Origin of the sequence: Brachybacterium squillarum M-6-3 (assembly GCF_000225825.1) — a bacterium.
Taxonomy (GTDB): Bacteria; Actinomycetota; Actinomycetes; order Actinomycetales; family Dermabacteraceae; genus Brachybacterium; species Brachybacterium squillarum.
The window spans coordinates 450,577-504,868 of sequence record NZ_AGBX01000007.1 but is presented as its reverse complement, the minus strand read 5'-3'; the positions used below and the strand labels follow the sequence as shown (position 1 = coordinate 504,868).

The window sequence follows — 54,292 nt, the reverse complement described above, 5'->3', positions numbered from 1 at the left end:
GTGTAATCGGCAACACGACGGTTTCTGGTACCGTTATTCTAGGTTCGAGTCCTGGTACCCCAGCGCTGATCGGCTTCGGCCGTGAAGTCCGCGCCCCGTTCGTCTAGCGGCCTAGGACGTCGCCCTCTCACGGCGGTAACACCGGTTCAAATCCGGTACGGGGTACGACGCAGGTCCTTCGGGACCTGCGGGAGCCCCGTTCGTCTAGCGACCTAGGACGTCGCCCTCTCACGGCGGTAACACCGGTTCAAATCCGGTACGGGGTACGGCGAGGAGCCGGTGTCATCGACATCGGCTCCTTTTCGTCGTCGGGACCCGTCGACGAGGGGAAGGGGCGTACCCTTCCTCCATGACGCCCGTCACAGCAGAGCGCATCACCGTCGGGGTCTTCGATGCCCCCGAGTCGGACCTCGCCGTGCGCTGGGCCGCCCGGCACGCCCACGCCACCGGCGCCCCGCTGCACCTGGTCCACGCCTTCGTCTGGACCGAGCTGGACGTGAACACCGATCCCGTCCCCGGCCTCACCGGTACCGGGATCCGCCAGGCCGCCACCGCCCTGCTGCGGGAGGCCGCCGCGATCGCCCGCTCCGAGCACGACGACCTCGAGATCACCGCCGAGATCATCGACGGCAATGCCGTGCCGGTCCTCGTCGAGGCCAGCGCCGAGTCCGCGCTGATGGTGGTCGGCGGCCGGGGCCTCGGCCGGCTGCTCACCCTCATCGTCGGCTCGAAGTCCCTGGCCCTGGCCGCCCGCTCCCACTGCCCCGTGGTGGTCGTGCGCGGAGACATCGACGCGGACGGGCCCATCGGCCTGGTCCACCACGAGAGCGAGCGGGTCCACGAGGAGCGTGCCGCCGAGCTCGCCGAGGTGCAGGGCCGCGAGCTCGAGGTGATCGTGCGGGCCATGACCTCCGAGCACGAGGCCCATCACCTGCTGGAGGAGATCCGCGAGCGTCTGGGTCGGGAGCACCCGACCGTCGCCGTGCGCGGCGTGACCGTGGCGGAGGCCGAGACGGCCCGTGAGCTGGTGGCCGCCAGCGAGGGTGCCAGCATGATGCTCGTGGTGGGGGAGCGCTCCCCGCGCGACGCCGAGCGGATCGCCGCACCGCGCCAGCTGGTCACCGTGCTCCGGCACGCGAACACCCCCGTGTGGATCGAACGCTCCTGAGCGTGACCCGGCACGGGGGTGCCGTCGGGGACGGGGGTCTCAGCCCCCGGCGCGGCGCAGCATCTCGGTCAGGTGCTGGGCGGAGCTCATCACGGAGGCCGCGTGCAGGCGGCCCGGCTGCCGGGTGATCCGCTCGATCGGCCCCGAGATGCTGAGCGCCGCCACCACACGGCCGTTGGGGCCGCGCACGGGGGTGGAGACGGAGCCGACGCCCGGCTCGCGCTCCCCGATGGACTGGGCCCAGCCGCGGCGACGGACCGCCGAGAGCTGGGTGGCGGTGAAGCGGGCGCCGAGCAGGCCGCGGTGCAGCCGGTCCGGCTCCTCCCAGGCCAGCAGGATCTGGGCCGCCGAGCCGGCCTTCATGGTGAGCGTGGAGCCGAGCGGCACCGAGTCCCGCAGGCCGATCGGGCGCTCCGCGGCGGCCACGCAGATGCGGTGGTCGCCCTGGCGGCGGTAGAGCTGTGCGGACTCCTGGGTGTGGTCCCGCAGCGCGGCCAGCACGGGGCCGGCGGCGGCCAGCAGCCGGTCCTCCCCGGCGGCCGTGGCGAGCTCGCCCAGGCGCGGGCCGAGGATGAAGCGGCCCTGCATGTCGCGCGAGACCAGGTGGTGGTACTCGAGCGCCACCGCGAGGCGGTGGGCGGTGGGTCGCGCCAGTCCGGTGGACTGCACGAGCTGGGCCAGGGTGGCGGGGCCGGCCTCGAGGGCGCCGAGCACGATCGCGGCCTTGTCGAGCACGCCGACGCCGCTGCCGTTCTCCTCGGTGGGGGTGGTGTCCATGGTCCGATACTGCCGTCTTATTTCGTGAGACGCAAGTGCGTCGGATCGTGGACAGCCCCAGGATGATGTCGCGCCCGCAGCACGGGCGCAGCGACGGCGCCGCGACCCAGCGGCCACCCATCTCCCCGCGCGAGGATGCGGGGGACGGTCCCGGGTCGAGCGACCGTCGGCCACATCGAACAGGCACCCCACCCGGGTGCGAGGAGGGATGCAGCATGGCGAGCACGCTCGCGGAGAAGGTCTGGGCGGATCACGTGGTCCGTCGCGGGGAGAACGGCGAACCCGACCTGCTCTACATCGACCTCCAGCTGCTGCACGAGGTGACCAGCCCGCAGGCCTTCGACGGCCTCCGCCAGGAGGGCCGCACCCCGCGCCGCCTGGACCAGCAGCTGGCCACCGAGGACCACAACACCCCGACGATCGACATCGACAAGCCGATCGCTGACATCACCTCCCGCACCCAGATCGACACCCTGCGCCGCAACGCCGAGGAGTTCGGCGTGCGCATCCACTCCCTCGGGGACAAGGACCAGGGCATCGTCCACGTCGTCGGCCCCCAGCTCGGCCTCACCATGCCCGGCATCACCGTGGTCTGCGGCGACTCCCACACCTCCACCCACGGCGCCTTCGGGGCCCTCGCCTTCGGCATCGGCACCTCCGAGGTGGAGCACGTGCTGGCCACCCAGACCCTGCCGCTGAAGCCCTTCAAGACCATGGCGATCACCGTCAACGGCTCGCTCAAGCCCGGCGTCACCGCGAAGGACATCATCCTCGCGGTGATCGCGAAGATCGGCACCGGCGGCGGCGCGGGCTACGTGCTCGAGTACCGCGGCGAGGCCATCCGTGAGCTCTCCATGGAGGGCCGCATGACCATCTGCAACATGTCGATCGAGGCCGGTGCCCGCGCCGGCATGATCGCCCCCGACGAGACCACCTTCGACTACGTCAAGGGCCGCCCCCACGCCCCGCAGGGCGCCGACTGGGACGAGGCCGTCGAGTACTGGCGCTCCCTGCGCACCGACGAGGACGCCACCTTCGACACCGAGGTGGTCATCGAGGCCGACGAGCTCGAGCCCTTCGTCACCTGGGGCACCAACCCCGGCCAGGGCCTGCCGCTGTCCGCCGCGGTGCCCGCGCCCGAGGACTTCACCGACGACACCTCCAAGGTCGCCGCCGAGAACGCCCTGCGCTACATGGACCTCGTGCCCGGCACCCCGCTCAAGGACATCCGCGTGGACACCGTGTTCATGGGCTCCTGCACCAACGGCCGCATCGAGGACCTGCGCGCCTTCGCCGAGACCATCCGCGGCCGCACCAAGCACCCCGAGGTGCGCGTGATGGTCGTGCCCGGCTCCGCCCGCGTCCGCCTCCAGGCCGAGCAGGAGGGCCTGGACCAGGAGTTCCTCGCCTTCGGTGCCGAGTGGCGCCAGGCCGGCTGCTCCATGTGCCTGGGCATGAACCCCGACCAGCTCAAGCCCGGCGAGCGCGCCGCCTCCACCTCGAACCGCAACTTCGAGGGCCGCCAGGGCAAGGGCGGGCGCACCCACCTGGTCTCGCCCGTCGTCGCCGCGGCCACCGCGGTGCGCGGCACCCTGTCCTCCCCCTCCGACCTCGACGGCACCGCCGCGCCCGCCGCGGCCCCCGCCGCCTGACCCGGCCCTCGCAGGAGAGATTCCGATGGAAGCCTTCACCACCCACACCGGCGTCGGCGTGCCGCTGCGCCGCAGCAACGTCGACACCGACCAGATCATCCCCGCCGTCTACCTCAAGCGGGTCACCAAGACCGGCTTCGACGACGGACTGTTCCACGCCTGGCGCACCAACGACCCCGACTTCGTGCTGAACCAGCCGGCCTACTCCTCCGGCTCCGTGCTCGTGGCCGGCGCCGACTTCGGCACCGGCTCCTCCCGCGAGCACGCCGTCTGGGCCCTGCGCGACTACGGCTTCGCCGCCGTGCTCTCCCCGCGCTTCGCCGACATCTTCCGCGGCAACGCCGGCAAGCAGGGCCTGGTGGCCGCGCAGCTCAGCCAGGACGACATCGAGCAGATCTGGAAGATCCTCGAGGAGAACCCCGGCACCGAGATCACCGTGGACCTGGCGGAGCGGCAGGTGCACGCCGGCGAGGCTGGAGCTGTGTTCCGCTTCGACATCGACGACTACACCCGCTGGCGCCTGATGGAGGGCCTGGACGACATCGGCCTCACCCTGCGCCACGAGGAGGACATCACCGCCTTCGAGGCGCGCCGCCCCTCCTGGATGCCCAAGACGCTGCCCGCGCGGATCGCAGAGGGCTGAACGGTCGGTCCGGCGGCGATGTGCGTGCCGCCGGGCCCGACCGGCCCGCTCCGGTAGGGTGGGCCGGTCAGAGCGGGCGTCCCGGACGCCCTCCCATCGAGGCAAGGACACCATGAGCTCGACATTCCACGTGCGCGGCGGACGCCCCCTCGACGGTGAGATCACCGTCCGCGGAGCCAAGAACCTGGTCTCGAAGGCGATGGTCGCGGCGCTGCTGGGCGAGGAGCCCAGCCTGCTGCAGTCCGTCCCCGACATCCGCGACGTGCAGATCGTCTCCGACCTGCTGGCCATCCACGGCGTCAAGGTCGAGCGCGACGTCGAGGCCGGCACCATCGCGATGGACCCCTCCAACGTGGAAAAGGCGCACGCCACCGAGATCGACGCCCACGCCGGCAGCTCCCGCATCCCGATCCTGTTCTGCGGCCCGCTGCTGCACCGCCTCGGCGAGGCGATCATCCCCGACCTCGGCGGCTGCAAGATCGGCGACCGGCCGATCAACTACCACCTCGACGTGCTGCGCAACTTCGGCGCCGTCGTGGACAAGCGCGAGTTCGGCATCTCCATCACCGCGCCGCACGGCCTCACCGGCGCCAAGATCCACCTCGAGTACCCCAGCGTCGGCGCCACCGAGCAGGTGCTGCTCACCGCCGTGCGCGCCCAGGGCGTCACCGAGCTGACCAACGCCGCCGTCGAGCCGGAGATCGAGGACCTCATCTCCGTGCTGCAGAAGATGGGCGCGATCATCTCCCTGCAGACCGACCGCACCATCACCATCGAGGGCGTCGACCGCCTCGGCGGCTACCAGCACAAGGCCCTCTCGGACCGCATCGAGGCCGGCTCCTGGGCCTGCGCCGCACTGGTCACCCAGGGCTCCGTGTTCGTGCGCGGCGCCGAGCAGAAGCCGATGGCGACCTTCCTGAACACCTTCCGCAAGATCGGCGGCGGGATGGACATCACCGAGGAGGGCATCCGGTTCTTCCACCCCGGCACCCCGCTGAAGTCCATCGCCGTGGAGACCGACGTCCACCCCGGGCTGATGACCGACTGGCAGCAGCCGCTGGTGGTGGCGCTGACCCAGGCCGACGGCATCTCCATCGTCCACGAGACCGTGTACGAGAACCGGCTGGGCTTCACCTCCGCCCTGAACGACATGGGCGCCCGCATCCAGGTGTACCGCGAGTGCCTGGGCGGCTCCAGCTGCCGTTTCGGTCGCCGCAACTACAACCACTCCGCCGTGATCTCCGGCCCCAAGCCGCTGCACGGCGCCGACATCACCGTGCCGGACCTGCGCGGCGGCTTCTCCTACCTGATCGCCGCGCTCGGCGCCGACGGCGTCTCCTCGATCCACGGCATCGACCTGATCGACCGCGGCTACGAGCTGTTCCGCGAGAAGCTCACGGCGCTCGGCGCGGACTTCTGGGAGGACTGATCCGGCCATGAGCGAGGCGGTCGAGCACCAGGACGGCGGGGAGATCCGGCCCGCCGCGGCGACGGGTGAGCCCGCGGCCGCGGCCGCCTCCTCCCTGGCGCTGCGGGAGATCCCGATCCCCGACTACTGCGACGTGGTCATCGTGCCCACCCGCGGCATCGACGAGCCCGACCCGCGGGTGTGGGCCGAGGCGATCTTCTCCCACGAGAACACGCCGCTGGGCCGCCGAGGCCTGCTGGCCCTGCGCGACGAGGCGGTGCGCCTGTTCGACATGGTGCCGCCGCCCGCGAAGGAGTACGTCACCGACGAGGTGGTGGGCTCCGAGGCCCTGATCCGCGACGACGACGAGAACCTGCGGGTCCGCATCGGGGTGGCGCTGCTGCCCGGTGGGGAGCTGCTGCAGGTGACCACCGCCGTGAAGTTCCTCGGCGTGCGCGGACGGATCGCCTTCGCCCCGCGCCGCCTGATGCACGCCGCCGCCGTGAACACCCTGGCCCGGCGCGCCCCCACCACCCTGCGCCGCCGTGCCGTCACTGACGGCCGCGTCTCCCGGCGCTCCCTGCCCGGCCAGGCCGCCCGTCGCGCACTGGGCCGCGGCCCCCGGAGCGGGCAGAGCGGGTCCTGATGCGCCCCGGCGGTCGCACCGCCTCCGTGCGGTCCCGTCGCGGTCCCCGGGCGCGGATCGCGGACTGCGCCCTTTCCTGGGACCTGCCCGCGGCCCGCACCCGCGAGCGGCGGGCCGGGGCCGTGATCTTCCTGGCCCAGCTGCCGCTGCGACCGCTGCTGAGCCTGCTCGCCCGACCCCGCTGGCTCGGCCGGGAGCACCTGCCCGCCACCGGCGGCGCGATCCTCGCCGGCAACCACACCGGCCCCCTGGACGCCCTGGCCTACGGCCACCTGCTGCAGGCCGGCGGCATCGCCCCGCGCTTCCTGGCCAAGGAGGCCCTGTTCCGGGTGCCCCTGCTCGGCGCGCTGCTGCGTGCCAGCGGCCAGGTGCCCGTGCACCGCGGCACCCGTCGCGGTCGCGACGCGCTGTCCAGCGCCCGCGAGGCCCTCGGTCGCGGCGAGGCGATGATGGTCTTCCCCGAGGGCACCTACACCCGCGACCCGGGGGAGTGGCCGATGCGCGCCCGCACCGGCGCCGCGCGCCTCGCCCTGGACACCGGTGCGCCGCTGGTGCCGATCGCCCTGTGGGGCTCCCGCGCCGTCTGGCCGATCGGCGCGGCCCTTCCCCGCCCGTTCCCGCGGCGGCGCCTGATCGCCCGCATCGGGGAACCGATCCGCGCCGAGACCCGCCCGGGGGAGAGCACCCAGGAGGCCGCGATGCGCCTCACCGACGAGCTGATGGAGGCGATCACCATGCTGCTGGCCGAGACCCGCGGACAGGAGCCCCCGCCCGCCCGTCACGACCCGCGCCGCGACCCGCTGCGCCCCGAGAGCGGACAGCGCCTGCGCGCCGACGACCGTCGCCGTCTGGCGCTCCGCGCCGCCGCGGCCACCACCCGCAGCGGCCAGGACGCGCAGACCCGGCTCCGGCCGTGCGTCCGCGGCGCAGGAGGCCGTCGATGAGCGCCCTGGCCGTCCTCGGCGCCGGCAGCTGGGGCACCACCGTCGCGCAGGTGCTCGCCGACGGCGGCCACGACGTCACCCTCTGGGCCCGCCGCCCCGAGCTCGCCGCCACGATCCGCACCGAGCACCGCAACCCCGACTACCTCGGCGAGCACGAGCTGCCCGCGGGCATCGACGCCACCGCCGCCGTCCCCGAGGCCCTGGACGGCGCCGAGGGCGTCATCGTCGCCGTGCCCGCCCAGTCGCTGCGCTCCACCCTCGCCGCCTGGCGCGAGCAGCATCCGGAGCTGGCCGCCGGGCTGCCCGCGGTGCCGACGCTGTCCCTGGTCAAGGGCATCGAGCGCGGCACCGACGCCCGCGTCAGCCGGATCCTCGCCGAGGCGGGAAGCATCCCGGAGGGGCGGATCGGGGTGCTCTCCGGCCCGAACCTCTCCGGGGAGATCGCCGCCCGCCAGCCCTGCGGCAGCGTCGTCGCCGCCCCCACGAAGGACGCCGCCGAAGCCTTCGCCGCCTGGTTCCGCGCCCCCTACCTGCGCGCCTACACCTCCACCGACGTGATCGGGGTGGAGGTCGCCGGGGCCGTGAAGAACGTCATCGCGATCGCCGTGGGCGCCGCCGCCGGACTCGGCTACGGCCACAACACCACCGCCAGCCTCATCACCCGCGGCCTGGCCGAGATCACCCGGCTCGGCGTGGCCCTCGGCGGCCGCGGCGAGACCTTCGCGGGCCTCGCCGGGATGGGCGACCTCGTGGCCACCTGCGCCTCCCCGGCCAGCCGCAACCACCGCCTCGGCCTCGCCCTCGGCGAGGGACTGGACGTCGAGGCGGCCGCGGCCCGCGTCGGCCAGACCGCGGAGGGCGTCGCCACCGCCCGCGCCGTCGCCCACGCCGCCGAGCGCCTCGGGGTGGACATGCCCATCACCCGCTCCGTCGTCGCCGTCGTCGACCACGGCGCGAAGATCGACCATGTCACCACGGCCCTGCTGTCGAGGTCCGTCCGACCGGAGTGACTACCCTGGCCGGCATGACGAGCACCATCGCCCTCCTCTTCGGCGGCCGCAGCGGCGAGCACGGCATCTCCTGCGTCACCGCCGGCGGCATCCTCGGCGCGATCGACCGGTACCGGTACGAGGTGATCGCCCTCGGCATCACCCGCGAGGGCCGCTGGACCCACGTCTCCGCCGACCCTGCCGACTGGCAGATCACCGAGGGGCAGGCGCCCGAGGTCCCCGCCGACGGCGACGAGGTGCTGCTGCCCGCCACCCGTCACCGGCCGGGCGAGTCGGTCGCCCTGCGCGTGGTCCGCGAGGGCCGGATCGAACCGCTCGGCGAGGTCGAGGCGATCTGGCCGCTGCTGCACGGCCCCTACGGCGAGGACGGCACCGTGCAGGGCCAGCTCGAGCTGCTGGACGTGCCCTACGTCGGCAGCGGCGTGCTCGCCTCCGCACTGTGCCAGGACAAGGCCGCCACCAAGCGGGCTCTGGAAGCCGCGTGCCTGTCCACCGCCGCCGGGATCGTCGTGCACGAGGACGAATGGGCGCGCGACGCCGAGGCGATCGCCGCCCGCGCCGGGGACCTGCGGTTGCCCTGGTTCGTCAAGCCCGCCCGCGCCGGCTCCAGCCTCGGCGTCAGCAAGGTCAGCGATCCCGCCGAGCTCGACCACGCCATGAAGACCGCCTTCGCCGAGGACCCCAAGGTGCTCATCGAGCAGGGCGTCGTCGGCCGCGAGGTCGAGTGCGGGGTGCTCGCCGGCCTGGTCGGGGCCGGGCCGCGCACCACCGAGCCCGGCGAGGTGATCGTCGGCGACGACCTCGACTTCTACGACTACGAGTCCAAGTACTTCGGCAAGGGCACCGTCACCGTCGAGGTGCCCGCGGCCCTGCCCGAGGAGCAGCGGGCGGCCGTCCGGGAGGTCGCCGCGCGCGCCTTCACCGCCTTGGATCTCGAGGGCCTCTCCCGCGTGGACACCTATGTCACCGCGGACGGCGAGGTGATCGTCAACGAGGTCAACACGATGCCCGGCTTCACGCCGTTCTCGATGTTCCCGGTGCTGTGGCAGAACATGGGCCTCGGCTACACGGACCTCATCACGGACCTCATCGAGCAGGCCCGCCACCGCCGCCTCGGCGCCCGCTGAGCGGGAGTCAGGCGGCTCAGACGTCTCCGGCGCCCACGCAGTAGTCGGTGGCCTCGACGGTGGTGGTCACCAGCTGGGTGAGGTCCAGCGCCGCCGCGGAGGGCTGGTCGGGGGCGACCGACCGCGGTACCGACACCTCGATGGCGGGGGAGCGGCCGTAGGTGGTGTAGAAGACCAGCCCGTCCTGCTCCCGCACGATCCAGTCCACAGTGGCGCCGTCCGCGTCGCCGAGGCGCGTGCAGCGCTCCGTGGTGGGGCCGGGGGACTGCACGCCGCAGCGCAGCACGATGGTGTCCTCCCCGGAGCCCCAGGCCACGGTGCCCTGGCTGGAGGTCTCATGGCGGTCCAGCTCCAGCAGGGTGGGCGGCGCGCCGATCACCACGTCCGCGCACTCGGTGGCCGAGGCCTCGGGGCCCGCGGGCACCTGCACGGTGCCGCAGCCTGCGGCGGTCAGCAGCGCCCCGCCGCCGAGCACGGCGAGCAGGGGGCGCAGGGGGAGGGGACGTGGCACCCGAGCAGGGTACCGGCTCCGCCCGGGGAGGTGCGGGTCGGGGCTCCGGCGCCGGTCGATGAGGGAGTCCGGCGCCGATCCGGCAGACTGGAGCGATGACCACCGCGCACGAGGACTCGGCCCCCACCGGCGAGGCCGGGCTGCTCGCCCGGATGCTGTCGCTGCTGGGCACGGATGCACGCACCGAGGTCGGGCCGGGCGACGACGCCGCCGTGCTGCGCCTGGACTCGCCGCGCCTGGTGATCACCACCGACACCCTGGTGGAGGGCCACGACTTCCTGCGCCGCGCCACCACCGCGCACCGGGTCGGCGCCAAGGCCGCCACCCAGAACCTCGCCGACGTCGCCGCGATGGGCGCCCGTCCCCAGGCGCTGGTGGTCGCGATCTCCGCGCCGCGCGACGAGGAGCCGTGGGTGTTCGCGCACCTCACCGCGGGCTGCGCCGAGCAGGCCGCCCGTTGGGGCGCGAGCGTCGTCGGCGGTGACCTCGGCTCCGCCGAGCAGCTGACCATCACCCTCACCGCCGTCGGCTCCCTGCCCGAGGGGGCGACGCCCCTGACCCGCGGCACCGCCCGGGCGGGGGACGTGCTCGCCGTGGGCGGTCCGCGGCTGGGCCGCTCCGCCGCCGGCCTCGCCCTCCTGCTCGCCGACCGCGTGCGACTGCCCTTCGACGGCGGCTCCGCGGCCCGGCCCCTGCCCGGTGCGGAGGGGACGGTCCCGAGCGCCGAGGAGGCGGAGCTGCTGCTCCGGCACGACGACCCCCGTCCCGATCTCGCCCTCGGCTGGGCGCCGGGGGCACGCGCCCAGATGGATCTCTCCGACGGCCTGGTGCGCGACGGCAGGCGCCTCGCGGACGCCTCCGGGCTGGTGGTCGACCTGGATCCCGATGCCCTGGCACCGGACGTCGCGGCGCTGCGCGGCCTCGCGGAGAGTCTCGGTCAGGACCCCTGGGAGTGGGTGCTGCACGGCGGGGAGGAGCACCTGATGCTCGCCGCCGGTGCCCCGGAGGACCTGCCGGCGGGCTTCCGCCCCGTCGGCCGGCTCCGCGCGCCGGACGCCTCGGCCGGGCCGGGCACGGTCCTGCTCGGCGGTCGGTCCGTCCCCGGCCCCGGCTTCGACCACTTCGCCTGAGCGGCTGAGCCCGCCCGACCGCCTGGGGGCTCCCCGACTCGTCCGTCGGGGCCCGGGTCTAGGGTGGAGCGCAGCACGTCACCGAACGACAGGAGACACCGTGCCCCTCACCGTGAAGGCCCTGCAGAAGACCGGGCCCGACCAGCCGTACCAGGTCGCCGAGATCGAGCGCCGCGACCCGCGCGCCGACGATGTCGTCATCGACATCAAGGCCGCCGGCATCTGCCACAGCGACATCCACACCATCCGCAACGAGTGGGGCGAGGTGCCCTTCCCGCTGACGGTCGGCCACGAGATCGCGGGCGTCGTCTCCGCGGTCGGCGAGGACGTCACCGAGTGGAAGGTCGGCGACCGCGTCGGCGTGGGCTGCATGGTCAACTCCTGCGGCGAGTGCGAGCAGTGCCTCGCCGACCAGGAGCAGGACTGCCTGCGCGGCAACGTCGGCACCTACGCCGCGAAGGACGTCGACGGCACCATCACCCAGGGCGGCTACGCCCAGAAGGTCGTCGTCAACGAGCGCTTCGTGTGCCGCATCCCCGACGAGCTCGACTTCGACGTCGCCGCGCCGCTGCTGTGCGCCGGCATCACCACCTTCGCGCCCCTGGACCGCTGGGGCGCCGGCGAGACCGTGAACGGCCTGCCCAAGAAGGTGGCCGTGCTCGGCATGGGCGGCCTCGGGCACATGGGCGTGCAGATCGCCGTGGCCATGGGCGCCGAGGTCACCGTGCTGTCCCGCTCCCGCAAGAAGGAGCAGATGGCGATGGAGCTGGGCGCCCTGCAGGTGCTCGCCACCGCCGAGGACGGCTTCTTCGAGGAGCACCGCGGCGAGTTCGACCTGATCCTGAACACGATCAGCGCCGACATCCCCCTGGACGGCTACCTCGGCCTGCTCAAGCCCCACGGCGTGATGGCCGTCGTCGGCGCCCCGCCGAACCCGCAGCAGTTCCAGATGTTCTCCCTCATCGGCGGCGGCAAGGTCCTCGCGGGCTCCAACATCGGCGGCATCGCAGAGACCCAGAAGATGCTCGACTTCTGCGCCGAGCACGGCATCGGCGCGGTCATCGAGACCATCGGCGTGGACGAGGTCGACTCCACCTACGACCGGGTGGTCAACGGCGAGGTGTACTTCCGTGCCGTCATCGACACCTCGACCTTCGAGAACGCCTGATCCCGCGCGGATGAGCAGCGCCCTCCCCCTGCCCGGGGTGGAGCACCTCCGCGACCTCGTGGAGGCCCACCCCGCGTGGTGGGACGGCGCCCCCGGCGCCGGTGATCCCTCGCCGGTCACCGGTGGCATCGAGCTGACCGAACTCGGCCGCGGCGAGTCCTACATCGCCTACCTCGCCCGTCGCGGCGCCGCCGAGCTGGTGCTCCGTGTGCCCCACAAGGACCCCGCCGAGCTCGACGGCGATCCGGCCGCCGAACTCGCCACCCTCGCCCGGGTCACCGCGGGCCTGGGCGCCGCACCGATCGCCGTGCACACCCCGGAGGCGACGCCGGGTGCGTCGATCTCCGTCACCACCCGGGTGCCCGGGCGGATGCTGCCCGCGGCGGCCTGGGACGACCCCGCCCTGCTGCGCCGTCTCGCGCAGCGCCTGGCCGTGCTGCACGTCCACGGCGACACCGCCGGCCTGGAGGTCCCGGAGCGGATCGATCCCGTGGCGGCGGCTGAGGACGGCCGACGATGGTGGCAGGAGCACGAGCCCGCCTCCGCCGAGGCCCTGATCGAGCCCCTCTGGCCCTCCTTCCTCGCACGCCTGGAGCAGACTCTCCCGGCCTTCGACGGGGCCGACCGGGTGCTGCTGCACGGCGACCCCGCCGCCTCCAACCTGCTGGTGGACGAGGCCGGGGAGGTGCGCTTCGTGGACTGGGAGTGGGCGCAGGTCGGGGACGCCGCCCGGGATCTCGCCTTCATCGGTGGGCCGGTGGCCGCCGAACCCTGGTATGCCGTCCTCACCCCCGCGCGGGTCCGTGCCCAGGCCGAGGACTACCTCACCGCCCGCGAGGCCGAGCACGCGGCCGCGGGTCTTGCGGCGCCGGACCTCGACCTGGAGGCGTTGCTGGTCCGTCGCGAGGCGCATCTGCTGCAGGAGGTGGTCTTCACCGCCGCGCACCTGCACCGCGTCGGGGAGTCCGGGGGAGAGCGCGGCGTGCAGGCGGCCGCCACCTCCCGCGCGATGGCCGCCCAGCTCCGCGACCATCTCGGCTGACGGTCGACGTCCCCCGCGATCACCTCGATCGGTGCCCGTCGTCGTCCTCCGCGATCACCATGGCTGGCGCCGGTCGTCGTCCGCGTCCACCTCGGCGTGCCGTGTGTGACCGGCGCCCTGCGGGTCGCTTACCGGACCCGTAACAGTCGGACAACGCTGTATCGCGGCTGACGTGCGGAAAAGACGATCAGTGGGCCGGGAGATGGACGGCGCGCCATCCGGCCGCCCGCGCGGCCGTGACGTTGCCCGGTCCATCGTCCAGGAAGGCGATCGTCGCGGGCTCCACCCTCCGCCCGAGCACCGCCTCGATACGGGCGAGCGCCCGGGCGTAGGCCTCCGGGTCGGGCTTCGCCGCGCCGAGCTCGGCCGAGTTCAGCAGTCGGTCCCCATGGGCCAGCTCGCCCAGCCCCAGCGCGGTCAGCTCCGCCCGCACCTGATCGGTGCCGTTGGTGAAGACGAAGGCGGGGCGGCCCGTCCCCTCCGCTTCGCGCAGCAGCGCCTGCACCGCGGGATCGATGGTGGCCGGAGTCGTGGCCCAGCGTTGCACGGCGGCCTCTGCAGCCTGCGGGGCGAGCCCCTCGGCGGCGAGGGTGGCGACGACGGCCTCACGCCACTGGCGGTGGGTGGCGCGGCCGGTGCTCACCTCGGCGAGGATCGGGTGGCGCAGGACGATCCGCCGCAGCCGGCCGGGAGCGAGGCCCAGTTCCGCGTCGAGCGAGGGCCACAGGTCCTCGGGGAAGCGGCGCAGCACCCCGTCCAGGTCGCTGACCACCACGGCCACGGCGGGCTCCCGGGTCAGGTCCCGGAAGGCCGTCAGGGCGTCGGTGCGTGCAGGGGAGCTCATGGTCACCAGGCTAGGGGTCCCCGCTGCCGCGCGTGCGGGACCACGCGGCGGGGGAGTGGAGCCCGGGCCGGGACGCACGAGAGCCCCCACCGATCACGGTGGGGGCTCTCGGAGGTCCGAGGTCCGGGCGCGCGGCCCGGGGGGAACCGCTCAGGCGCTGAGCTTCTGCACCTTGCCGGCCTTGAGGCAGGAGGTGCAGACGTTCAACTTCTGGGGGGTGCCCTTGATCACGGCGCGCACGGTCTGGATGTTCGGGTTCCAGCGGCGCGAGGTGCGGCGGTGCGAGTGGGACACGCTCTTGCCGAAGCTCGGGCCCTTGGCGCAGATGTCACACGTGGAAGCCACTGTCGTCTCCTGAAGAATCGAAATCTGTACGGGTGCCCACCCGAGCCGACGTCCGCCGGCGGATCGTGGGAACCGGGCAGATCGGGGCCGGTGACCTGGGCATCGCGCGGGGACGCACGGCCCCCGTGGGTCAGGGCAACCCCGGCAGTGTATCCCACGGGCACCGCCGGGATGAAGGCGGAGGGCACGCCCGGGGCCTGTGCCATCGGACACAGCCCCGCGCACGGCCGCGCAGGCGGTGCACCGGGGCTGGCCTTCCCCACGCGGGCGGCGCTGCGCTCATCCGTCGGTGGCGGCCGGTAGCGTCGTCCCCGCACAGACTATCGGGCCCGCGCGCGGGCGAGGGAGGCGGCCGTCGGCCGGGGAAGGAGGGCTCGATGGCCCGCTCGACCTCCGCCGCCGCGGCCTCGGCCGCGCCGCCCGGCACCGCCCTGAAGGAGCTGCTGCCGCCGAAGGAGGCCAAGGCGATGGCCGGCTTCGGGGTGCGCGACCTCGACACCATGCTGCGCTTCCCCCCGCGCCGCTACACGCGCCCCGCCCCGCTGCGTGCCCTCGACGAGATCGCCGAGGGGGAGGAGATGAGCGCCGTCGTGCAGGTCGTCTCCGTGCGCGACCGGCGCATGCGCTCGCGCTACGGCTTCCTGCTGGAGGCCGTCGTCACCGACGGCGACCACGAGCTCACCCTCACCTTCTTCCTGCCCAAGGACCACATGGTCCACTGGCACCGCCAGAACCTGGTCGAGGGCCGCTGGTACACGGTCTACGGCAACGCCGGGATCAACTCCCGCACCGGGCAGCGCCAGCTCACTCATCCGCGCTACGAGCCCTACGAGGGCACCCCCGAGGGGCGTGCCCGCGCCGAGCGGCCGCTGCCGGTGTACCCGCTGAAGAAGACCATCGCCCAGGGCACCATGCGCGACGCCACCCTGCACGGCCTCGAGCACACGGAGCTGCTCTCCCGGGTGCTGCCCGAGGACGTGATCCGTCGCCGCGGTCTGCTCCCGCTCGACCAGGCCGTCGCCGGGGTCCACCATCCCCTCACCGAGCAGGACATCACCGCCGGGATGGCGCACCTGGTCACCGAGGAGGCCTTCGTGCTGCAGGCGATCTTCGCGCGTCGCCGCGCCCAGGACGCCCGCACCCCCGCCCCGGCCCTACGCGCCACCGGACCCCTGCAGGGTGCCCTCGAGGAGCGCCTGCCCTTCGAGCTCACCGACGGTCAGCGGGAGGTCGGCGCCCAGATCGACGAGCGCCTGGCCCGGGAGCACCCCACCAGCGTGCTGCTGCAGGGCGACGTGGGCTCCGGCAAGACGGTGATCGCGCTGCGGGCCATGCTCCGCGCCGTCGACTCGGGCCACCAGGCCGCGCTGCTCGCCCCCACCGAGGTCCTCGCCGAGCAGCACCACCGCACCCTCACTGCGATGCTCGGCGAGCTCGCCCGCGCCGGTCAGCTCGACGGCCACCCCGACGCCACCCGGGTGCGGCTGCTCACCGGCTCCCAGCGCACCGCCGCCCGCCGCGAGACCCTGCTGGACGTCACCTCCGGGCAGGCCGGCATCGTCATCGGCACCCATGCCCTGCTCACCGAGTCCGTCGAGTTCGCCTCCCTCGGCCTCGTCGTCATCGACGAACAGCACCGCTTCGGCGTCGACCACCGCCGTCGCCTGCGCACCAAGGGCCCCGACGGCATGAGCCCCCACGTCGTCGTCATGACCGCCACCCCCATCCCGCGCACCGCGGCCCTCGCCACCGTCGGCGACCTCGACGTGCTCACCCTGCGCGAGAGCCCCGGCCGTCGCGCCGGCGTGACCAGCTACGTGGTCCCCGAGCAGCAGCCCGCCTGGGAGCAGCGCATGTGGGCCCGCGCCGGGGAGGAGATCGCCGCCGGACGGCAGGTGTTCGTGGTCTGCCCCCGCATCGAGGAGGACGGCACGGAGGACACCGGGGAGCCCGGCGAGGACGGCGCGGAGTCCTGGCGCGGGGAGGACGGCGCCCTGCTGGCCCCGCCGCCCGAGACGGGCATGGCCGGGCAGACGATCCTTCCGCCGCGCGGGGTGGTCGAGACCGCCGAGCGCCTCGCCGCCCGCCCGGAGCTGGCCGGCGCCCGCATCGGGATCCTCCACGGCCGCCTCGCCCCCGAGGAGAAGCAGCAGGTGATGGACGAGGTCCAGGCCGGTCGCATCGACCTGCTGGTCGCCACCACCGTGATCGAGGTGGGCGTGGACGTGCCCAACGCCTCCGTGATGGTGATGCTGGACGCGGAGCGCTTCGGCGTCTCCCAGCTGCACCAGCTGCGCGGGCGCGTCGGCCGCGGCGAGCACCCCGGCATCGCCTTCCTCGACACCCGCACCGACCCCGGCTCCCCGGCCGCCGAGCACCTGGCCTCCATCGCCGAGGCCGCCGACGGCTTCGCCCTCGCCGAGCTGGACCTGGCCCGCCGCGGCGCCGGTGACCTGGTGGGGGAGGTGCAGTCCGGACTCGGCCGCACCCTGCGCCACCTCGACGTGATCCGCGATGCCGCCGTCATCGAGCAGGCCCGTGAGGACGCCTTCGCCGTGCTCGCCGCCGACCCCGAGCTGGAGGGCCACCCGCAGCTCGCCGCCGCGATCGACGCGCGCCTGCGCGACGCCGACCCCGACGTGGAGAGGAGCTGAGATGCCCCGCATCATCGCCGGCACCCTGGGGGGACGCCCCGTGCCGGGCACCGTCGCCAAGGGCACCCGCCCCACCTCCGACCGGGTGCGCGAGGCCCTGTTCTCCCGCCTGACCGGCTGGGACGCCCTGGCCGGGGCGCGGGTGCTGGACCTCTACGCCGGCACCGGGGCACTTGCCTTCGAGGCCCTCTCCCGGGGCGCCGCCTCCGCGCTGCTGGTCGAGACCCACGCCCCCACCGCCCGCTCCCTCCGTGCCACCGCGAAGGAGCTGGGCCTCGCGGAGCGATGCGAGGTCCGTGCCGGCAAGGCCGAGACCGTCGCCGCACAGCTCGCCTCCGATCACCCCGCCCCAGCCGCGCATCCGTTCCTTCCCGCGGACCTGGTCTTCCTCGACCCGCCCTACGTCGTGGACACCTCCGTGCTGGAGGACCTCCTGGCCACCCTCGCCCCGGCTCTGGCTGCCGAGGCGCTGGTCGTCATCGAACGCTCCAGCCGCAGCCGCCCCATCGCCTGGCCCGAGGGCTGGGGCGACGACGGCACCAAGACCTACGGCGAGACCGTCCTCCAGTACGGCGGCCCCCTCGCCCCCTGATCCCTCCGGGTGGGGTCGCGCCGCCGAGATCTGCGTTCGGGTTGTTCTGAGCGCCCAGGACAACCCGAACGCAGATCTCGGCAAGCAGGAGGCTGCCCAGGGGCCGCGGCTCTGCCGTGAGGGGATCAGCGGGTGGCGGAGAACGCTGTGCAGACAACCCCGGGCGGCGCAGGCTCGGGGCATGACCAGCACCGAGACCACACCTCCCGCCGCCCTCGCCGACCGCACCGCCACCGGCCTGCTGCACCAGCGCATCCTGCTGCTGGACCGCGAGCTCGACCAGGACAACGGCGCCCGCCTCTGCGCCCACCTCTTGCTGCTCGCCTCCGAGGACCCGCAGCGCGACATCACCCTGCTCATCAACTCCCCGGGCGGACTGGTCCCGGCCATGCTGGCGATCGGCGACCTGATGGACCTCGTGCCCTGCGACGTGCGCACCGTGGGCCTGGGCATGTCCTACAGCGCCGGGCAGTACCTGCTCACCCACGGCACCCCCGGCAAGCGGTACGTGCTGCCCCACGGCCGGGTGCTCATGCACCAGGGCTCGGCAGGGTTCGGCGGCAGCGCCGCGGACATCGAGCTGCAGGCCGAGGACCTGCGCCGCAACCGCGACCTGCTCATCGCGATCACCGCCGAGCGCACCGGGCAGAGCCGGGAGACCATCGCGCGCGACTCCGAGCGCGACCGCATCTGGGAGGCCGAGGAGGCCGTCGCCTACGGCTTCTGCGACCACGTCCTCACCGGCCTGTCCCAGCTGCTGCCGCTCGGGGCGCCGGTCTCGCGCGGCGGCTTCGGCACCGGGCAGGTGGACGGAACGCAGGTCGGTGCCGCTCAGACCGGAGTCGGCCAGGAGATGCGGCGATGAGCAGCTACACGATCCCCAACGTCCTGGAGACCACCGCCCGCGGCGGCGAGCGCAGCGCCGACATCTTCTCCCGGCTGCTCTCGGACCGGATCGTCTACCTGGGCACCGGCATCGACGACGGCGTGGCCAACACCGTGATCGCGCAGGTGCTGCACCTGGAGAACGACGCCCCGGACCGGCCGATCCAGCTCTACCTGAACTCCGAGGGCGGCGACGCGCAGGCCGTGCTCGCCATCCACGACGCCCTCGCCTACGTACGCTGCGAGGTGGCCGTGACCTGCATCGGCCAGGTCATCGCCGCTCCGGTGGTGCTGCTCGCGGCGGGCACCCCCGGCCAGCGCAGCGTCCTGCCCCACGCCCGGGTGGTGCTGCACCCCCTGGAGGCCAGCGGCCGCGGCGCCGTGCCCGACCTGATCCTCGCCACCCAGGAGGTGCAGCGGGTGCGGCGTGAGCTGGAGGCGGTGCTCGCCGAGCACAGCGGACGCGACCTCGCCACGGTCCGCGCCGATCTGGAGCGAGAACGGGTGCTGGACGCCGAGCAGGCCGTCGCCTACGGCCTGGCCGACCGGGTGCTGCGCCGCCGCTGAGCGTCATGCCCGGGCGGTGCGCTCCGGGGAATCGCGGTGCCCCGGGGAGCGCCGGGAGGTCAGGCGGCCAGTCGCACCGCCGCCGTGGCGCCTCGATGCCGGGCGGGCGGGAACGGTGCGGGGGAGCGGTACAGGGAACGCAGCTCCAGCACCCGGGGCCGCGCGGTTCCGGTGTCGGCGGAGGCTTCGGTGATCCGGCGGGTCAGGTCCAGCACCCCGAGGCCGAGCGCCCCGGCGATCGCGGCGAGCAGCTCGGAGGAGGGATCCTTCCGGCCCCGCTCCACGTCCGAGAGGTGCTGCATGCTCACCCCGCTCGCCGTCGCGACCTGCGCCAGGGTTCGGCCCTGGCGGTGCCGCTCCGCGCGCAGCACCCCACCGATCAGTTCACGCAGCAGCGGCTCCGGGGTCTCCATGACCGGAGACTACGACGGCCCGGCCCGCCGCGCCCGGGCCTCCGCCCTGAGCGGAACCGTCCCGCCTACCGTGGAGCCGTGAGCATCGAGGGGACCCGGCAGGCGTACGGGCGCCGTGCCGCCGAGTACGCGGCACGGCTCGGTGAGGTCGAGCTCCTGGCCCCCGCCGACCGCCGCACCATCGAGACCTGGGCCGACGGTGTCACCGGCCCGATCCTCGACCTCGGCTGCGGCCCCGGCCAGTGGGCCGCCCACCTCGCCGGCCGCGGCCATGCCGTGACCGGCTGGGACCCCGTGCCCGCCTTCGTCGAGGCCACCCGCGCCCGAGGCGTCCCCGCGCGGACCGGTCAGGTCGCCGACCTCTCCGGAACCCCCGGCGCCTGGGGAGGGATCCTCGCCTGGTACTCCCTCATCCACCTCGAACCGGCCGCGATGCCCGCCGCGCTCGCCGACCTTCACGGAGCGCTGAAGCCGGGCGGGCAGCTGCTGCTGGGCTTCTTCGACATCAGTTCCTCCGCCGAACCCTTCGACCATGCCGTGACCAGGGCGTATGCCTGGCCGTGCGACGTCCTGGCGGGGATGGCGGCCGAGGCCGGCTTCCGCATCGAGCAGGAGGAGCGGCGCACCGACCCGGGAGCACGGCCTCACGCCGCGATCCACGCACGCCGCCCGTGACCCGAGGGCTGTCCACCAGATGGATCACAGGAGCCAGCGGCCTGCATATGGCGGGGCGGTGTCTCCCTCGATCCATCTCATGGACAGGCCCGCGGGTGCCGCCGGTGCCCGCCCGGCCTCCGGCTACGGTGAGGCCAGGACCACCTGCCCCGAAGCCCCGGCCCAGCCCGCCCTCGCCGACCTCGACTGGCCGGTGCGCACCGAGCGGCTGGTCCTGCGCCCCGCGCGCTCCGAGGATGCCGCGGCGATCTGGCCCTGGCTTGGGGACCCGGACGTGCAGCGGTGGACCACCACCCTCTCCGCCACCCCCGAGGCGCACCAGCAGTGGTGGGACCACCGGTTGGACACGACCGTGGTGGCCGAGCTCGACGGCACGATCGTCGCCACCGGGATGATCCGCCGCGACGACGCCTGGGGCCAGGCCGACGTGGCCGAGCAGGCCCGCGGCACCGTCGCCGAGATCGGCTGGGTCCTGGACCCCGCCCACCAGGGGCAGGGCCTCGGCACCGAGCTCGCCGCCGCCCTGCGGGACCTCGCCTTCGACGGCCTCGGGGTGCGGCGCGTGGTCGCCGAGTGCTTCGCCGCGAACCTCGCCTCCCGGCGGGTGATGGAGAAGATCGGCCTGCGCCACGAGGCCACCCACCGCCAGGACTCCCTCCACCGCAGCGGGGAGTGGATGGACGGGATGAGCTATGCGCAGCTCGCCGGCGAGCACGAGGGCACGCCCCTTCCCGCCACGGAGGGCTGACGGGGACGCCTCCGACTGCGAGGATGGGGCCCAGCGCGCGGCGCCGCCGCCGAGAGGGAGGGAGCCCCGATGACCACCACCGCCACCTTCACCATCGACCTGCGACCCGCCGAGCCGCTGCTGGAGAGCGGGGAGCGCTTCACCTTCACCAAGACCTGGTCCGGCGCCCTGGAGGGGCAGAGCACCGGGGTGATGCTCACCGCCGGGGAGCCCTCCGCGGGCGACGCCGGCTACGTGGCCGCCGAGGTCTTCGAGGGCACCCTGCGCGGCGCCCGCGGCACCCTCGCCTTCCACCAGCTCGGCGCCATGTCCGGCGGCGACCCGGGCCTCACCTACGCGATCGCCCCCGGCTCCGGCACCGGCGAGCTGGCCGGCACCACCGGCACCCTCGAGATCGGCGAGATCGAGGAGAGCGGCCGCCACCACGTCACCCTCACCCTGGAGACCACCCCGATCGCCCTGGACCGGCGGATACAGTGAGGCCATGAGCAGCCCGCGCACGAGCACCGTCGTCCTGCCCGGCAGCTTCGACCCCTTCACCCTGGGCCACCTCGACCTCGCCCGCCGGGCCGCCGCGCTCGCCGAGCACGTCGTCGTCGCCGTCTCCCACAACCCGGGCAAGAAGAACCTGCTGGACCTCGAGACCCGCCGCAGCGTGATCGCCGAGACCCTGCAGGCGGAGGGTCTCGACGGCCGCACCGAGATCCGCACCCTCGGCCGCGGCCTGCTGGTCGACTTCTGCCGCGAGGTCGGCGCCGGCGCGGTCGTGCGCGGCCTGCGCTCCCAGCTCGACCTGGCCTACGAGGAGCCGATGGCGCGGATGAACCGCCACCTCGCGGACATCGACACCGTCTTCCTGCTCACCGACCAGAACCTGGCCCACATCTCCTCCAGCCTGGTGCGGGAGGTGCACGCCCTCGGCGGTGAGGTCGACGACATGCTCCCGCCGGCCGCCGTCGCCGCCCTCGCCGACGTATCCTGATCCGTCACCCCGACCACCCCGAGGAGGGTTCCCGCATGCCCACGAACCCCGACAGCCCCTTCGACGGCGCCCTGCGTTTCGACGCCGTCGACCTGATCGGCAAGCCCGGCACCCACCGTGCCGTCGAGCGCACCGTGCCCGCCCCCGCCCGCGACGACCTCGGTGTGGCCATGCAGCCCGCGCCCGGCGAGCCCATCGAGGTCGCCGCCGAGCTCGAGTCCGTCGTCGAGGGCATCTACGCCCACGGCACCGCCACCACCGAGCTGGTGGGGGAGTGCTCCCGCTGCCTCGACCCCGTCACCCAGGACATCGCCGTCCGCCTGGACGAGCTGTTCCTGTTCCCCGAGAAGGTCAAGGCCGACGAGCGCGAGGACGCCGTGCTGATGGAGGACGACATCGTCGACCTCGGCCCCCTGGTGCGCGACGGCCTCGCCGTCGAGGCCGAGGACCGGCCGCTGTGCCGCCCCGACTGCCCCGGCCTGTGCCCCCAGTGCGGCTTCCGCATGGAGGACGACCCCGAGCACCACCACGAGGTGATCGACGACCGCTTCGCCGCGCTGCAGGGCTTCTTCGACGACGACGCCGCCGAGGGCGGGACCCGCGAGGATCGGGGCTGATGGCCCGGCGCCGCCAGGCCACCGAGGCCGCGGACCCCACCGCCCTGCTGCACGCCCTCCCGCTGGACGGCGCCCAGGCCGCGGACCTGCGCGAGTCCGGGCTGCTGGACCTCGCGCTGACCCACCGCTCCTACGCCTACGAGCACGACGGGCTGCCCCACAACGAGCGCCTCGAGTTCCTCGGCGACGCGGTGCTGCAGCTCGCCGTCACCGAGAAGCTGTACGCGGACCACCCGAGCCTGCCCGAGGGCGACCTCGCCCGCCGCCGCGCCGGCACCGTCTCCTCCCGGGCGCTCGCCGTGATCGCCAGCCGCCTCGAGCTCGGCTCCTACGTGCGTCTGGGCCGCGGCGAGGACCTCACGGGCGGCCGCGCCAAGATCTCGATCCTCGCCGACACCACCGAGGCCGTCATCGGCGCCGTGCACCTGGCCTGCGGGCAGGACGTCTCCCGCCGCTTCGTGCTGGACCTGATGGCCCCGCTGCTGGACTCCGACGAGTTCCTCGAGACCAGCTACGACTTCAAGTCGCGCCTGCAGGAGATCGCCGCCGAGTCCGGCGCCACCCCCGCCTACCGGCTCAGCGAGTCAGGCCTCGAGCACGACAAGACCTTCACCGCCACCGTGACCGTGGCCGGGGTGGTCACCGCCAGCGGAGAGGGCCACTCCAAGAAGGACGCCGAGCTCGCCGCCGCCCAGACCGCGGTGCGCACCGTGCTGGCCGCGCGCGGCGAGACCCTCATCCCCCGGGGCTGAGCATTGCCTGAGCTGCCCGAGGTCGAGGTCGTCCGCCGCGGCCTGGAGCCGCACGTGCTCGGCCGCACCGTCACCGGCCTGGAGCTGCTGGACGCCCGCATCATCCGCCGCCAGCACGGCGGGGAGGACCGCCTGCGCGACGGCCTGCTCGGTGCCCGCATCGACGCCGTCGCCCGCCGCGGCAAGTTCCTCTGGCTGCGCCTGTCCGAGCCCGACGGCGGCGACCGCGGGGACGCCCTGGTCGCCCACCTCGGCATGAGCGGCCAGCTGCGCCTGCGCGGCGTGCTCCCCGAACCCGGCGACCCCGCGGCCGTGCCCGCCCCCTCGGAGGGGCCCGCCTCCGACCCGCTGCGCCACCGCCGCCTCACCCTCACGCTGGACGACGGCGCGCGGCTGGACATGATCGACCAGCGGCTCTTCGGCGGCATCTGGACCAGTCCCCTCGATGAGGCGGCCGACGGCCGTCCCGCCGGCCGGGGCAACCCCGACGCGCTGCTGCCCCGCGACGCCCGCGACATCGCCCGCGACCTCCTGGACCCCGCCGCGGACCTGCCCGGCATCGCCCGGGCGATCCGCGCCCGCCGCGCCCCCGTGAAGTCGCTGCTGCTGTCCCAGGGCATCGTCAGCGGCATCGGCAACATCTACGCCGACGAGGGCCTGTGGCAGGCCCGCACCCGCTACGACACCCCCGGCAGCCTGCTCAGCCAGCGCCGGGCCCTGGCGATCCTGCGCGGCACCCGCGACGTGATGGAGCGGGCCCTGGAGGTGGGCGGCACCAGCTTCGACGCGCTGTACGTGAACGTCGACGGCCGCAGCGGGTACTTCGCCCGATCCCTGGCGGTCTACGGCCGCGACGGCGAACCCTGCCCGCGGTGCGGTAAATTGATCGCTCGCGCAGTCCACCAGGGACGATCGAGTCATTTCTGCCCCGGCTGCCAGCGGATTCCCACCCCGGCCGCCGCCCCCGCGGAGGCCCGACGCAGGAAGGATCACCGTGAAAGCGATGGATGAGCGCACCCCGATCCGGGTGATGCTGGTGGACGACCACGAGGTGGTCCGTCGCGGCATCGTCACCGCGATCGAGGCCGACCCCCGACTCAGCGTGATCGGCGAGGCCTCCGGTGTCGCCGAGGCCACCCGTCGCCTCCCCGCGATCCGCCCGCAGGTGCTGGTGGTGGACCTGCAGCTGCCCGACGGCACCGGCATCGACGTGATGCGCCGGGCTCGCGAGATCGACGCCGAGCAGCCCATGCTGGTGCTCACCAGCTTCGACGACGACGCCGCGCTGCGGGAGTCCCGCGCCGCCGGCGCCTCCGGCCTGATGCTGAAGTCCGCCCGCTCCAAGGAGATCGTCGAGGCGATCGTCGCGATCCACGGCGGCGCCTCCGTCTGGCCCAGCGGCCACGAGGACCAGGAGCCGGACCTCTCCGAGTCCGACCGCCGGATCGTGGAGCTGATCGGCGACGGCCACTCCAACCGGGAGATCGCCGACTCCCTCGGCATCGCCGAGAAGACCGTGAAGAACCGGGTGACGGTGATCCTGCAGACCCTCGGGATGCAGCGCCGCACCCAGGTCGCCGCGATGGTCGCGGCCCGTCGCCGCGCCGGCTGGAAGTGATCCCCGCCCCTGATCCCGCCGCTCAGGCGACGATCGGCAGCGTCACCCGCCAGGAGATCATCGTGCCCGGCTCGAGGTTGAAGGCGTCCACCCATCCGGCGTGACGCCGCGCCCGGCTGGACATGTTCGCCAGCCCGCTGCGGCGCGACACCCCCGGGTCGATCCCGCGGCCGTTGTCGGAGACGTTGACCTGCACCACCCGGTCCACGCCCTCGCTGAACACGCTCACCGAGACGGCGACGGCGCTGGCGTGGGCGTGGCGGGCGGCGTTCGCGAGGCCCTCGCGCACCACGGCGACGACGTCCTCGGCGATCTCCGGGGGCAGCTCCTCGTCGAGGTCCGGCGGGTGCGGGGGCATCCGCAGGCCCGGAACGAAGCCCAGCCCGGAGGTGGCCAGCCCCACCTCGTGCCGCAGCCGCTCGGCGAGGGTCGCCTCGACCCGCTCGCGGCGCAGCGACTGCACGATCTGGCGGATCTGGGCGACGGCGTTCTCGACCCCCTGCACGGAGGTGGCCACGGAGCTCCGCAGCCGGGCGTTGGTGGGCGGCTCCCCGGTGGTCGAGAGCGCCTCGGTGAGGCTCTCCAGCTCCATCCCCACCGCGAACAGCTCCTGGACGGCGAGGTCGTGCAGGTCGCGGGCGATGCGGCGACGCTCGTCGTCCAGCTCCGGGTCGCCGCCCATGTCGGGGACGCGCAGGGCGATTCCCACCAGTCCCGCGAGGGCGTCCAGCCGCTCCCGGTCGGCGGGGGAGAAGGTGCCGTGCTTGGAGGCGTGCAGCACCGCCAGCGCGCCCACGCCGTGCTCGCCGGCGTCCACGGCCGCGACCAGCGCCGGCCGGTGCTCGCCCTCGGTGCCGGTGGGCAGGTCGCCGATCACCTCGATGCCCTCGGGGTCGGCCGCGGTCAGGGCGAGTCCGAGCGCCCCGGCGGGGTCGATCTCCAGTCCCAGCATCGAGGCGCTGTCCTTCCCGGCCACCAGCTCGATGCTCCACAGGTCCTCCCGCACGGGCATCACCAGCAGGGCGCTGCGGGCGGAGAGGTCGCTGCGCGCCGATCTGAGCAGGAGCTCGAGCACGTCCTCGGTGTCGGCCCCGGCGAGGACGGCCCCGGCGAGATCCTGCACCCGGGAGCGCTCCGGGCCTCCCGGCGTGTTGCGCGGCACCACGGGCGTGGGGGCGGTGGCGGGTGGGGTCATGGTGCTACCTCGTTCACGGTGCGGCCCCCCTCGGCGATCCGCAGGACGCGGGTGCCGGAGGGGAGGGCCTCGGGGCGGTGGGTGACGACGACGACGGTGGTCGCCGCGGGCACCAGGACGGTGTCGCCAGGGGTCAGCAGGGCGCGCAGCAGGGCGTCGCCGCGGGCGGTGTCCAAGTGCTCGGTGGGCTCGTCCAGCAGCAGCACGGGGCCGCGGCGCAGGACGGCGCGGGCCAGCAGCAGGCGGCGGCGCTCCCCGCCGGAGACGTCGGTGCCGTCGGGGCCGAGCAGGGTGTCGAGGCCCTGGGGGAGACCGGCCAGCCAGTCGCCGAGCCCCACGGCCTCCAGGGCGATGACCAGCTCAGCGTCCTCCAGGTCCCCGCGGACGATGCGCAGGTTCTCCCGCAGGGTGGTCGCGAAGACGTGGGCGTCCTCGGCGAAGCAGGTCACGGTGGCACGCACCTGCTCCGGGGGTAGCGCCGCGAGGTCCTGCCCGTCCAGCTCGACGCGACCGGCGACCGGGTCCAGGAGCCCGGCGAGGGTCGTCAGCAGGGTGGACTTGCCGATCCCGGAGCCGCCGAGGACGGCGAGCCGAGAGCCCGGCGGGAGGTCGAGGGTCAGGTCCCGCACGCGCACCGCCTCGGGGGTCCAGCCGGCGTCGAGGTCGGCGGCGCGCAGTCGGGCGCGCTCGGGCGCCACGGGCGGTCGTGCCTCCCCGGCGGGGTCGGGGAGGGGATGGCGGGGGTCGAGGGGCCCGGCGACCTCCCGCAGGCGGGCGGCGGCGGCCCGGGAGCGGGCGAGCTGCGCGGCCGCCGCGGGCAGGGCGGTGGCGGCCTCGAAGGAGGACAGCGGCAGCAGCAGGAGGATGCCGATCTGGCCGGCGCTCGCCCCGCCCGCGGTCCAGGCGGCTCCGGCGGCCAGCAGCGAGCCGAGGGTGGCCAGCAGGATGCTCGCGGGGACCACGGCGGCGGCCACCGCGGAGGGCAGGGCGGCCCGGTCCACGGCGGCGGCGTGCGCGTCCTGCGCCTCGCGCAGTCCGTCCAGGGCGGGGGTGAGGCGCCCGTCGACCCGCAGGGCGGTCGCGTCGTCGAGCACGCCGAGCGCGGAGGAGGTGACCGCGGCGCGGGTGTCCAACGAGGCCGCCTCGCGGGCGCGGGCGGCACGGTAGGCGGCCAGCGGGCCGAGGACGGCCGCGACCGCCTGAGCCAGCAGCATCACCCCGGCGGCGAGCGGCGACAGGGGGGCGATGGTCACCACCGCCACCACGGCCATCACGGCGGCGACCATCGCCGGGACGACGGCGAGGATCACGTGGTCGGCGAGCTCCTGGGCGTCGTCGCCGATCCGAGCCAGCACATCGCCGCGGCGCAGCCGGGTCAGGGCGTCGTCGGTGCGGGCGGCCAGCGCCGTGAACAGGGTGGTGCGCAGCGAGACCACTCCGCGCAGGGCGACGTCGTGGGTGAGCATTCGGTCCAGCCAGCGGAACACGCCGCGGGAGACGCCGAGGGCGCGCACCGCGACCACGGCGACGGTGAGGTCCAGCACCGGGGGCATGGTCCAGGCGCGGGTGACGAGGTAGGCGGAGACGGCGGCGAGAGCGAAGGCCGCGCCGAGGGTGGCGCAGGCGGCGAGCACCGCGGCCAGCAGCCGCCCGCGGGGGATGGCCAGGGCGCGCTGCACCTCGGCCAGGGGCGTGTCACGGCGGCGGGCGGTGCGTGCGGGGTCCGGCGTCGGACGCAGGGCGGTGCTCATGCGGGGGACACCTCCTGCCGGGCGGGACCGGCGGCGGGGGCGGTGTGCACCTCGACCATCGTGTCCGCGGCCTCGATCAGCCGGGAGCGGTGGGCGACCAGCAGCACGGTGCGGCCCTGGGCGCGCAGGGCTGCGATGGTGTCCAGCACCTTCTGCTCGCTCGCCCCGTCGAGGTGGGCGGTGGGCTCGTCGAGCACCACCAGCGGGGCGGGGGAGAGCAGGGCGCGGGCCAGGGCCAGACGCTGCCGCTCCCCGAGGGAGAGCCCCTGGCCACCGCGGCCGACCGGCGCCTCGGGGCCGCGCTCGGCGATCACCGCGTCCAGCCCTGTCCGCCGGGCGGCCTCCCGCCGGGCGGCGGCGTCCGCGGAAGGGGCGGCCTCGGCGAGCACGGAGGCGAGGGTGCCGGCGGGCAGCACCGGGCGCTGGGGGAGCAGCGCCACCTGGCGCCACAGGCTCTCCCGCTCCAGCGCGGTCACAGGGAGCACGGCGCCGTCGGCAGCGACCACCTCGGCGCGGCCGCGCGTGGGCTCCAGCAGGCCCAGCAGCACCCACACCGCGGTGGTCTTGCCCGCCCCCGAGGCGCCGGTCAGGGCGAGCACGCGCCCGGGGGCGAGGTCGAGGTCGAGGCCCGCGGGGGCGAGGCCCTCCCGGGAGGTCACGTCCACGCCGCGCAGCCGCAGGGCGGCGGTGGCGAGGTCGGGGGCGGGCTCGCTGCCGTCGGCGGGGAGCGGCTCCTCGAGCACCTCGAAGGCGGCGGTCACGGCGGCGAGCCCGTCGGTGGAGGCGTGGTACTGCGAGCCGACCGCGCGCAGCGGCAGGTACACCTCGGGGGCGAGCACCAGGATCGCGAGCGCCGGGGCCAGCTCCATCTCCCCGTAGACCAGGCGCATCCCGATGCTCACCGCCACCAGGGCGACGCACAGGGTCGCCAGCAGCTCCAGGACCATCGAGGAGAGGAAGGCGTAGCGCAGGGAGCCCAGCGCGGAGCGTCGGTGCCGTTCGCCGAGCTCGTGCACCACTCGCTCGGGGCCCTTCTCCCGGCCCAGCGCCCGCAGGGTCGGCAGGCCGTCCACCAGGTCCAGCAGCTGCGCCCACAGCGAGCGCATGTCCGCCAGCAGCCGCTCGGAGCGGCCCTCGGTGAGCTTCCCGATCAGGATCATGAAGACCGGGATCAGCGGCAGGGTGACCACGGCGATGACCGCGCTCAGCGGATCCAGCAGGGCGATCACCAGCAGGCACGCCGGGGTGACGGTCGCGGCGAGCATCAGCTGCGGCACGTAGCCCACCAGGTAGGGGCGCAGCTTCTCCAGACCCGTGGTGACAAGGCTGGTGAGGTCCGCGCCGCGGCCGGCGCCGGCGCGGGGGCCGAGCCGGGCGGCGTGCGCGACCACCCGGACGCGCAGCTCCGCGATGGCGGCGGTGGCGGCGCGGTGGGCGGTGGCCCGCTCGAGGAGCACCGCGGCGGCGCGCACCGCCAGGGCGAGGGCGAGCACGGCCAGCCAGCCGGGGGAGTCCGTCGGCCGGCTCCCGTCGACCAGCAGTCGGCTGCCGAGGGCGCCGACGGCCAGCGCCGTAGCGATCACGCAGAGGGCCTGCACCACGCCGAGCGCCACCGTGCGCAGCACGTGCCCGCGGGCGGCCCGCACCTCGCGCACGAGGCGCGGGTCCAGGGGCGCCCGTGAGGCGCGGCGGGCGGGCTCGTCGACCGCTGCCGTGACGTCGACCGGGCCCGGGGGCACAGCCGCGTCCGGGGCGGGCTCGGCGGTCTGCGTGGTCATCGCGGCCAGTCTGTCAGGCGGTCCTGACATGTCCGCGGGCCGGAGGTCACCACGATGCGGCCCTCCCCGTCCGGCTCAGTCCTGCTCGAAGGCCTGGCGGTAGCCGCGGCGGGCCTTCTCGACCAGGCCGCTGCCGGGCACCGGGCCCTCGTCCCCGGAGACCCGGTGGCGGAACACCCAGTAGGTCCAGCCCTGGTAGGCCAGCACCAGCGGCATGATGATCACGAATGCCCAGGTCATCACCGTCAGCGTGGTGGCGGTGGAGGAGGCATTGGCGACGGTCAGCGAGTTCGCCAGGTCGTTGCTGGCGGGCATCACGAAGGGGAACAGCCCGCCGAACAGGGTGATCGCGGCGGCGGCGATCGCCAGCGAGGTGGCGGCGAAGGCCCAGCCCTCGCGGCGCATCCGGGCCAGCGGCACCACGGCGATCAGGGCGAGGGCGGCCACGGCGATGGATGCCCAGGTCCAGGCCTGGTGGCTGTGGGCGAGCTGGAACCACAGCAGGTAGGCGGCGCCGACCACGATGGTGGGCCACACCAGGATCCCGGCCAGGCGATGGGCGTCCTCACGGAGCTCACCCTCGGTCTTCAGCGTCAGGTAGAGCGTGCCGTGCAGCCAGAACAGCAGCACGAAGGTGAGGCCGCCCAGCAGTGCGAAGGGGTTCAGCAGGCCCAGCAGGGAGGTGGTCACCCAGTGGTTCCGATCGATGCCGACACCGGCCACGATGTTGGAGAAGGCCACGCCCCACAGCAGCGCGGGGGCGAAGCCGCCGATCACGTGGATCACGTCCCAGGAGTTCTTCCAGCGCGGCGAGTCCTGCTTGTCGCGGTACTTGAAGGCGCACACGCGCACGATCAGCACCAGCAGGAGCAGCAGCAGCGCCAGGTAGAAGCCGGAGAACAGGGTGGCGTACCACTCGGGGAAGGCCGCGAAGATGGCGGCTCCGCCGGTGATCACCCAGACCTCGTTGCCGTCCCAGACGGGGCCGATGGTGCGCAGGATGGTGCCGCGCCGCGCGGTGGAGCCGCGGCCGAGGGCGGCCACGTTCATCTGCACCCCGAAGTCGAAGCCCTCCAGCACGAAGTAGCCGGTGAAGAAGAAGGCGATGATCGCGAACCACAGCGTCTGCAGCGCGGTGGGATCGAGCATGGCGTCCATGATCTGAGGCGCTCCCTTCTCAGTAGCCGAAGGACAGGGTCGGGGTGTCGAGCTCGTCGGTCTCGGGATCCCGCTGGGGCAGGGGAGCGCCCTTGAGAGCGGCCTTGCGCATCAGGTGGAACCAGACCACGGCGAGCACGCCGTAGACGAGGGTGAAGGCCACCAGCGAGGTGACCACCATCCAGGTGGGATGGCTGGACACCCCCTGCAGGGTCATCAGCCGCACCGTCGGGTCGTCCGGGTTGGGGGCGACCACCCAGGGCTGGCGGCCGATCTCGGTGAAGACCCAGCCGGCGGAGTTGGCCAGGAAGGGCATCGGGATCGAGAGCACCGCGAACCACTTGAACAGGTTCGAGCCGGTGGTGCGGGCGTTCTCGCCCTTGCCGCGGGTCAGCCACAGCGCCCACAGGGCCAGCACTGCGCTGAACACGGCCAGGCCGATCATCAAGCGGAAGGACCAGTAGGTGACGAAGAGGTTGGGGCGGTAGTCGGCCTCGACCTCGTTGCCGTGGATGTCCGTGACGGTCTCGCCGAACTGCTCCTGGTACTGCGCGTTCACGTCGTCCACACCCTGCAGCTCGGCGTCGAAGGTGTGGGTGGCCAGGAAGGAGGTCAGGTAGGGGACCTCGATGAGGTGGGTGACGCTCGAGCAGTCCTGGTCGAAGGCGTCGGGGCCGCCGATGGTGAGGATCGAGAAGGGCGCGCCCTCCTGGGTCTCGCACAGCGCCTCCGCGGAGGCCATCTTCATCGGCTGCTGCTTGAACATGATCTGCGCCTGGAAGTCCCCGGAGACGATCAGCGCGATCCCGGCCAGGACCATGGCGACCACGCCGAAGCGCACGGTGGGCCGGTACAGGGTGGTGGCGACCTCCTGCTCATAGGCGCCGTCGGGGGTGTCCAGGCCGCGCTGCCGGGCCCGGTTGTGGTGGGTGACCATGTGCCAGGAGGCGACGCCGGTGAGGAACGCGGCGGCCACCAGCCAGGCGCCCGCGATGACGTGCGGGAAGGCGGCGAGGGTGGTGACATTGGTGAGCACCGCCCAGAGCCCGCCGCCGTCCGGGTCCAGCTCCGCGCGACCGGTCTCCGGGTTCAGCACCGCGCCGACGGGGTGCTGCATGAAGGAGTTCGCGGCGATGATGAAGTACGCCGAGGCGGTGGTGCCGATCGCGACGGCCCAGATGGTCAGCAGGTGGATCTTCTCGGGCAGCTTGTCCCAGCCGAAGATCCACAGGCCCAGGAACACCGACTCGAGGAAGAAGGCGACCAGGCCCTCCAGGGCGAGGGGCGCCCCGAACACGTCACCCACGTAGCGGGCGTACTCGGACCAGTTCATGCCGAACTGGAACTCCTGGACGATGCCGGTCGCGATGCCGATGCCGAAGTTCACGATCAGCATCGAGCCGAAGAACTTGGTCATCCGGAACCAGGCGTCCTTGCGCACCGGGTCGGTGGCGCGCACCGCCACCGTCTGCATGATCGCGACCAGCAGCGAGAGGCCGATGGTGAGCGGCACGAAGATGAAGTGGTAGACGGTCGTGATGCCGAACTGCCACCGAGCGAGGTCGAGGGCTTCCATGAATCCTCCCGGGGAGATGGACACGCTGTCACGAAGCTAGGTCGGTCCGACGGGGTGCCAGGGGACCATCGTCCCTCTTCCGGGCCAGGGGCACATGAGCTCAGGTCGCAGCGGAGAGGGCAGCGTCACACAGGTCACGGGGAGGTCACGCCCGGCTCGTCCGTTCCGTGGTCCGTCCCGGGCATGTCCCCGGTCCCGCTGTCCACTGCTGTGCCATACTGATCCAGGCACTTCTCCGCCCCGTACCGGGCGGAGGAACCTCCCGGCGTCGAGGCGGCGGAGCACCGGCCACGCGGTATTCGCGACCGTGTCCGCTCCCGAGCTCGACCCGCTGCGCTCCCCGAGGGGAGCCGCGCGACGGCGAGGGCCGAAGACTTCCGTCCTCAGGGACGATGACAGGCGGGGCCAGGGTGCGCTGGACCCGTGACGAGGAGACGGCACCATGCCCGACAGCACCACCCCCGCGGACCCCACGGACGAGAGCGCCTCGACCGAGCAGTCCTCCACCCCGAGCGGACGCCGCTCCCACCGCCGCGCCGGCGCCCCGGCGGGCGCCCCGACCGGCAGCGGGGAGCAGGGCGACACCGCCCCCGCTGCTCCCGAGGCGCCCCGCACCTCGGTCGCGCACCAGACCGCCGTGCCCGCGCAGGGTGCGGCCCCGGCCGAGCAGGCCCCCGCCAAGAAGCAGCGTCGCCGCGCCGGCTCCCCGGCCGGCGCCCCTGTCTTCGTGGCCCCCACTGAGGCCCAGCCCGTGGCCCCCGCCGCCCCCGAGGAGGAGACGGAGGAGGCCGAGGAGACTCCCACCGAGCAGGCCGGGCAGTGCGCCCCCGCCGGCAGCTCGGTGGCCGACGACCTCAAGGCCCTGGCCACCACGCGTGGCGGCGATGCCGCGGAGAACGGCGAGGACGCCGAGAGCGACCGTGCACGCCGCGAGAAGGCGCAGCTCGACTTCGCCTCCCTGCTGTTCCAGGCCCCCGCCCCCGCCCAGCGCCGCACCACGGTCGGTCCCTCCGCCCCCGCGGCCGAGGATGCCGGAGACCCCCGGGGCTCCGACGACGCCGAGGACACCAGCGACGAGCAGGACGACGGCAACGAGGAGGGGACCCGCGAGGGCCCCTCCCGTCGTCGCAGCCGCTCCGGTCGCGGGCGCGGTCGCTCCCGCGGCGGCGAGTCGCGCGACGAGACCGGCTCCGGCAGCGACCGGGACGACGCCGCGGACGAGGACGCCTCCTCCGAGCGCGACGACCAGGACGAGCAGGACGGCGGCGAGGACGAGCAGTCCTCCGGCGGCTCCTCGCGACGCCGCCGCCGCCGCGGTGGCCGGGGCCGTCGCGGTCGCGGCCGCGGCGAGGACGAGCGCGGCCAGGACGACGAGGACGAGAACCAGGACTCCGGGGACTCCGACAGCTCCGAGGATTCCCGGGACGGCGAGCGCGACGGCGGGTCGCAGCGCGGCTCCGGGAAGCGCGGCAAGGGCTCTGCGAAGGGCTCGGCCGGGGACGATGCCGAGGGCTCCGACGATGCCGGCGAGGACTCCGCCGAGGGCGGCCAGGACTCCGGCGACGGGGACGAGGGCTCCTCCGGCTCCAGCTCCCGCCGACGCCGTCGTCGTCGCCGCTCGGGCTCCTCGGACTCCGACGACTCCCCGGACGACCCGCCCAACACCGTGGTCAAGGTGCGCGAGGCCCGCGACGAGGTGAAGGCCGTCAAGGGCTCCACCCGCCTGGAGGCCAAGAAGCAGCGCCGCCGCGAGGGTCGCGACAACGGCCGCAAGCGCAACGTCATCACCGAGGCCGAGTTCCTCGCCCGTCGCGAGTCCGTGAAGCGCTCGATGATCGTGCGCGAGCGCTCCGGCCGCACCCAGATCGCGGTCCTCGAGGACGACGTGCTGGTCGAGCACTACGTCGCCCAGAAGTCCCACACCTCGATGGTGGGCAACGTGTACCTGGGCAAGGTGCAGAACGTGCTGCCCAGCATGGAGGCCGCCTTCGTCGACATCGGCAAGGGCCGCAACGCCGTGCTCTACGCCGGCGAGGTCAACTGGGACGCCGTGGGCCTGGAGGGCCAGCCGCGCCGGATCGAGCTCGCCCTCAAGAGCGGCGACTCGGTGCTGGTGCAGGTCACCAAGGACCCCATCGGCCACAAGGGCGCCCGCCTGACCAGCCAGATCTCCCTGCCCGGCCGCTACGTGGTGTTCGTGCCCGGCGGCTCCATGACCGGCATCTCCCGCAAGCTGCCCGACACCGAGCGCGCCCGGCTGAAGAAGATCATGCGCCAGCTGATCCCCGAGGACGCCGGCGTCATCGTGCGCACCGCCGCCGAGGGGGCCAGCGAGGAGGAGCTGACCCACGACGTGGAGCGTCTGCGCGCCCAGTGGGACAAGATCCAGAAGTCGCAGAAGTCCAAGACCGCGCCAGTGGCGCTGTCCCAGGAGCCGGACCTGGCCATCAAGGTGGTCCGCGACGTCTTCAACGAGGACTTCACCTCCCTGGTGGTGCAGGGCTCCGAGGCCTACGACGCCGTGCACTCCTACGTCTCCGACGTCGCCCCCGACCTGTTGGAGCGGGTCACCGCGCACGTCGGCGAGAAGGACGTCTTCGCGAAGTACCGCATCGACGAGCAGCTGCTGAAGGCGATGGACCGCAAGGTCTACCTGCCCTCCGGCGGCTCCCTGGTGATCGACCGCACCGAGGCCATGACCGTGGTCGACGTGAACACCGGCAAGTTCACCGGCTCCGGCGGCACCCTCGAAGAGACCGTCACCAAGAACAACCTCGAGTCCGCCGAGGAGATCGTGCGCCAGCTGCGGCTGCGCGACATCGGCGGCATCATCGTCATCGACTTCATCGACATGGTGCTCGAGTCCAACCGCGACCTGGTGCTGCGACGTCTGGTCGAGTGCCTGGGCCGGGACCGCACCAAGCACCAGGTCGCCGAGGTGACCTCGCTGGGCCTGGTGCAGATGACCCGCAAGCGCGTCGGCCAGGGCCTGGTGGAGACCTTCTCCACCTCCTGCGAGCACTGCGCCGGCCGCGGCCTCGTGGTGGACCTCGACGGGGAGCCCCACCAGCACGTCGAGGCGGGGGAGTCCATCGGCTCCTCACCCCGCTCCGGCAAGCGTCGTCGGGGCAAGGGCCGCGGCGCCAAGGACGGCGAGGACACCTCGGGAACCGGCGGCGGGAACGGCGGCAACGGATCCGGCGGGAACGGCGGCAACGGATCCGGCGGCAACGTCTCGGGTGACGGCTCCGGCGCGGCGGACTCCTCCGACGTCCACCGTCTCCAGGACGACGACTCCCGGGCGCTGGCCAAGGCGACCATCGCCTCGATCGCCGCCGCATCCACCGGCCAGCAGAGCCAGCCGGAGGTCGTGGTCGACGGCCAGGTCGTGACCCTCGCCGAGGACGCCCCGGCGCCGGATGCGGAGCCCGCACCGAACGCCGAGACGGCCGAGACGCAGGACGCCCCCGAGCCCGCCCCGCAGGAGGCCGAGCCGGCCCCGCGCGGGGACGAGCAGCCGGTCACGGCCGACTCCCCGGAGGAGACCTCGGACGATGCCCTGCAGGCCACCCCGGACCCGGCCTCGGACGAGGCCCCGGACGAGGATGCCGAACCCTCCCAGGGGTGACGTGTTCCACAGCGTTCCTGCAGGTCGCACGGCCATCCCTGGTTGACCCCCGCAGGAGCGGACCGTAAGCTGTCCCGTGGTGCATTTCGCGCCGCCGTCGTGCAGCCTCCGGCTCCCGCGCGACCGCACCTCCCCTCCGTGGCCCCACGGCGCGGGCCATCCGGTCCCCGCAGGGTCGGGAGCAGGTCGACGGTCGCAGGTCCGCGGGCGTGGCCGCAGGACAGCAGCAGACCTGATACATGATCGAACCAAGATGGAGCAGTGACGTGGTGTACGCAATCGTCCGCGCAGGCGGTCGCCAGGAGAAGGTGTCGGTCGGCGACACCGTCGTGATCAACCGCGTGGCCGGCGAGGCGGGCGACAGCGTCGAGCTCGCCCCCGTCCTGCTGGTCGACGGCGACAAGGTCACCTCGGCCCAGGCCGACCTCGAGAAGGTCACGGTCACCGCCGAGAAGGTCGAGGATCTCCGCGGCCCCAAGATCCGCATCCTCAAGTACAAGAACAAGACGGGCTACAAGAAGCGCCAGGGCCACCGCCAGGAGCTCACGCGCCTCAAGATCACCGGCATCGCCTGATCCTCGCCCCGGTATCCGAGAGCACTCGAGAGAAGGTCACTCCTCATGGCACATAAGAAGGGCGCAAGCTCCTCCAAGAACGGTCGCGACTCGAACGCGCAGCGCCTCGGCGTGAAGCGCTTCGGCGGCCAGGCCGTCGGCGCCGGCGAGATCCTCGTCCGCCAGCGCGGCACCTCCATCCACCCCGGTGACGGCGTGGGTCGCGGCAACGACGACACCCTGTTCGCGCTCACCGCGGGCACCGTCCAGTTCGGCCGCAAGCGCGACCGTCGCGTGGTCAGCGTCGTCGAGAGCGCCTGATCGCCGCACCCGGCCACGCCGGGACACAGCTCCATCGAGGGGCGGAGTTCCTACTCCGCCCCTCGATGCATGAGAGAGCACGCTCGCGCGTGCCATCCTGAGACCGGGCAGACCCCGTCTCTCCCCATCGCCACCGCCAGGAGGATCCCGTGGCCACCTTCGTCGACCGCGTCCAGCTGCATGTCGTCGCCGGTGCCGGCGGGCACGGCGCCGCCTCCATCCGGCGCGAGAAGTTCAAGCCCCTGGCCGGGCCCGACGGGGCCGACGGCGGCCGCGGCGGCGACGTGATCCTCGAGGTCGACCCCTCGACGACCACCCTGCTGGACTACCACCACAAGCCCCACCGCAAGGCCACCTCCGGCGGCTTCGGCAAGGGCGACCTGCGCCACGGCGCCCGCGGCGAGGACCTCGTGCTGCCGGTCCCCGAGGGCACCGTCATCACCACCGAGGACGGCCGTGTGCTGGCCGACCTGGTGGGCGTCGGCACCCGCTTCGTCGCCGCCCGCGGCGGCCAGGGCGGTCTGGGCAACGCGGCCCTGGCCTCGAAGAACCGCAAGGCCCCCGGCTTCGCGCTGCTCGGCGAGCCCGGGCAGGAGCGCACCCTGGTGCTGGAGCTGAAGTCCGTGGCCGATGTGGCCCTCGTCGGCTACCCCAGCGCCGGCAAGTCCTCACTGATCGCCGCGATGAGCGCTGCCCGGCCCAAGATCGCCGACTACCCCTTCACCACCCTCGCCCCGAACCTCGGCGTCGTCGAGGCCGGCGAGTTCCGCTACACCATCGCCGACGTGCCGGGCCTGATCCCCGGTGCCAGCCAGGGCAAGGGCCTCGGCCTGGACTTCCTGCGCCACATCGAGCGCTGCCACGTGCTGGTGCACGTGCTGGACGCCGCCGCGCTGGAGACCGACCGCGACCCCATCGGCGACCTCGAGACCATCGAGCACGAGCTGGCCACCTACGCGGCGGGCCTCGGCGACACCGGCTCCGGCCGGGTGCCGCTGATGGAGCGCCCCACCGTGATCGTGCTGAACAAGACCGACCTGCCCGACGGCGCCGACATGGCCGACCTGGTGCGTGAGCGCCTGGGCGTGCGCGAGGTGACGATCCTCGACGTCTCCGCCGTCTCCCGCAAGGGTCTGCGCGAGCTCTCCTTCGTCCTCGGCGAGCTCGTGCAGCAGGCACGCGCTTCCCTCCCCGAGCCGGAGGCCGCCCCGATCGTGCTCACCCCGGCCGCGGCCGACGAGCGCCCCTTCGCCGTGGTCACCGAGGAGTACGACGGCTCCACCGCCTTCCGCGTGGTGGGAGACAAGCCCGAGCGCTGGGTCCGCCAGACCGACTTCGCCAACGACGAGGCCGTCGGCTACCTCGCCGACCGCCTGAACCGCCTCGGCGTCGAGGAGGAGCTGCTGCGCGCCGGCGCCGTCGCCGGCTCCACCGTGCTCATCGGCCCCGGCCAGGACGCCGTCGTCTTCGACTGGGAGCCCACCATGGTCGGCGGCGCCGAGCTGCTGGGACGCCGCGGCACCGACGCGCGCCTCGAGGACCACCACCGACCCACCCGCGAGGACAAGCGTGAGGAGCAGCGGGCCCGCACCGCCGCCCGCACCGAGCGTCTCGCGGCGATGGACCAGGAACGCCGGGCCGGCCACTGGGCCGACCCCACGATTGTCGACGAGGAGAACTGACATGGTCACCGTCCCCGACGCCCCGCACCAGCCGGCACGGCTGCTCTCGCGCACCGACATCCCCGGGCCACGCCGGGCCGTGGTGAAGATCGGCTCCTCGAGCCTCACCCGCCCGGACGGCCACCTCGACGAGACCGCCCTGCGCGTCATCGCCGATCAGGTCGCCGAGCTCATCAAGCAGGACTGGGACGTCGTGCTGATCTCCTCCGGCGCGATCGCCGCGGCGATGGGCCCGCTGGGCCTGGACGCCCGCCCCACCGACGTGCCCACCCAGCAGGCCTCCGCGAGCGTCGGTCAGGCGCTGCTGGCCGGCGCCTGGTCCGCCGCCTTCGGCGCCCACGGCCGCATCTCCGGGCAGTTCCTGCTCACCGAGGCCGACGTGATCCGCCCCGAGACCTACCGCAACGTGCGCACCGCCCTGGAGGCGACGCTCGAGCTGGGCGTGGTCCCGGTGATCAACGAGAACGACACCACCGCCACCCACGAGATCCGCTTCGGCGACAACGACCGCCTGGCCGCGCTGGTCGCCCAGCTGCTCGGCGCGGACCTGCTGGTGCTGCTCACCGACGTCGACGGCCTGTACACGAAGAACCCCGCTGAGCCCGACGCCGAGCGCCTCAGCGTGGTCGAGGACTTCGCCGCCCTGGTCGACGTGAACGTCGGCTCGGTCGGCTCGAAGGTCGGCACCGGCGGCATGGTCACCAAGCTCGACGCCGCCCACCACGCCGCCACCACCGGCACCGCCACCCTGCTGACCTCCGCCGCGACCTTCGCGGAGGGCACCGCCGGGCAGGACGTGGGAACCTTCTTCCCGGCCCAGCAGGGTCGCCGCCGCTCCCGCCTGGTGTGGCTGCGCTACGCCACCCGCGGCGCCGGTCGGATCACGGTGGACCCGGGTGCGGCCGAGGCCCTGCGCGGCCGCCGCCGCTCCCTGCTCGCCGTCGGCATCGCCGAGGTCGAGGGCGCCTTCCCGGCCGGGGTGCCGGTGGATATCGCCGCCCCCGACGGCGAGGTGATCGCCCGCGGCCTGGTCGGCTACTCCAGCGAGGACCTGCGCGCGATGGCCGGCCTGACCACCAAGGAGCTGCGCGAGCGGATGGGCGACCGCTTCGGCCGCTCCGCCGTGCACCGTGACGACATGGTCATGATCTCCTCCCCGGTCGCGGACGCCGCGAAGCAGGCCAAGGCCGCCTCCGAGGAGGAGTGACGCGCTGATCCCCGCGCAGGGCGGAGTCGACGAGCGAAGACAACGGGCAGGCGGCGGGCGCGGCGGCGACGGTTGCGGGCGATCCGCAGCCGGTCGACCAGGATCCCCTCCACGAGGGCGGGGCCCACGCCGAGCACGACCCCGATCTGCGGGTTCTCCCGGAAGGCGAGCCCGCCGATCATGCCGATGGCGACGTTGTAGGAGGCTCCGAGCACGGCGGCGAGGGCTGCGAAGGCCACGAACTCCCCGCGCGGGTAGCCGATCACGCCGGAGGTGAGGGTGGTGGCGGTGATCACGAGGGTCTCGAGCAGCTGCAGCCGGGAGTCCATGCGCGGGGGAGGGCCTTCCGTCGACAGTGGTCGGCGCCGGCCCCGATCCGGGAGCGGCGCCGCACGGGCGACGCCAGGCGTGCTTCCTCTGCGAAGCCTGCGGGGTCGCCTCCGGATTCCGTGGGAACCCGCGGCTCGCAGGTGCTCTCAGCGGGGGAGCAGGGGCGGCAGCGTCGCGCCCCGCGCCGGATAGCTCGCCTGCGCCCCGGCGGCGGCGACCGAGGCCCCGGCCATCCGCGCCGCCTGCGCGGCGGCCTCGGACAGGGCGACACCGGCGGCGAGGTGCGCGGCCAGCGCCCCGATGAAGGCGTCCCCGGCCCCGGTGGTGTCCACCGGGTCGACGTCCGCGACGCCCTGACGGTGCACGCCGGTGGCGTCCACGCTGAGCGAGCCGCGGCCCCCGAGGGTCAGTACGACCGAGCACACCCCCGCGGCGTGCAGGGCGCGGGCCAGTGCCTCCTCGGCCTCGGTGGGGTCGTCGTCCTGCTCGGTCTCCGCGCTGTCCGGCGGGGCGACCCCGAGCAGGGGCAGCATCGCCGCGGCCTCGTGCTCGTTGACCACCAGCGGGTCGGCGCGGCGCAGCACCTCGGCGTCCAGCTCCAGCACCGGCGCCGGGTTCAGCACCAGACGGCCCCGGGTCAGGCGCGCCGCCTTCTCGATGCCCACCCGCGGGATCTCGCCCTGCAGCACCACCACGGCCGCCTCGGCCAGTACCTCGGCGTGGGCCCGCACCGCCGCGGCAACGACGCTCGCGTTCGCCCCCGGGTCCACGATGATCGTGTTCTCCCCGCCGGGATCCACCGCCACCACCGCGAGGCCCGTCGGCCCTCGCGTCGTCGCCACCCCGCTCATGTCCACCCCGTCCTCGCGCAACAGGGAGAGGGCGACTGTGGCGTCGACGTCGTCCCCGACCGCCCCGATCATCGCCACCCGCGCCCCGGCCCGCGAGGCCGCGAGCGCCTGGTTCGCGCCCTTGCCGCCGGGGGAGCGGCGCGGATCGGGAGCCCCCGCCCTGGAGTTCGTCGAGGCGTCCGTCGCGATGCCGCTCCCGGTGCCTCGGACAAGCACCGTTTCCCCGGGGCGCGGGTGCCGCGGCACCGCGAGCTGCAGGTCGACGTTCAGCGAGCCGAGCACCACCACGATTCCGGCGTCCGGGGCATGACTCGGCACAGCGGGGGCGTCATCGGCGGAGGAGGCGGGCATGTGGCCATGCTCGCAGATCCCCGCGCGTGCCCTGGGGTCGGCGGCGCCTGCGCGCCTACCCTGGGCGCATGACTGCACCGACCCGGATCGATGCCCGTACCGAGCAGGCCGCCGAGGAGCGCCCCGACGTGGAGACCGCCGTCCGCGCCGCCGCCCGCGCCGCGAAGGACGCTCAGCCGCAGCTCGCGCGCCTGTACCCCGAGACCAAGAACGCCGTTCTGGAGGCCATGGCCGACGCCCTCGTCGCCTCCGCCGCCGAGATCGTCGCCGCCAACGCGAAGGACCTCGAGCGCGCCGACGCGAGCGGGATGGACCCCGGCCTGCGCGACCGTCTCGCCCTGGACGAGGACCGTGTCGCCGCTATCGCCCAGCAGCTGCGCGACGCCGCGGCCCTGCCCGACCCCGTCGGCGAGATCATCCGCGGCTCCGTCCTGCGCAACGGCCTGGAGCTGCGCGAGGTGCGCGTGCCCCTCGGCGTGATCGGCATGGTCTACGAGGCCCGCCCCAACGTGACCGTCGACGCCGCGGGCCTGTCCCTCAAGTCCGGCAACGCCGTCGTGCTGCGCGGCGGCTCCGCCGCCCTGCACTCCAACACCGCCCTGATCGCGGTGCTGCGCCGGGTGCTGGCCGAGCACGACCTGCCCGAGGACCTCATCATCGGCATCGACGAGCACGGCCGCGAGGGCGTGGACGCCCTGATGCGCGCCCGCGGCCTGGTGGACGTGCTGATCCCCCGCGGCGGCGAGGGCCTGATCCGCCGCGTCGTCGAGAACTCCCTGGTGCCCGCCATCGAGACCGGCACCGGCAACACCCACGTCTTCGTCGACGCCTCCGCGGACCTCGAGCAGGCCACCGCCATCGTCGTCAACGCCAAGACCCAGCGCGTCGGGGTGTGCAACTCCCTGGAGACCCTGCTGGTGCACCGCTCGATCGCCGGCGAGGCCCTGCCCCGCCTGGTCGCCCCGCTGCTCGAGGCCGGGGTGCGCATCCACGCCGATGACACCGCCCGCGCCCTGCTCGCCGAGGCCGGCGTCGAGGCCGAGCTGGAGGCCGCCACCGAGAAGGACTGGGAGACCGAGTACCTGGCGCTGGAGATCGCGATCCGCGTGGTCGACGACCTCGACGCCGCGCTCGAGCACATCCGCACCTACTCCTCCGGTCACACCGAGTCGATCCTCACCCGTGACCTCGCCAGCCAGCAGCGCTTCCTGGCCGAGGTGGACTCCGCCGTGGTGATGGCCAACGCCTCCACCCGCTTCTCCGACGGCAGCGAGTTCGGCTTCGGCGCCGAGATCGGCATCTCCACCCAGAAGCTCCACGCCCGCGGCCCGATGGGCCTGCCCGAGATGACCACCGGCAAGTGGGTCGTCGTCGGCCAGGGCCACGTGCGCCCCTGAGACCCTGCACCATCCCGTGACGGGCCGGGGCGCCGACACCGGCGTCCCGGCCCGTCCGGCGTCCCCGCCTGTGGGATGATGTCCCGGTCACCCGTCGAAAGGTACCTGGAATGATCGACCAGCTCCTGATCCTCGCCGAGGCCGGCCACGAAGCCTCCGAGGGCATCTCCCCGGCCTTCATCGGCGGCGGCGCCCTCCTCACCCTGCTCGTGCTGCTGGGCCTGACCTTCCTCACCCGCGGCCAGCACCAGGGCCGCGAGGACGACGAGTCCGGGCCCCACGAGCACTGAGCCCCATGCAGCGGCAGCGTCGACGGATCGGCGTGATGGGCGGGACCTTCGATCCGATCCATCACGGCCACCTCGTCGCCGCCAGCGAGGTGCAGAGCGTCTTCGCGTTGGACGAGGTCGTGTTCGTGCCCACCGGCCGCCCCTGGCAGAAGGTGGACCGCTCGATCTCCGACCCCGAGCACCGCTACCTGATGACCGTCGTCGCCACCGCCGCCAACCCCGTCTTCACCGTCTCCCGGGTGGACGTGGACCGGCCCGGCGACACCTACACCATCGACACGCTGCGTGACCTGCGCGCGCACTACGGGGGCCGGGACGAGGCGGACCTGTTCTTCATCACCGGTGCCGACGCCCTGCAGTCCATCCTCACCTGGAAGGACACCGAGGAGATCTTCGAGCTGGCGCACTTCATCGGCGTCACCCGGCCCGGCCACGAGCTGGACACCTCCGGCCTGCCGGACGACGGGGTGACCCTGATCGAGGTGCCCGCCATGGCGATCAGCTCCACCGACTGCCGCACCCGGGTCCGGGCCGGCGCCCCCGTCTGGTACCTGGTGCCCGACGGAGTGGTCCAATACATCAACAAGTACGCCCTGTACACAGGAGGTGAGGCCGATGAGTGAGACCGAGTCCGCTCCCCGCCACGGCCGTCGCGCCCGCCGGCTGAGCCCCGAGGAGGCCGCCGCGCAGGAGGCCCTTGCGGCCCAGGCCGCGGAATCCGGCGAGGCCTCGGAGACCGGTGAGCATCCGCCCGTGGAGCCCGGGTCCGCCCCGGAGCCCGCGACCGAGTCCGAGCAGCCGCCCGCCGTGCGCGGCGCCGTCGCGCCCCCGAGCGCCGAGGCGCCCATGCCGACCCTGCGCCGTTTCGGCAAGCGCGCCCGCATCATCGAGCTGGCGGAGGGGGAGGCCCCCGCCGGGGACGCCGAGCCCACCGGCGCCGCCGCGCTTCCCGAGGGCGGCAGCCCCGTCGTCCGCGACCAGGACGGCGTCGAGCTCGGCGAGCTCACCGTCTCCGAGGCGCCCGACCCGCGCCCTGCCCCCCGCTACGACGGCAAGGTGCTGCAGCGCCCCGAGCGCTCCGGCGGCAAGCCGCTGCTGTGGGTGGTGTGGGTGCTCATCGCCCTCGCCCTGGTGGCGCTCGTCGTGCTGCTGCTGATGGGCGTGCTCGGCGGCGGCGACACCGCCGCCCTGAGCTCGATCGACACCCTGACCGCGCATCTCGATGCCACCCCCACGATCCCCACGGAGGACCTGCCCGCGTGACCGCTTCCGACGAATCCCTCGACCTCGCCCGCGTGGCCGCCCAGGCGGCTGCCGACAAGCTCGCCCAGGAGGTCATCGGCCTGGACGTCTCCGAGCAGGTCGTCATCACCGACATCTTCCTGGTGTGCAGCGGCACCTCCGAGCGGCAGGTCGCCGCCATCGTCGACGGCGTCGAGGAGGCCCTGCTCAAGGACCGCTCCCGCAAGCCGCTGCGCCGCGAGGGCGAGCGCGACGCCCGCTGGGTGCTGCTGGACTACGGCGACATCGTCGTGCACGTCCAGCACGCCGAGGACCGCGCCTTCTACGCGCTCGAGCGGCTCTGGCGCGATGCACCGGCGCTGGACCTCGAGGTCTCCGACGGCCGCCCCGAGGGCGAGTCCGCGGACCCCGCGTGAGCCGCCGCTCCCCGGCGGGGCGCCTGGTCATGGCCCGCCACGGCCAGACCGACTACAACCGTGAGGGCCGCCTGCAGGGCCAGATCGACATCGCCCTGAACGAGATCGGCCGCGCCCAGGCCGCCGCTCTCGCCCGCGCGATGGTCGCCGACCCGCCCGACGTCATCGTCGCCTCGCCGCTCGGCCGGGCCCTGGACACCGCGCGCGCGGTGGGGGAGGCCTGCGACGTGGAGGTCACCACCTCCGAGGTGCTGCTGGAGCGCGGCTTCGGCCGCTGGGAGGGCATGACCGGCGCCGAGATGCGCGAGGGCTGGCCCGAGGAGTACGCGGACCTGCGTGCGCACCGCCCCGTGCACGGCCTCGGCGTCGAGGACCGGCCCGCCGTCGCCGCCCGGGTCGCCGCGTGCTGCCGCGAGCTGCTGGATGAGCACCCCGGTCAGACCGTGATGGTGGTCGGCCACGGCGCCTCCACCACGCTCGGCATCACCGCCCTGCTGGGCCTGCCCGCCGACGGTTTCCTGGGCCTCGGCGGCCTGGAGAACTGTCACCGCAGCCTGCTGGAACCCCTCGCCGCCGACCCCGAGGGACGCCTCATGAGGCTGGTGTCACACAACCTCGCCCCCGATTTCGCGGGCACACCGGCGGGCATGTAATATCGATCCGTCGCCACGGCGCGAGACCCGGACGGGGATCGAGCAGGCGGCACCCGATACGGGGCTATGGCGCAGTTGGTAGCGCGCTTCCATGGCATGGAAGAGGTCAGGGGTTCGAATCCCCTTAGCTCCACTCGAGAAACCGTGAGACAGTGACTCGTGGCGAAGGCCCCCGCCGATGGCGGGGGCCTTCGTCGCGTCCGGGGTGAGGCGCGACCGCGCTGCTCGTCCCACGGTGTGCGGGCACCGTCCCACCCTCCGGGGGTGCGTCACGTTCACGTCGGATAGGGACCCCGTAGACAACGCAGACGTGACGCACCTGCCCCGATACCCGCACAGGCGTGACGGGGCCCCGGCACGACGACGGGATCGGAGGTCCATCGCTGCGGGCGCCCGAGGAGGCAGCGCGCCGTCGCCCGTCGACCTGTGCTCACCGCAGAGCCCCGGGGATGCTCAAAACAGGGGCCAGGGGACCGCGGGCATGTCGCCCGCGGGAGCCGGGAACCGGGCCTCCGCGCGCAGGGCCGTGCATCGCGCGGCGAGCGCCTCGATCTCCTCGGCCGTCAGGAGCGCGGACAGCGCCTCACCGAGCTCTGCGCCCAGACCCGCGGCGACCCGGTCGATGCCCGCCAGCTCCTCCGCGGTCAGCGCGTCGCCGATCCAGCCCCACAGCACCGTGCGCAGCTTGTGCTCGGTGTGGAAGGTCAGCCCGTGGTCCACGCCGTAGCGGTGCCTTCCCGGCATCGCGAGGACGTGATCCCCCTTGCGGTCGGCATTGTTGAGGAGCACGTCGAGCACGGCCATGCGGCGCAGCGCGGGCGAGTCCTCGTGGATCAGGGTGACCTCGCGGCCCGATTCGTCCTGGCCGTGCAGGACGGCCCGCCAGCCCGAGACGGGCAGGTCCTCGCTCGCCACGAGATCGACGGCCGGGTGCTCGGGATCCTGCTCCTGCCAGAGCTGGACCATGCCCGCCCCGAGCGGCCCGTCCCGCAGCCAGGTGCGCGGCACCGTCCCCCCACCCAGCGTCTCGGAGACCAGGAAGGAGGCCACCTCCCGGTGCGCGAGCAGGCCGTCGGGGAAGTCCCACAGGGGGCTCTCGCCCGCCACGGGCTTGTAGACGACGGCAACGTCCCCGATGGCGCCGAGGAACGTGGCGTTCGAGGCGGTCCGGTAGCGCCCTCGGAGCGTCAGCTCGTCATGCTCGAGGTCCGGCCCGGACATCAGTCCTCGGCGGGGCAGTCGTGCCCCTCGGGATCCATGGGATTCCCGCAGCTCGAGCAGACGGGGCGACCGGCGTCCACGACCCCGATGGTGCGCTGGGCGAAGGCGCGAGCGGTGCCCACCGGCATCCGCACCACCAGCATCTCGTCGGCGACCTCGGGCTCGTCGTCGAGCAGCGCGGCGGGGTCCTCGGCGTCTGCCTCGGGGAGCCGGTGGGCCTCCAGGACGATCTGCGCCGTGGCCGGGTCCCAGCCGAGCGCCATCGTCCCGGTGCGGAACAGCTCCTCGACGGGCTCGAGGGGCTCGTCGTCGAGCAGCTCGGGGGCCGATTCGGTGGGGACGTGGAAGGGATTGCCCTCGGCGGCGTGGAGCTGATCAAGGAGCTCGTCTATCTTCTCCGCGAGCAGTGCCGACTGCTGCTTCTCGAGGGCGACGCTCGCCACCCGGGTCCCGGCGCGCACCTGCAGGTAGAACGTGCGCGCTCCGGGAGCCCCGAGGGTGCCGATGACGGCGCGGTCTGGCCAGTCGAACTCGTGCTGGAGGGAGGGCATGCTCTTCACTCTAGGCGCCGTCGCGGGGCGATGGTGGGTGACCCGCCCCGCCGCCCACGGGTGCGTCGTCCGCGCCGAGGCCGTGGGCGAGCCAGGAGAGGTCCCCCGCGTCCGTGTTGACGGCGTGGACGCTCGGGCGGCCGGCCCCGTAGCGCACGATCGACACCGAGGCGGGGCCCACCGAGAGGCGCTGGAAGAGGTCCAGGTGCATGCCGAGGGCGTCGGCGAGGATCGACTTGATGACGTCCCCGTGGCTGACCGCGGCCCACACGGCGTCCGCGCCGTGCTCGGCCTCGATGGCGGCGTCGTGGCGGCGCACCGCGGCCACCGCGCGGGCCTGCATCCCCGCCAGGGACTCCCCGCCGGGGAAGACCACGGCGGAGGGCGCGGACTGCACGAGTGACCACAGGTCCTCGGTCGCGAGGTCACTCAGCGTCCTGCCCTGCCACTGCCCATAGTCGCACTCGGTGAGGTCGGGGTCCACCGGGGCGGAGGGAGCGGCCGACTGGGCGTCCAGGAGGAAGCGGGCGGTCTGACGGCAGCGATCGAGCGGACTCGAGACGACGGCGGCGAGGGGCACCTCGGAGATCCGGGACGCGGTGAGGGCCGCCTGCTCGCGCCCGACCTCGTCGAGGTGGACCCCGGGGGCGCGGCCGGCCAACAGCCCGGCGGTGTTCGCCGTGGTGCGGCCGTGCCGGACGAGGAGTGCTGTCGCCATCCCGCCAGCCTAGTGTTGGCCGGCCACGCTGGGCGTCATCCCGGCCTGGGTGCTGTCCGGGTGGCGACGGGTCGAGCCCGTCGAGTCCTCCGCGAGGTGATTGCCGAGACCTCTCCGCGGGTCGAGCGCGAGGTCTGGGACGCACTGCCTCCTGAAGTTCCTCCACGCAGCCTGAGATTGTCGACCGCGTGCCCTTCACGGTGGGAAAGGGAGGTCGGAGAACCCCGTCCTCACGGCGAGAGCGACGGATTCGTCGGATCCTCCACCCGTCGCAGCTGGGTGGTGCCGAGCGCCCCGAGGATCCAAGCGCCCTCATCGGCGAGGACCCCGGTCGCCGCGGTGCCCAGATCGCCGAAGCGACCCTGGACCGTGCCGTCCTCCCCGATCACCAGCACCGACCCGCTCAGTCCGCCCACGAGGAACCAGTCCGCCGGCAGCCGCGCCACCACCTCACGACCCATCCGGGTGGGCAGCACCAGGCGGTCCAAGGCGGGGGAGCGGTCGTACAGGCCCACCAGGATCGTTCCCTCCGCGCTGCGGGAGAGGATGTCCGGGATCCCCGGCAGCACCGGCCCCAGCGAGGTGGAGTGCAGCCGGGCGCTGGAGTCGGTGACCAGCACGGTGCCGGCGGCCGCGACCGCGAGGCCGTTCAGGAACCGCAGCGGTCGCCCGCCGGCGGTGTCCGCGAGCAGGCGCACGGTCACGTCACCATCGGCCCGGCTCTCCCGCAGCGGGATCGCCGCCAGCAGGACGATGCTCACGCCATCGAAAGCGGTGCCGGCGGGGCTCGCCCCTGCGCGGACCGCGGGGTCGCTGAGCACGAGCCCCAGAAAGGATGGCTTGGCCAGCAGGGCACCGAGCAGCACCGGGAGGCGGTGGCGCGGACGCAGCGCGGCCAGCACCAGCGCCGCCCCCAGCAGCAGCCGCAGCACCCCGCGGTGCCGCAGCACCACGAGCGTCGGGGCGTCGGGGTGCTCGATGCCCGTAGCTCGCGAGCTGGCCGGGATCGACCAGCGCCCGCTCCGGGGTGGCCGCCCCGACGATCCGCTACTACATCCGGGAACGCCTGATCCCGTCCGGGGAGCTGACCAGCCCCAACCAGGCCGTCTACGGCGAGGGGCACGTCGCCGCGCTGCGGCTCGCGCGCGCCCTGATCGAGGTGGGCGGCCTCGATGTCGCCCAGGCCCGCGAGGTCATCGAGCACCTCGCGGGCAAGGAGGGCGACCGCTGCCTCTCCCTCGGGGCCGTGCAGTACGCCCTCACCCCCGCGCCCCCGAGTCCGGGGGAAGAGGCCCGCGCCCGGGTCGAGGCGCTGCTCGCCGCCCGCGGCTGGCAGGTGCGGCCCGACAACCCCGCCGCCCGGGAGATGCGCCGAGTCACCGACCCCGCCGTGCCCGGCGCCGCGCTCGCCGTCGTCGGCCTCGACGTGCTCGGCGACCGGGTGCTCTCCGCGGTGCGTCGCCTCGCCCAGGAGGACCGCCTCACCCGGGGATGAACCCGCCGGTTCGGACGGATGGAAGAATCTGCCCGAAGCCACCCGGAGAGAGGGGTCCGATGTCCGTCGTGCTCCACCTGCTGGCCCTCGCGTGCCTGTTCGCCGTGATGGGACTGCTCACCGAGCCGCCCGGCACCGATCGCTCCCGCCTCGGTCGCGGCGGCGCCTACCTCGCCGCCGCGGGGATCGCACTGATGATGACGCTGCTCGGCCTGGTGATCATCGTGGTGATGATCGGCCTGTACATGCTGATCTCCGACCTGGTCTCGATGACGGCGGGCGTGTTCCTCGGGCTGGTGCTGGTGATGGTCGCCTCCGGGGTGGTGCTGTTCCTGGTGATGCGGCCGATCATGCAGCGGCTCGGGGTGACGCACGAGTGGCTGACCATCGTGGAGTACTACATCCAGTGGTCGCTGATCTACGTGACGATCTACCAGGTGATCGTGGAGAACGTCAGCGGCCTCGGCGAGATGCTGGGGGACCGGGAGATCACCCGGGCGCTCAACTCCTACCTCTCCACCGTGCTGGACCCGAAGGTCCTGATCGTCCTGCTGCTGCCGGTGCTGATCGCCGTCTGGATCACCACCGCGATGGTCAAGCTGCGGATCGAGGCGCAGGACCACGACTCCGGCGACTTCGCGACCCTGCGGGAGCCCTCGGAGCACTGAGCATCCGGGGGTCGGAGGGGCTCGGGGCCGCGCTCAGCAGCACCAGCACCGCGCCGATGAGGCCGAGCCCCACCCAGCCCAGCAGGCCGGGTCGCTCGCCGACCACCAGCACCGCGAGCAGCGTCGCGACCGCGGGCTCCGCGAGCGTGATGGTGGTGGCCGTCGAGGCCGGGATCCGGGCCAGGCCGATGCCGAACAGCAGGTAGCCCAGGAACATCGGCACCAGCGCCACGTAGACCGCGACCGTCGTGTCCGCGGCGGTGGCCAGCAGGGGAGCACCGGTGGCCAGTAGCACCGGCATCAGCAGCGCCCCGCCGGCGCCGAACACCGAGCCCATCGCCGCGGCGCGGGGAACCCCCGCGTGCATCATCCGTTGCACCACCACGGCGTATCCCGCGTAGCTCGCCCCAGCCACCAGGCCCAGCCCGACAGGCCCGAGGCGAGGGGCGCCGAGGCCAGGGAGACGACGGTGCCGATCGCGACGCCGGCCAGGTGCATGGAGCTGTGGAACGCCAGCGGATAGATCGCGACTGCCAGCGCGCCGAGGGCGATCGCCCGGGTACGGCCCCGCAGGGCGGGACGCGCCGCGCGCAGAGCCGGCACGGCGATCGCGGCCTGCAGCAGCCCGCCGATGCCGAGGGCCGCCGCGCCGATCGCGATCGGTCCTGCCGTCGGCGCGAAGGTCGCCGCGGTGCCGGTGGTGCCCCAGAGCACCGCCGTGGTCAGCACCGCCAGCAGGCCCGGCGACCGGCCGGGGCGGGGATCGGTGGTGCTCACGAGGGCTCCGTCGACGCGGGGGATTTCGGGGGCCGGGTGCGGACGGTGGTGCCGCGGAGTGGGACGATGACCCGCATGAGCATCCGCACCGCCACCGAGGCCGACGCGCCGCGCATCACCGAGATCTACAACGATGCCGTCGCCCACACCACGGCCATCTGGAACGACACCGTGGTGAGCGAGGAGAACCGGCGGCTGTGGATCCGGGAGCGTCTCGCGGCAGGCTTCCCCCTGCTGGTCGCGGTCGACGAGGACGACGACGTGCTCGGCTACGCCACCTACGGGCCCTGGCGACCCCACGACGGCTACCGCCACACCGTCGAGCACTCCGTCTACGTGCGCGGCGACCAGCGCGGCGCCGGGCTCGGCCGGGCGCTGATGGAGGCCCTGCTGGAGGCCGCCCGCGCCCAGGGCATCCACGTGCTGGTCGCCGGGATCGACGCCGAGAACGCCGGCTCGATCGCCCTGCACGAGAAGCTGGGCTTCGAGCGCACCGGGCTGCTGCCGCAGGTGGGCGTGAAGTTCGGTCGCTGGCTGGACCTGGCCTTCCTGCAGCTCACCCTCGATCCGGGCGCTCCGGCGCGCTGAGGGCTCAGCCGCGACGGGAGGAGGCGAGCTTGCCCTCCTCCACGATCAGGCCGTGGAGCTCGGCCAGCTCCGCCACCGTGAAGCCGGCCCGCTCGACGGCGGGGGCGAGGGCGCGACGGAAGGCCTCGTAGGAGCCGGGCACCTCGTGGCCCTTTCCGCGCAGCAACCGTCGCGCGTACTCGTCGCAGACGAAGGCGGGACGGGAGAAGCAGTACAGCCCGATCGCGTCGGCGGTCTCGGGGCCGATCCCGTCCACGGCCAGCAGCTCCGCCCGCAGCGCGGCATCGTCGAGGTCGCCGGCCCCCGGGGCGCGGTCCCGCCACCAGCGGGCCAGTGCCAGCAGTCGCCGCGGCTTCTGGGCCGGGAAACCCGCAGGGCGGACCAGCTCCCGCAGCGTGTCCTCCTCGGTGGCGGCGAGCGCCGCGGCGTCCAGCAGTCCCCGAGTCCGCAGCGCGGTCAGGGCGGAGGCGGCCTGCTCCCAGCGGGAGCGCTGCACCAGCACCGCTCCGAGGGCGATCTCGAGCGGCTCGTGCCCGGGCCACCACCAGCCCTGGGCACCGTTCCGGACGTGCAGCTCCGTGTACAGCCCGCGCAGGTCCGCGGTGGCCAGGGCGCTCATCGCCGGGACGTCTCCGGCTCGTACCAGTCCGGCAGGTCCCCGGGCGTCAGTCGGGTCGCGTCGCCGGGGCGGGAGAGGGTGAGCACGGCCCGGCCCACCCCCGGCTCGTCCTCGAGCCGGTCCTCGATCGCCTGGATCCGTTGCTGCAGCTCCGCCTCCCGGGGGTCGCCGACGAGGTCGACGGAGGCCACCAGGAACAGCCGGTCCGCGCCCACCCATTCGAGGTGCAGGAAGCTGACGGACTCGATGTCGGGATGCTCCACCAGCAGGCGCAGCAGATGCTGCCGGGCCAGCGGGGAGCCGCCCTCGCCGCTGAGGAAGGCCGTGTTGCGGGCGATCAGGAAGATCGCGACCACGCCGAGCAGCAGGCCAACCAGGATCGAGCCGATCGCGTCCCACACCGGGTCGCCGGTGATCTGGTGCAGGGCCATCCCGGCCGCGGCGATGACCAGGCCGATCAGCGCCATCGCGTCCTCGGTGAACACGGCCCGCAGCATCGGGTCCGAGGTGGTGCGGACATAGCGCAGGGGGCTGATCCGGCGCTTCCGGGCGCCGCCCCGGGTCTGCCGCAGGGCCTGCAGGAAGGAGATCCCCTCCAGCACGAAGGCGACCCCCAGGACCAGGTAGCCCCACAGGTAGTCGCCCCCGGCGCCGGGCTCCTCGCCGAGGGACTGGATGCCGTGCCAGACGGAGACGGCGGCGCCCACCGCGAACAGGCCGATCGCCGCGAACATCGCCCACACGTAGCCCTCACGGCCGTAGCCGAGCGGGTGTTCGGCGTCCGGGCCGCGGCGGGAACGGCGCTCGCCGATCAGCAGGAACACCTCGTTGCCGGTGTCCGCCCAGGAATGGGTGGCCTCGGCGAGCATGGAGGCGGAGCCCGTGAGCCCGGCGACGATCGTCTTCGCGATGGCGACCAGCAGGTTCGCGCAGAAGGCGAGCAGCACAGTGAGTCCGGAGCCGCCGGGCCCCTCCGTCGAGGACGAGGCGGCGGTGTCGCGTGACGGGGCGTCCGGGACGGCGGGGGCGGGGGCGTCGGTCATGGGGTCCTTCCGGGTGGGCGACTCCATTGTGCGCCCGATGCCCGCCGCACGGGCCGTGGTCCGCGGCGGTGGGGAGCCTGCCGCGGCAGCGCGGGGGACGGGATCGTGGGTCAGGCGTCCCCGGCGGCGTGCACCCGCACCGCCGAGGGGGGCACGCAGAGGCGTACCCGGGCGCCCGGGGCGAGCCCGGCCCGGGCCACGACGAGTGCGTCCAGATCGGCCGCGAGGTCCGGGGTGCGCAGCCGGATGAGGTCGCCGTGGGGCTCGAGGGACTCGACGGGCCGCTCGATCACGGTCGCCCTCGCGGTGGGCGGATCCTCGTCGGCCAGGCCCACCCGGGAGGGGCGCACCGTCGCGCGCACCGGCTGCCCCGCCGCGAGGGCTTCTTCCGTGTCGGCAGCCAGGCGGCTGCCGTCGGCGAGCTCCACGACACCGTCGCGCCAGAGCCCGTACAGCAGGCTCAGCCCGGCCAGGCGGGCGGTGAAGGCGGTGCGGGGGTCGGCGAGCACCGCCGGGGTGGCGCGGTGGTCGACCACCCGGCCGTGCTCGATGACGGCCAGGCGCCGGGCGAGGCTCGCCGCGTCCAGCAGCTCATGGGTGACGACGAGGCCGGGCGTGGTCTCCAGGGTGCGAGTCAGGAGGGCGCGCACCTGCGGGGCGGCCTCCACGTCCAGGGCCGCCAGGGGCTCGTCCAGCAGCAGCAGTCGCGGCTCGGTGGCCAGCGCCCGCAGGATCGCCACCCGCTGCGCCTGCCCTCCGGAGAGCTGGGCGGGACGGCGCCGGGCCAGGTGGGCGAGGCCCGCCTGCTCCAGCAGCTCCCGCGCGCGAGCCCCGGCGCGGCGCGGCGGCACACCATGGGCGCGTAGCGCGAAGTGCAGGTTCCCGGCCACTGTGCGATGGGGGAGCAGCAGCGGGTCCTGGGAGAGCAGGGCGATGCCGCGCCGGGCCGGGGGCACGAGGGTGCGGGTACGGCCCGAGACGACCTCGGTGAGCACCCGCCCGCCCAGGGTGATGCGGCCTTCGGCGGGTCGCAGCAGGCCGGCGATCAGCGCCAGGGCGGAGGACTTCCCGGCGCCGTTGGGACCGACCAGGGCCAGGGACTCGCCCGCGGGCAGCTCCAGCTCGAGGTCCAGGCCCCGCTCGGGCAGACGGGCGCGCAGGCTCAGCATCAGCGCACGCCCCGTCGTCGCACCAGGGCGATCACGGCCGCGGCGACCAGGATCAGCAGGAAGGACAGGGCGATCGCGGCATCGGGATCGGCCTCGCGCTGCAGGTAGATCTCGAGCGGCAGGGTGCGGGTGGTGCCCTGCAGGG

Annotated in this window: 57 protein-coding genes, 4 tRNA genes and 1 pseudogene (2 of these 62 running past the window's edge); 41 read left to right on the top strand and 21 right to left on the bottom strand. The window is 73.9% G+C overall.

Annotated features, from left to right (window positions below):
• From OM98_RS12000 to OM98_RS11985, 4 genes are all read left to right on the top strand, one after another.
• Positions 1–63: transfer RNA gene (locus OM98_RS12000), tRNA-Gln, on the top strand (it extends 9 nt beyond the left edge of the window).
• Positions 64–92: 29 nt separating this feature from the next.
• Positions 93–165: transfer RNA gene (locus OM98_RS11995), tRNA-Glu, on the top strand.
• Positions 166–193: 28 nt separating this feature from the next.
• Positions 194–266: transfer RNA gene (locus OM98_RS11990), tRNA-Glu, on the top strand.
• Between the two features lie 83 nt (positions 267–349).
• Positions 350–1,168, top strand: a complete 819-nt coding sequence (locus OM98_RS11985; protein ID WP_010534873.1) for a universal stress protein — start codon at positions 350–352, stop codon at positions 1,166–1,168.
• Positions 1,169–1,207: 39 nt separating this feature from the next.
• On the opposite strand, the gene OM98_RS11980 is transcribed toward OM98_RS11985, so the two are convergent.
• Positions 1,208–1,945 carry an IclR family transcriptional regulator gene (locus OM98_RS11980; RefSeq protein ID WP_010534872.1) on the bottom strand — a complete coding sequence of 246 codons (738 nt, stop codon included), beginning with the start codon at positions 1,943–1,945 and terminating at the stop codon, positions 1,208–1,210.
• A gap of 215 nt (positions 1,946–2,160) precedes the next feature.
• Between OM98_RS11980 and leuC the strand changes: the two genes are divergently transcribed.
• The 7 genes from leuC to OM98_RS11945 all read left to right on the top strand — a co-directional run bounded on the left by leuC (position 2,161) and on the right by OM98_RS11945 (position 9,375).
• Positions 2,161–3,597 (top strand): 3-isopropylmalate dehydratase large subunit, encoded by a 1,437-nt coding sequence (gene leuC / locus OM98_RS11975; protein ID WP_010534871.1) that lies wholly within the window; start codon positions 2,161–2,163, stop codon positions 3,595–3,597.
• A 25-nt stretch (positions 3,598–3,622) separates the two neighbouring features.
• Positions 3,623–4,240: a 3-isopropylmalate dehydratase small subunit gene (gene leuD / locus OM98_RS11970; RefSeq protein WP_010534870.1), complete on the top strand. Its 618-nt coding sequence runs from the start codon at positions 3,623–3,625 to the stop codon at positions 4,238–4,240.
• 112 nt (positions 4,241–4,352) lie between these two features.
• On the top strand, positions 4,353–5,669 hold the full coding sequence (gene murA / locus OM98_RS11965) for a UDP-N-acetylglucosamine 1-carboxyvinyltransferase (RefSeq protein ID WP_010534869.1): 1,317 nt from the start codon (positions 4,353–4,355) through the stop codon (positions 5,667–5,669).
• Between the two features lie 7 nt (positions 5,670–5,676).
• Positions 5,677–6,294, top strand: coding sequence for a DUF2867 domain-containing protein (locus OM98_RS11960; protein ID WP_010534868.1), 618 nt, complete (start codon positions 5,677–5,679; stop codon positions 6,292–6,294).
• Positions 6,294–7,238, top strand: coding sequence for a lysophospholipid acyltransferase family protein (locus tag OM98_RS11955; protein ID WP_010534867.1), 945 nt, complete (start codon positions 6,294–6,296; stop codon positions 7,236–7,238). Before OM98_RS11960 ends, OM98_RS11955 begins: the two co-directional genes overlap by 1 nt.
• Entirely contained in the window at positions 7,235–8,248 is a 1,014-nt protein-coding gene (locus OM98_RS11950; RefSeq protein WP_010534866.1) for an NAD(P)H-dependent glycerol-3-phosphate dehydrogenase, read from the top strand. Before OM98_RS11955 ends, OM98_RS11950 begins: the two co-directional genes overlap by 4 nt.
• A gap of 14 nt (positions 8,249–8,262) precedes the next feature.
• Positions 8,263–9,375, top strand: coding sequence for a D-alanine--D-alanine ligase family protein (locus OM98_RS11945; RefSeq protein WP_033195170.1), 1,113 nt, complete (start codon positions 8,263–8,265; stop codon positions 9,373–9,375).
• Between the two features lie 16 nt (positions 9,376–9,391).
• On the opposite strand, the gene OM98_RS11940 is transcribed toward OM98_RS11945, so the two are convergent.
• Positions 9,392–9,886, bottom strand: coding sequence for a DUF3515 family protein (locus tag OM98_RS11940; RefSeq protein WP_010534864.1), 495 nt, complete (start codon positions 9,884–9,886; stop codon positions 9,392–9,394).
• 95 nt (positions 9,887–9,981) lie between these two features.
• Between OM98_RS11940 and thiL the strand changes: the two genes are divergently transcribed.
• From thiL to OM98_RS11925, 3 genes are all read left to right on the top strand, one after another.
• A complete protein-coding gene (thiL, locus tag OM98_RS11935) occupies positions 9,982–11,016 on the top strand; it encodes a thiamine-phosphate kinase (RefSeq protein WP_010534863.1) in 1,035 nt (344 codons plus the stop codon).
• Between the two features lie 100 nt (positions 11,017–11,116).
• A complete protein-coding gene (locus OM98_RS11930; RefSeq protein ID WP_010534862.1) occupies positions 11,117–12,184 on the top strand; it encodes an NAD(P)-dependent alcohol dehydrogenase in 1,068 nt (355 codons plus the stop codon).
• A gap of 10 nt (positions 12,185–12,194) precedes the next feature.
• Positions 12,195–13,226, top strand: a complete 1,032-nt coding sequence (locus tag OM98_RS11925) for a phosphotransferase family protein (protein ID WP_010534861.1) — start codon at positions 12,195–12,197, stop codon at positions 13,224–13,226.
• Between the two features lie 187 nt (positions 13,227–13,413).
• Here the strand turns inward: OM98_RS11925 and OM98_RS11920 are convergent, their stop codons facing one another.
• Positions 13,414–14,070, bottom strand: coding sequence for an HAD-IA family hydrolase (locus OM98_RS11920; protein ID WP_029362838.1), 657 nt, complete (start codon positions 14,068–14,070; stop codon positions 13,414–13,416).
• Positions 14,071–14,220: 150 nt separating this feature from the next.
• Complete coding sequence (rpmB, locus tag OM98_RS11915) at positions 14,221–14,415, bottom strand: 50S ribosomal protein L28 (protein ID WP_010534859.1); 195 nt, start codon at positions 14,413–14,415, stop codon at positions 14,221–14,223.
• A gap of 377 nt (positions 14,416–14,792) precedes the next feature.
• Here rpmB and OM98_RS11910 point away from each other — a divergent pair, with 377 nt between their 5' ends.
• The 4 genes from OM98_RS11910 (at position 14,793) to OM98_RS11895 (ending at position 19,113) form a co-directional block, all read left to right on the top strand.
• Positions 14,793–17,069 carry an ATP-dependent DNA helicase RecG gene (locus tag OM98_RS11910; RefSeq protein ID WP_010534858.1) on the top strand — a complete coding sequence of 759 codons (2,277 nt, stop codon included), beginning with the start codon at positions 14,793–14,795 and terminating at the stop codon, positions 17,067–17,069.
• A gap of 1 nt (position 17,070) precedes the next feature.
• Positions 17,071–17,661: an RsmD family RNA methyltransferase gene (locus tag OM98_RS11905; RefSeq protein WP_010534857.1), complete on the top strand. Its 591-nt coding sequence runs from the start codon at positions 17,071–17,073 to the stop codon at positions 17,659–17,661.
• A 181-nt stretch (positions 17,662–17,842) separates the two neighbouring features.
• Positions 17,843–18,526, top strand: coding sequence for a ClpP family protease (locus OM98_RS11900; protein WP_010534856.1), 684 nt, complete (start codon positions 17,843–17,845; stop codon positions 18,524–18,526).
• Positions 18,523–19,113, top strand: coding sequence for a ClpP family protease (locus OM98_RS11895; protein ID WP_010534855.1), 591 nt, complete (start codon positions 18,523–18,525; stop codon positions 19,111–19,113). Before OM98_RS11900 ends, OM98_RS11895 begins: the two co-directional genes overlap by 4 nt.
• 59 nt (positions 19,114–19,172) lie before the next feature.
• Here the strand turns inward: OM98_RS11895 and OM98_RS14870 are convergent, their stop codons facing one another.
• Positions 19,173–19,526, bottom strand: a complete 354-nt coding sequence (locus OM98_RS14870; protein ID WP_010534854.1) for a helix-turn-helix domain-containing protein — start codon at positions 19,524–19,526, stop codon at positions 19,173–19,175.
• Positions 19,527–19,604: 78 nt separating this feature from the next.
• Between OM98_RS14870 and OM98_RS11885 the strand changes: the two genes are divergently transcribed.
• The 8 genes from OM98_RS11885 to OM98_RS11850 all read left to right on the top strand — a co-directional run bounded on the left by OM98_RS11885 (position 19,605) and on the right by OM98_RS11850 (position 24,918).
• Positions 19,605–20,201 carry a class I SAM-dependent DNA methyltransferase gene (locus OM98_RS11885; protein ID WP_010534853.1) on the top strand — a complete coding sequence of 199 codons (597 nt, stop codon included), beginning with the start codon at positions 19,605–19,607 and terminating at the stop codon, positions 20,199–20,201.
• Between the two features lie 79 nt (positions 20,202–20,280).
• On the top strand, positions 20,281–20,949 hold the full coding sequence (locus tag OM98_RS11880) for a GNAT family N-acetyltransferase (protein WP_010534852.1): 669 nt from the start codon (positions 20,281–20,283) through the stop codon (positions 20,947–20,949).
• A 69-nt stretch (positions 20,950–21,018) separates the two neighbouring features.
• Positions 21,019–21,429, top strand: coding sequence for a DUF3224 domain-containing protein (locus OM98_RS11875; RefSeq protein ID WP_010534851.1), 411 nt, complete (start codon positions 21,019–21,021; stop codon positions 21,427–21,429).
• Positions 21,430–21,433: 4 nt separating this feature from the next.
• Entirely contained in the window at positions 21,434–21,931 is a 498-nt protein-coding gene (gene coaD, locus OM98_RS11870) for a pantetheine-phosphate adenylyltransferase (protein ID WP_010534850.1), read from the top strand.
• A 35-nt stretch (positions 21,932–21,966) separates the two neighbouring features.
• Positions 21,967–22,548 (top strand): YceD family protein, encoded by a 582-nt coding sequence (locus OM98_RS11865; protein WP_010534849.1) that lies wholly within the window; start codon positions 21,967–21,969, stop codon positions 22,546–22,548.
• Positions 22,548–23,300, top strand: a complete 753-nt coding sequence (rnc, locus tag OM98_RS11860; RefSeq protein WP_010534848.1) for a ribonuclease III — start codon at positions 22,548–22,550, stop codon at positions 23,298–23,300. The genes OM98_RS11865 and rnc overlap by 1 nt, the downstream gene beginning before the upstream one ends.
• 3 nt (positions 23,301–23,303) lie before the next feature.
• On the top strand, positions 23,304–24,311 hold the full coding sequence (mutM, locus tag OM98_RS11855) for a bifunctional DNA-formamidopyrimidine glycosylase/DNA-(apurinic or apyrimidinic site) lyase (RefSeq protein ID WP_010534847.1): 1,008 nt from the start codon (positions 23,304–23,306) through the stop codon (positions 24,309–24,311).
• On the top strand, positions 24,304–24,918 hold the full coding sequence (locus OM98_RS11850) for a response regulator transcription factor (RefSeq protein ID WP_010534846.1): 615 nt from the start codon (positions 24,304–24,306) through the stop codon (positions 24,916–24,918). The genes mutM and OM98_RS11850 overlap by 8 nt, the downstream gene beginning before the upstream one ends.
• 22 nt (positions 24,919–24,940) lie before the next feature.
• Here the strand turns inward: OM98_RS11850 and OM98_RS11845 are convergent, their stop codons facing one another.
• The 5 genes from OM98_RS11845 to OM98_RS11825 all read right to left on the bottom strand — a co-directional run bounded on the left by OM98_RS11845 (position 24,941) and on the right by OM98_RS11825 (position 32,376).
• A complete protein-coding gene (locus OM98_RS11845; RefSeq protein WP_010534845.1) occupies positions 24,941–26,113 on the bottom strand; it encodes a GAF domain-containing sensor histidine kinase in 1,173 nt (390 codons plus the stop codon).
• Complete coding sequence (gene cydC, locus OM98_RS11840; protein WP_010534844.1) at positions 26,110–27,864, bottom strand: thiol reductant ABC exporter subunit CydC; 1,755 nt, start codon at positions 27,862–27,864, stop codon at positions 26,110–26,112. The genes OM98_RS11845 and cydC overlap by 4 nt, the downstream gene beginning before the upstream one ends.
• The gene (gene cydD, locus OM98_RS11835; RefSeq protein WP_010534843.1) at positions 27,861–29,642 is read right to left on the bottom strand and encodes a thiol reductant ABC exporter subunit CydD; all 1,782 of its coding nucleotides are present in this window, start codon (positions 29,640–29,642) and stop codon (positions 27,861–27,863) included. Before cydD ends, cydC begins: the two co-directional genes overlap by 4 nt.
• A gap of 75 nt (positions 29,643–29,717) precedes the next feature.
• On the bottom strand, positions 29,718–30,800 hold the full coding sequence (cydB, locus tag OM98_RS11830; protein WP_010534842.1) for a cytochrome d ubiquinol oxidase subunit II: 1,083 nt from the start codon (positions 30,798–30,800) through the stop codon (positions 29,718–29,720).
• Positions 30,801–30,819: 19 nt separating this feature from the next.
• Complete coding sequence (locus tag OM98_RS11825; RefSeq protein ID WP_010534841.1) at positions 30,820–32,376, bottom strand: cytochrome ubiquinol oxidase subunit I; 1,557 nt, start codon at positions 32,374–32,376, stop codon at positions 30,820–30,822.
• A gap of 442 nt (positions 32,377–32,818) precedes the next feature.
• Here OM98_RS11825 and OM98_RS11820 point away from each other — a divergent pair, with 442 nt between their 5' ends.
• From OM98_RS11820 to proB, 5 genes are all read left to right on the top strand, one after another.
• Positions 32,819–36,004 carry an Rne/Rng family ribonuclease gene (locus tag OM98_RS11820; protein ID WP_010534840.1) on the top strand — a complete coding sequence of 1,062 codons (3,186 nt, stop codon included), beginning with the start codon at positions 32,819–32,821 and terminating at the stop codon, positions 36,002–36,004.
• Between the two features lie 266 nt (positions 36,005–36,270).
• Positions 36,271–36,579 carry a 50S ribosomal protein L21 gene (rplU, locus tag OM98_RS11815; RefSeq protein ID WP_029362835.1) on the top strand — a complete coding sequence of 103 codons (309 nt, stop codon included), beginning with the start codon at positions 36,271–36,273 and terminating at the stop codon, positions 36,577–36,579.
• Between the two features lie 45 nt (positions 36,580–36,624).
• Complete coding sequence (gene rpmA, locus OM98_RS11810; RefSeq protein WP_010534838.1) at positions 36,625–36,879, top strand: 50S ribosomal protein L27; 255 nt, start codon at positions 36,625–36,627, stop codon at positions 36,877–36,879.
• Between the two features lie 149 nt (positions 36,880–37,028).
• Positions 37,029–38,561, top strand: coding sequence for a GTPase ObgE (gene obgE / locus OM98_RS11805; RefSeq protein ID WP_010534837.1), 1,533 nt, complete (start codon positions 37,029–37,031; stop codon positions 38,559–38,561).
• A gap of 1 nt (position 38,562) precedes the next feature.
• Entirely contained in the window at positions 38,563–39,768 is a 1,206-nt protein-coding gene (gene proB, locus OM98_RS11800; protein ID WP_010534836.1) for a glutamate 5-kinase, read from the top strand.
• Positions 39,769–40,244: 476 nt separating this feature from the next.
• Here the strand turns inward: proB and OM98_RS11795 are convergent, their stop codons facing one another.
• Entirely contained in the window at positions 40,245–41,300 is a 1,056-nt protein-coding gene (locus OM98_RS11795) for a ribokinase (protein WP_010534835.1), read from the bottom strand.
• A 68-nt stretch (positions 41,301–41,368) separates the two neighbouring features.
• Here OM98_RS11795 and OM98_RS11790 point away from each other — a divergent pair, with 68 nt between their 5' ends.
• The 7 genes from OM98_RS11790 to OM98_RS11760 all read left to right on the top strand — a co-directional run bounded on the left by OM98_RS11790 (position 41,369) and on the right by OM98_RS11760 (position 45,431).
• The gene (locus tag OM98_RS11790) at positions 41,369–42,697 is read left to right on the top strand and encodes a glutamate-5-semialdehyde dehydrogenase (RefSeq protein WP_010534834.1); all 1,329 of its coding nucleotides are present in this window, start codon (positions 41,369–41,371) and stop codon (positions 42,695–42,697) included.
• 110 nt (positions 42,698–42,807) lie between these two features.
• The gene (locus OM98_RS11785) at positions 42,808–42,987 is read left to right on the top strand and encodes a hypothetical protein (protein ID WP_010534833.1); all 180 of its coding nucleotides are present in this window, start codon (positions 42,808–42,810) and stop codon (positions 42,985–42,987) included.
• Positions 42,988–42,992: 5 nt separating this feature from the next.
• Positions 42,993–43,610: a nicotinate-nucleotide adenylyltransferase gene (gene nadD / locus OM98_RS11780; RefSeq protein WP_010534832.1), complete on the top strand. Its 618-nt coding sequence runs from the start codon at positions 42,993–42,995 to the stop codon at positions 43,608–43,610.
• Positions 43,603–44,250: a hypothetical protein gene (locus OM98_RS11775; protein ID WP_010534831.1), complete on the top strand. Its 648-nt coding sequence runs from the start codon at positions 43,603–43,605 to the stop codon at positions 44,248–44,250. The genes nadD and OM98_RS11775 overlap by 8 nt, the downstream gene beginning before the upstream one ends.
• Entirely contained in the window at positions 44,247–44,645 is a 399-nt protein-coding gene (gene rsfS, locus OM98_RS11770; protein ID WP_010534830.1) for a ribosome silencing factor, read from the top strand. The genes OM98_RS11775 and rsfS overlap by 4 nt, the downstream gene beginning before the upstream one ends.
• On the top strand, positions 44,642–45,298 hold the full coding sequence (locus OM98_RS11765) for a histidine phosphatase family protein (protein ID WP_010534829.1): 657 nt from the start codon (positions 44,642–44,644) through the stop codon (positions 45,296–45,298). Before rsfS ends, OM98_RS11765 begins: the two co-directional genes overlap by 4 nt.
• A gap of 60 nt (positions 45,299–45,358) precedes the next feature.
• Positions 45,359–45,431, top strand: a tRNA-Ala gene (locus OM98_RS11760).
• A gap of 320 nt (positions 45,432–45,751) precedes the next feature.
• Here OM98_RS11760 and OM98_RS11755 read toward each other — a convergent pair.
• From OM98_RS11755 to OM98_RS11740, 4 genes are all read right to left on the bottom strand, one after another.
• Positions 45,752–46,519, bottom strand: a complete 768-nt coding sequence (locus OM98_RS11755; protein ID WP_010534828.1) for an SCO1664 family protein — start codon at positions 46,517–46,519, stop codon at positions 45,752–45,754.
• Positions 46,519–47,070: a DUF3090 family protein gene (locus OM98_RS11750; RefSeq protein WP_010534827.1), complete on the bottom strand. Its 552-nt coding sequence runs from the start codon at positions 47,068–47,070 to the stop codon at positions 46,519–46,521. The genes OM98_RS11755 and OM98_RS11750 overlap by 1 nt, the downstream gene beginning before the upstream one ends.
• Positions 47,071–47,080: 10 nt before the next feature.
• Positions 47,081–47,788 carry a histidine phosphatase family protein gene (locus OM98_RS11745; RefSeq protein WP_010534826.1) on the bottom strand — a complete coding sequence of 236 codons (708 nt, stop codon included), beginning with the start codon at positions 47,786–47,788 and terminating at the stop codon, positions 47,081–47,083.
• 230 nt (positions 47,789–48,018) lie between these two features.
• Positions 48,019–48,738 carry a hypothetical protein gene (locus OM98_RS11740; RefSeq protein ID WP_139017706.1) on the bottom strand — a complete coding sequence of 240 codons (720 nt, stop codon included), beginning with the start codon at positions 48,736–48,738 and terminating at the stop codon, positions 48,019–48,021.
• A gap of 74 nt (positions 48,739–48,812) precedes the next feature.
• Between OM98_RS11740 and OM98_RS11735 the strand changes: the two are divergent.
• Positions 48,813–49,283 (top strand): annotated as a pseudogene (locus OM98_RS11735) (MerR family transcriptional regulator); the annotation flags it as partial.
• Positions 49,284–49,342: 59 nt separating this feature from the next.
• On the top strand, positions 49,343–49,951 hold the full coding sequence (locus tag OM98_RS11730) for an SA1002 family membrane protein (protein ID WP_010534823.1): 609 nt from the start codon (positions 49,343–49,345) through the stop codon (positions 49,949–49,951).
• Here the strand turns inward: OM98_RS11730 and OM98_RS16430 are convergent.
• On the bottom strand, positions 49,878–50,366 hold the full coding sequence (locus tag OM98_RS16430) for a DMT family transporter (protein ID WP_342626431.1): 489 nt from the start codon (positions 50,364–50,366) through the stop codon (positions 49,878–49,880). The two genes, OM98_RS11730 and OM98_RS16430, sit on opposite strands and share 74 nt — an antisense overlap.
• A complete protein-coding gene (locus tag OM98_RS16425; protein WP_010534821.1) occupies positions 50,318–50,728 on the bottom strand; it encodes an EamA family transporter in 411 nt (136 codons plus the stop codon). Before OM98_RS16425 ends, OM98_RS16430 begins: the two co-directional genes overlap by 49 nt.
• Before the next feature lie 75 nt (positions 50,729–50,803).
• Between OM98_RS16425 and OM98_RS11720 the strand changes: the two genes are divergently transcribed.
• Complete coding sequence (locus OM98_RS11720; RefSeq protein ID WP_010534820.1) at positions 50,804–51,316, top strand: GNAT family N-acetyltransferase; 513 nt, start codon at positions 50,804–50,806, stop codon at positions 51,314–51,316.
• A 4-nt stretch (positions 51,317–51,320) separates the two neighbouring features.
• On the opposite strand, the gene OM98_RS11715 is transcribed toward OM98_RS11720, so the two are convergent.
• The 4 genes from OM98_RS11715 to OM98_RS11700 all read right to left on the bottom strand — a co-directional run.
• Positions 51,321–51,935: an endonuclease III domain-containing protein gene (locus tag OM98_RS11715; protein ID WP_010534819.1), complete on the bottom strand. Its 615-nt coding sequence runs from the start codon at positions 51,933–51,935 to the stop codon at positions 51,321–51,323.
• Positions 51,932–52,978, bottom strand: coding sequence for a cation diffusion facilitator family transporter (locus OM98_RS11710; protein ID WP_010534818.1), 1,047 nt, complete (start codon positions 52,976–52,978; stop codon positions 51,932–51,934). The genes OM98_RS11715 and OM98_RS11710 overlap by 4 nt, the downstream gene beginning before the upstream one ends.
• A 110-nt stretch (positions 52,979–53,088) precedes the next feature.
• Positions 53,089–54,147 (bottom strand): ABC transporter ATP-binding protein, encoded by a 1,059-nt coding sequence (locus tag OM98_RS11705; protein WP_010534817.1) that lies wholly within the window; start codon positions 54,145–54,147, stop codon positions 53,089–53,091.
• Positions 54,147–54,292, bottom strand: the end of a protein-coding gene (locus OM98_RS11700; protein WP_010534816.1) for an ABC transporter permease. Its footprint extends 643 nt past the window's final position; 146 of the gene's 789 nt are visible here — the last part of the coding sequence; its start codon lies beyond the right edge, outside the window; the stop codon is at positions 54,147–54,149. The genes OM98_RS11705 and OM98_RS11700 overlap by 1 nt, the downstream gene beginning before the upstream one ends.

Excerpts from the sequence above, each read along its gene's own strand:
- OM98_RS11985 (WP_010534873.1), top strand. The coding sequence starts at position 350 with ATGACGCCCGTCACAGCAGAGCGCATCACCGTCGGGGTCTTCGATGCC.
- OM98_RS11980 (WP_010534872.1), bottom strand. The coding sequence starts at position 1,945 with ATGGACACCACCCCCACCGAGGAGAACGGCAGCGGCGTCGGCGTGCTC.
- leuC (WP_010534871.1), top strand. The coding sequence starts at position 2,161 with ATGGCGAGCACGCTCGCGGAGAAGGTCTGGGCGGATCACGTGGTCCGT.
- leuD (WP_010534870.1), top strand. The coding sequence starts at position 3,623 with ATGGAAGCCTTCACCACCCACACCGGCGTCGGCGTGCCGCTGCGCCGC.
- murA (WP_010534869.1), top strand. The coding sequence starts at position 4,353 with ATGAGCTCGACATTCCACGTGCGCGGCGGACGCCCCCTCGACGGTGAG.
- OM98_RS11960 (WP_010534868.1), top strand. The coding sequence starts at position 5,677 with ATGAGCGAGGCGGTCGAGCACCAGGACGGCGGGGAGATCCGGCCCGCC.
- OM98_RS11955 (WP_010534867.1), top strand. The coding sequence starts at position 6,294 with ATGCGCCCCGGCGGTCGCACCGCCTCCGTGCGGTCCCGTCGCGGTCCC.
- OM98_RS11950 (WP_010534866.1), top strand. The coding sequence starts at position 7,235 with ATGAGCGCCCTGGCCGTCCTCGGCGCCGGCAGCTGGGGCACCACCGTC.
- OM98_RS11945 (WP_033195170.1), top strand. The coding sequence starts at position 8,263 with ATGACGAGCACCATCGCCCTCCTCTTCGGCGGCCGCAGCGGCGAGCAC.
- thiL (WP_010534863.1), top strand. The coding sequence starts at position 9,982 with ATGACCACCGCGCACGAGGACTCGGCCCCCACCGGCGAGGCCGGGCTG.
- OM98_RS11925 (WP_010534861.1), top strand. The coding sequence starts at position 12,195 with ATGAGCAGCGCCCTCCCCCTGCCCGGGGTGGAGCACCTCCGCGACCTC.
- OM98_RS11920 (WP_029362838.1), bottom strand. The coding sequence starts at position 14,070 with ATGAGCTCCCCTGCACGCACCGACGCCCTGACGGCCTTCCGGGACCTG.
- OM98_RS11910 (WP_010534858.1), top strand. The coding sequence starts at position 14,793 with ATGGCCCGCTCGACCTCCGCCGCCGCGGCCTCGGCCGCGCCGCCCGGC.
- OM98_RS11905 (WP_010534857.1), top strand. The coding sequence starts at position 17,071 with ATGCCCCGCATCATCGCCGGCACCCTGGGGGGACGCCCCGTGCCGGGC.
- OM98_RS11900 (WP_010534856.1), top strand. The coding sequence starts at position 17,843 with ATGACCAGCACCGAGACCACACCTCCCGCCGCCCTCGCCGACCGCACC.
- OM98_RS11895 (WP_010534855.1), top strand. The coding sequence starts at position 18,523 with ATGAGCAGCTACACGATCCCCAACGTCCTGGAGACCACCGCCCGCGGC.
- OM98_RS14870 (WP_010534854.1), bottom strand. The coding sequence starts at position 19,526 with ATGGAGACCCCGGAGCCGCTGCTGCGTGAACTGATCGGTGGGGTGCTG.
- OM98_RS11880 (WP_010534852.1), top strand. The coding sequence starts at position 20,281 with ATGGACAGGCCCGCGGGTGCCGCCGGTGCCCGCCCGGCCTCCGGCTAC.
- OM98_RS11875 (WP_010534851.1), top strand. The coding sequence starts at position 21,019 with ATGACCACCACCGCCACCTTCACCATCGACCTGCGACCCGCCGAGCCG.
- coaD (WP_010534850.1), top strand. The coding sequence starts at position 21,434 with ATGAGCAGCCCGCGCACGAGCACCGTCGTCCTGCCCGGCAGCTTCGAC.
- OM98_RS11865 (WP_010534849.1), top strand. The coding sequence starts at position 21,967 with ATGCCCACGAACCCCGACAGCCCCTTCGACGGCGCCCTGCGTTTCGAC.
- rnc (WP_010534848.1), top strand. The coding sequence starts at position 22,548 with ATGGCCCGGCGCCGCCAGGCCACCGAGGCCGCGGACCCCACCGCCCTG.
- OM98_RS11850 (WP_010534846.1), top strand. The coding sequence starts at position 24,304 with ATGGATGAGCGCACCCCGATCCGGGTGATGCTGGTGGACGACCACGAG.
- OM98_RS11845 (WP_010534845.1), bottom strand. The coding sequence starts at position 26,113 with ATGACCCCACCCGCCACCGCCCCCACGCCCGTGGTGCCGCGCAACACG.
- cydC (WP_010534844.1), bottom strand. The coding sequence starts at position 27,864 with ATGAGCACCGCCCTGCGTCCGACGCCGGACCCCGCACGCACCGCCCGC.
- cydD (WP_010534843.1), bottom strand. The coding sequence starts at position 29,642 with ATGACCACGCAGACCGCCGAGCCCGCCCCGGACGCGGCTGTGCCCCCG.
- cydB (WP_010534842.1), bottom strand. The coding sequence starts at position 30,800 with ATGGACGCCATGCTCGATCCCACCGCGCTGCAGACGCTGTGGTTCGCG.
- OM98_RS11825 (WP_010534841.1), bottom strand. The coding sequence starts at position 32,376 with ATGGAAGCCCTCGACCTCGCTCGGTGGCAGTTCGGCATCACGACCGTC.
- OM98_RS11820 (WP_010534840.1), top strand. The coding sequence starts at position 32,819 with ATGCCCGACAGCACCACCCCCGCGGACCCCACGGACGAGAGCGCCTCG.
- rpmA (WP_010534838.1), top strand. The coding sequence starts at position 36,625 with ATGGCACATAAGAAGGGCGCAAGCTCCTCCAAGAACGGTCGCGACTCG.
- proB (WP_010534836.1), top strand. The coding sequence starts at position 38,563 with ATGGTCACCGTCCCCGACGCCCCGCACCAGCCGGCACGGCTGCTCTCG.
- OM98_RS11795 (WP_010534835.1), bottom strand. The coding sequence starts at position 41,300 with ATGCCCGCCTCCTCCGCCGATGACGCCCCCGCTGTGCCGAGTCATGCC.
- OM98_RS11790 (WP_010534834.1), top strand. The coding sequence starts at position 41,369 with ATGACTGCACCGACCCGGATCGATGCCCGTACCGAGCAGGCCGCCGAG.
- OM98_RS11785 (WP_010534833.1), top strand. The coding sequence starts at position 42,808 with ATGATCGACCAGCTCCTGATCCTCGCCGAGGCCGGCCACGAAGCCTCC.
- nadD (WP_010534832.1), top strand. The coding sequence starts at position 42,993 with ATGCAGCGGCAGCGTCGACGGATCGGCGTGATGGGCGGGACCTTCGAT.
- OM98_RS11775 (WP_010534831.1), top strand. The coding sequence starts at position 43,603 with ATGAGTGAGACCGAGTCCGCTCCCCGCCACGGCCGTCGCGCCCGCCGG.
- OM98_RS11755 (WP_010534828.1), bottom strand. The coding sequence starts at position 46,519 with ATGTCCGGGCCGGACCTCGAGCATGACGAGCTGACGCTCCGAGGGCGC.
- OM98_RS11750 (WP_010534827.1), bottom strand. The coding sequence starts at position 47,070 with ATGCCCTCCCTCCAGCACGAGTTCGACTGGCCAGACCGCGCCGTCATC.
- OM98_RS11745 (WP_010534826.1), bottom strand. The coding sequence starts at position 47,788 with ATGGCGACAGCACTCCTCGTCCGGCACGGCCGCACCACGGCGAACACC.
- OM98_RS11730 (WP_010534823.1), top strand. The coding sequence starts at position 49,343 with ATGTCCGTCGTGCTCCACCTGCTGGCCCTCGCGTGCCTGTTCGCCGTG.
- OM98_RS11720 (WP_010534820.1), top strand. The coding sequence starts at position 50,804 with ATGAGCATCCGCACCGCCACCGAGGCCGACGCGCCGCGCATCACCGAG.
- OM98_RS11715 (WP_010534819.1), bottom strand. The coding sequence starts at position 51,935 with ATGAGCGCCCTGGCCACCGCGGACCTGCGCGGGCTGTACACGGAGCTG.
- OM98_RS11710 (WP_010534818.1), bottom strand. The coding sequence starts at position 52,978 with ATGACCGACGCCCCCGCCCCCGCCGTCCCGGACGCCCCGTCACGCGAC.
- OM98_RS11705 (WP_010534817.1), bottom strand. The coding sequence starts at position 54,147 with ATGCTGAGCCTGCGCGCCCGTCTGCCCGAGCGGGGCCTGGACCTCGAG.